Source organism: Delftia sp. UME58 (assembly GCF_014170385.1).
GTDB classification, from domain to species: Bacteria; Pseudomonadota; Gammaproteobacteria; order Burkholderiales; family Burkholderiaceae_C; genus Comamonas; species Comamonas acidovorans.
Genome location: NZ_LZZV01000071.1, coordinates 1 through 56335 on the forward strand (window position 1 = coordinate 1; position 56335 = coordinate 56335).

Annotated in this window: 47 protein-coding genes (1 of these 47 cut by a window edge); 22 read left to right on the forward strand and 25 right to left on the reverse strand. The window is 69.8% G+C overall.

Annotated features, from left to right (window positions below; all coding sequences use genetic code 11):
- Positions 1–221, forward strand: a 221-nt coding sequence (locus tag A9976_RS18785) for an integrase core domain-containing protein (RefSeq protein WP_183017419.1), incomplete at its 5' end; no start/stop codon positions are given.
- Positions 222–419: 198 nt separating this feature from the next.
- On the opposite strand, the gene A9976_RS18790 is transcribed toward A9976_RS18785, so the two are convergent.
- From A9976_RS18790 to A9976_RS18805, 4 genes are all read right to left on the reverse strand, one after another.
- A complete protein-coding gene (locus A9976_RS18790; RefSeq protein WP_013804430.1) occupies positions 420–1331 on the reverse strand; it encodes an NAD(P)-dependent oxidoreductase in 912 nt (303 codons plus the stop codon).
- A 125-nt stretch (positions 1332–1456) separates the two neighbouring features.
- Positions 1457–2593 carry a PilT/PilU family type 4a pilus ATPase gene (locus tag A9976_RS18795; protein ID WP_012202997.1) on the reverse strand — a complete coding sequence of 379 codons (1137 nt, stop codon included), beginning with the start codon at positions 2591–2593 and terminating at the stop codon, positions 1457–1459.
- Positions 2594–2710: 117 nt separating this feature from the next.
- Positions 2711–3343, reverse strand: a complete 633-nt coding sequence (locus tag A9976_RS18800; RefSeq protein WP_183020257.1) for a cyclic nucleotide-binding domain-containing protein — start codon at positions 3341–3343, stop codon at positions 2711–2713.
- Between the two features lie 31 nt (positions 3344–3374).
- Positions 3375–4418: a type IV pilus twitching motility protein PilT gene (locus A9976_RS18805; protein ID WP_183020258.1), complete on the reverse strand. Its 1044-nt coding sequence runs from the start codon at positions 4416–4418 to the stop codon at positions 3375–3377.
- Positions 4419–4455: 37 nt separating this feature from the next.
- On the opposite strand from A9976_RS18805, the gene A9976_RS18810 reads away from it, so the two are divergent.
- Positions 4456–5181 (forward strand): YggS family pyridoxal phosphate-dependent enzyme, encoded by a 726-nt coding sequence (locus tag A9976_RS18810; RefSeq protein ID WP_183020259.1) that lies wholly within the window; start codon positions 4456–4458, stop codon positions 5179–5181.
- Between the two features lie 29 nt (positions 5182–5210).
- On the opposite strand, the gene A9976_RS18815 is transcribed toward A9976_RS18810, so the two are convergent.
- Together A9976_RS18815 and A9976_RS18820 are read right to left on the reverse strand one after the other, a co-directional pair.
- On the reverse strand, positions 5211–6479 hold the full coding sequence (locus A9976_RS18815; protein ID WP_183020260.1) for a branched-chain amino acid ABC transporter substrate-binding protein: 1269 nt from the start codon (positions 6477–6479) through the stop codon (positions 5211–5213).
- A 26-nt stretch (positions 6480–6505) separates the two neighbouring features.
- Positions 6506–7228 carry a TetR/AcrR family transcriptional regulator gene (locus tag A9976_RS18820; protein WP_183020261.1) on the reverse strand — a complete coding sequence of 241 codons (723 nt, stop codon included), beginning with the start codon at positions 7226–7228 and terminating at the stop codon, positions 6506–6508.
- A gap of 300 nt (positions 7229–7528) precedes the next feature.
- On the opposite strand from A9976_RS18820, the gene A9976_RS18825 reads away from it, so the two are divergent.
- From A9976_RS18825 to A9976_RS18845, 5 genes are all read left to right on the forward strand, one after another.
- On the forward strand, positions 7529–9124 hold the full coding sequence (locus A9976_RS18825) for an AMP-binding protein (protein ID WP_183020262.1): 1596 nt from the start codon (positions 7529–7531) through the stop codon (positions 9122–9124).
- A 16-nt stretch (positions 9125–9140) separates the two neighbouring features.
- The gene (locus A9976_RS18830; RefSeq protein WP_183020263.1) at positions 9141–12434 is read left to right on the forward strand and encodes a carboxyl transferase domain-containing protein; all 3294 of its coding nucleotides are present in this window, start codon (positions 9141–9143) and stop codon (positions 12432–12434) included.
- A 101-nt stretch (positions 12435–12535) separates the two neighbouring features.
- Positions 12536–13678, forward strand: a complete 1143-nt coding sequence (locus A9976_RS18835) for an alanine--glyoxylate aminotransferase family protein (RefSeq protein ID WP_183020264.1) — start codon at positions 12536–12538, stop codon at positions 13676–13678.
- A 159-nt stretch (positions 13679–13837) separates the two neighbouring features.
- Complete coding sequence (locus A9976_RS18840) at positions 13838–14257, forward strand: FKBP-type peptidyl-prolyl cis-trans isomerase (protein ID WP_183020265.1); 420 nt, start codon at positions 13838–13840, stop codon at positions 14255–14257.
- A gap of 88 nt (positions 14258–14345) precedes the next feature.
- Positions 14346–15266, forward strand: a complete 921-nt coding sequence (locus A9976_RS18845; RefSeq protein WP_183020266.1) for a DMT family transporter — start codon at positions 14346–14348, stop codon at positions 15264–15266.
- Here the strand turns inward: A9976_RS18845 and norR are convergent.
- Complete coding sequence (gene norR, locus A9976_RS18850; RefSeq protein WP_183020267.1) at positions 15250–16833, reverse strand: nitric oxide reductase transcriptional regulator NorR; 1584 nt, start codon at positions 16831–16833, stop codon at positions 15250–15252. The two genes, A9976_RS18845 and norR, sit on opposite strands and share 17 nt — an antisense overlap.
- Before the next feature lie 120 nt (positions 16834–16953).
- Here norR and hmpA point away from each other — a divergent pair, with 120 nt between their 5' ends.
- Positions 16954–18180 carry an NO-inducible flavohemoprotein gene (gene hmpA / locus A9976_RS18855; RefSeq protein ID WP_220808744.1) on the forward strand — a complete coding sequence of 409 codons (1227 nt, stop codon included), beginning with the start codon at positions 16954–16956 and terminating at the stop codon, positions 18178–18180.
- A gap of 91 nt (positions 18181–18271) precedes the next feature.
- Here hmpA and A9976_RS18860 read toward each other — a convergent pair whose 3' ends face one another.
- The gene (locus A9976_RS18860; RefSeq protein WP_183020269.1) at positions 18272–20227 is read right to left on the reverse strand and encodes a bifunctional diguanylate cyclase/phosphodiesterase; all 1956 of its coding nucleotides are present in this window, start codon (positions 20225–20227) and stop codon (positions 18272–18274) included.
- Positions 20228–20300: 73 nt separating this feature from the next.
- Between A9976_RS18860 and purU the strand changes: the two genes are divergently transcribed.
- From purU to A9976_RS18875, 3 genes are all read left to right on the forward strand, one after another.
- On the forward strand, positions 20301–21149 hold the full coding sequence (gene purU, locus A9976_RS18865) for a formyltetrahydrofolate deformylase (RefSeq protein ID WP_183020270.1): 849 nt from the start codon (positions 20301–20303) through the stop codon (positions 21147–21149).
- A gap of 19 nt (positions 21150–21168) precedes the next feature.
- On the forward strand, positions 21169–22092 hold the full coding sequence (locus tag A9976_RS18870) for a LysR substrate-binding domain-containing protein (protein WP_183020271.1): 924 nt from the start codon (positions 21169–21171) through the stop codon (positions 22090–22092).
- A gap of 142 nt (positions 22093–22234) precedes the next feature.
- Positions 22235–23746, forward strand: coding sequence for an FAD-linked oxidase C-terminal domain-containing protein (locus tag A9976_RS18875; protein ID WP_183020306.1), 1512 nt, complete (start codon positions 22235–22237; stop codon positions 23744–23746).
- 90 nt (positions 23747–23836) lie between these two features.
- On the opposite strand, the gene A9976_RS18880 is transcribed toward A9976_RS18875, so the two are convergent.
- Positions 23837–24859 carry a hypothetical protein gene (locus tag A9976_RS18880; RefSeq protein WP_183020272.1) on the reverse strand — a complete coding sequence of 341 codons (1023 nt, stop codon included), beginning with the start codon at positions 24857–24859 and terminating at the stop codon, positions 23837–23839.
- Between the two features lie 118 nt (positions 24860–24977).
- Here A9976_RS18880 and A9976_RS18885 point away from each other — a divergent pair, with 118 nt between their 5' ends.
- On the forward strand, positions 24978–25400 hold the full coding sequence (locus A9976_RS18885) for an XRE family transcriptional regulator (RefSeq protein WP_183020273.1): 423 nt from the start codon (positions 24978–24980) through the stop codon (positions 25398–25400).
- 62 nt (positions 25401–25462) lie between these two features.
- Here A9976_RS18885 and A9976_RS18890 read toward each other — a convergent pair whose 3' ends face one another.
- From A9976_RS18890 to A9976_RS18910, 5 genes are all read right to left on the reverse strand, one after another.
- The gene (locus A9976_RS18890; protein ID WP_183020274.1) at positions 25463–25825 is read right to left on the reverse strand and encodes a DUF4148 domain-containing protein; all 363 of its coding nucleotides are present in this window, start codon (positions 25823–25825) and stop codon (positions 25463–25465) included.
- A gap of 210 nt (positions 25826–26035) precedes the next feature.
- Complete coding sequence (locus A9976_RS18895) at positions 26036–29215, reverse strand: CusA/CzcA family heavy metal efflux RND transporter (RefSeq protein ID WP_183020275.1); 3180 nt, start codon at positions 29213–29215, stop codon at positions 26036–26038.
- A 23-nt stretch (positions 29216–29238) separates the two neighbouring features.
- Positions 29239–30606 carry an efflux RND transporter periplasmic adaptor subunit gene (locus A9976_RS18900; RefSeq protein WP_183020276.1) on the reverse strand — a complete coding sequence of 456 codons (1368 nt, stop codon included), beginning with the start codon at positions 30604–30606 and terminating at the stop codon, positions 29239–29241.
- Between the two features lie 30 nt (positions 30607–30636).
- Positions 30637–31971 (reverse strand): TolC family protein, encoded by a 1335-nt coding sequence (locus A9976_RS18905; RefSeq protein ID WP_183020277.1) that lies wholly within the window; start codon positions 31969–31971, stop codon positions 30637–30639.
- A gap of 167 nt (positions 31972–32138) precedes the next feature.
- Positions 32139–32543: a hypothetical protein gene (locus A9976_RS18910; RefSeq protein WP_232245665.1), complete on the reverse strand. Its 405-nt coding sequence runs from the start codon at positions 32541–32543 to the stop codon at positions 32139–32141.
- Positions 32544–32696: 153 nt separating this feature from the next.
- Here A9976_RS18910 and A9976_RS18915 point away from each other — a divergent pair, with 153 nt between their 5' ends.
- Genes A9976_RS18915 through A9976_RS18925 form a run of 3 tightly spaced genes read left to right on the forward strand, consistent with a single transcriptional unit; the run spans position 32697 to position 35229 of the window.
- Positions 32697–33386, forward strand: coding sequence for a heavy metal response regulator transcription factor (locus A9976_RS18915; RefSeq protein ID WP_183020278.1), 690 nt, complete (start codon positions 32697–32699; stop codon positions 33384–33386).
- Positions 33383–34765: a heavy metal sensor histidine kinase gene (locus A9976_RS18920; protein WP_183020279.1), complete on the forward strand. Its 1383-nt coding sequence runs from the start codon at positions 33383–33385 to the stop codon at positions 34763–34765. Before A9976_RS18915 ends, A9976_RS18920 begins: the two co-directional genes overlap by 4 nt.
- Positions 34766–34800: 35 nt before the next feature.
- Entirely contained in the window at positions 34801–35229 is a 429-nt protein-coding gene (locus A9976_RS18925; RefSeq protein WP_013804407.1) for a hypothetical protein, read from the forward strand.
- Positions 35230–35236: 7 nt separating this feature from the next.
- Here the strand turns inward: A9976_RS18925 and A9976_RS18930 are convergent, their stop codons facing one another.
- The 6 genes from A9976_RS18930 to A9976_RS18955 are packed head-to-tail and all read right to left on the reverse strand — an operon-like array spanning position 35237 to position 41971.
- Positions 35237–35674, reverse strand: coding sequence for a PaaI family thioesterase (locus A9976_RS18930; RefSeq protein ID WP_183020280.1), 438 nt, complete (start codon positions 35672–35674; stop codon positions 35237–35239).
- Positions 35671–35895: an acetyl-CoA carboxylase biotin carboxyl carrier protein subunit gene (locus tag A9976_RS18935; protein WP_012203026.1), complete on the reverse strand. Its 225-nt coding sequence runs from the start codon at positions 35893–35895 to the stop codon at positions 35671–35673. Before A9976_RS18935 ends, A9976_RS18930 begins: the two co-directional genes overlap by 4 nt.
- Before the next feature lie 11 nt (positions 35896–35906).
- On the reverse strand, positions 35907–37268 hold the full coding sequence (locus A9976_RS18940) for an acetyl/propionyl/methylcrotonyl-CoA carboxylase subunit alpha (RefSeq protein ID WP_183020281.1): 1362 nt from the start codon (positions 37266–37268) through the stop codon (positions 35907–35909).
- Complete coding sequence (locus A9976_RS18945; protein ID WP_183020282.1) at positions 37265–39364, reverse strand: acetate--CoA ligase family protein; 2100 nt, start codon at positions 39362–39364, stop codon at positions 37265–37267. The genes A9976_RS18940 and A9976_RS18945 overlap by 4 nt, the downstream gene beginning before the upstream one ends.
- A gap of 10 nt (positions 39365–39374) precedes the next feature.
- The gene (locus tag A9976_RS18950; protein ID WP_183020283.1) at positions 39375–40394 is read right to left on the reverse strand and encodes a tripartite tricarboxylate transporter substrate binding protein; all 1020 of its coding nucleotides are present in this window, start codon (positions 40392–40394) and stop codon (positions 39375–39377) included.
- 29 nt (positions 40395–40423) lie between these two features.
- Positions 40424–41971, reverse strand: a complete 1548-nt coding sequence (locus A9976_RS18955; protein WP_183020284.1) for an acyl-CoA carboxylase subunit beta — start codon at positions 41969–41971, stop codon at positions 40424–40426.
- A 222-nt stretch (positions 41972–42193) separates the two neighbouring features.
- Here A9976_RS18955 and A9976_RS18960 point away from each other — a divergent pair, with 222 nt between their 5' ends.
- Both A9976_RS18960 and A9976_RS18965 read left to right on the forward strand, forming a co-directional pair.
- Positions 42194–43888 (forward strand): sigma-54-dependent Fis family transcriptional regulator, encoded by a 1695-nt coding sequence (locus tag A9976_RS18960; RefSeq protein WP_183020285.1) that lies wholly within the window; start codon positions 42194–42196, stop codon positions 43886–43888.
- Positions 43889–44006: 118 nt separating this feature from the next.
- Positions 44007–44978 carry an arsenic resistance protein gene (locus A9976_RS18965; RefSeq protein ID WP_183020286.1) on the forward strand — a complete coding sequence of 324 codons (972 nt, stop codon included), beginning with the start codon at positions 44007–44009 and terminating at the stop codon, positions 44976–44978.
- On the opposite strand, the gene A9976_RS18970 is transcribed toward A9976_RS18965, so the two are convergent.
- Positions 44979–46283 carry a DUF445 domain-containing protein gene (locus tag A9976_RS18970; RefSeq protein WP_183020287.1) on the reverse strand — a complete coding sequence of 435 codons (1305 nt, stop codon included), beginning with the start codon at positions 46281–46283 and terminating at the stop codon, positions 44979–44981.
- 121 nt (positions 46284–46404) lie between these two features.
- On the opposite strand from A9976_RS18970, the gene A9976_RS18975 reads away from it, so the two are divergent.
- Positions 46405–46662, forward strand: coding sequence for a DUF3297 family protein (locus tag A9976_RS18975; protein ID WP_012203034.1), 258 nt, complete (start codon positions 46405–46407; stop codon positions 46660–46662).
- Between the two features lie 78 nt (positions 46663–46740).
- On the opposite strand, the gene A9976_RS18980 is transcribed toward A9976_RS18975, so the two are convergent.
- Positions 46741–47616 carry a ChaN family lipoprotein gene (locus A9976_RS18980; protein WP_183020288.1) on the reverse strand — a complete coding sequence of 292 codons (876 nt, stop codon included), beginning with the start codon at positions 47614–47616 and terminating at the stop codon, positions 46741–46743.
- A 145-nt stretch (positions 47617–47761) separates the two neighbouring features.
- On the opposite strand from A9976_RS18980, the gene A9976_RS18985 reads away from it, so the two are divergent.
- Entirely contained in the window at positions 47762–49675 is a 1914-nt protein-coding gene (locus A9976_RS18985) for a type IV pili methyl-accepting chemotaxis transducer N-terminal domain-containing protein (protein WP_183020289.1), read from the forward strand.
- A gap of 11 nt (positions 49676–49686) precedes the next feature.
- Positions 49687–50358 carry a response regulator gene (locus A9976_RS18990; RefSeq protein WP_183020290.1) on the forward strand — a complete coding sequence of 224 codons (672 nt, stop codon included), beginning with the start codon at positions 49687–49689 and terminating at the stop codon, positions 50356–50358.
- 4 nt (positions 50359–50362) lie between these two features.
- Here A9976_RS18990 and A9976_RS18995 read toward each other — a convergent pair whose 3' ends face one another.
- Genes A9976_RS18995 through A9976_RS19005 form a run of 3 tightly spaced genes read right to left on the reverse strand, consistent with a single transcriptional unit; the run spans position 50363 to position 54689 of the window.
- Complete coding sequence (locus tag A9976_RS18995) at positions 50363–51604, reverse strand: MFS transporter (RefSeq protein WP_183020291.1); 1242 nt, start codon at positions 51602–51604, stop codon at positions 50363–50365.
- The gene (locus A9976_RS19000) at positions 51601–52668 is read right to left on the reverse strand and encodes a trans-aconitate 2-methyltransferase (RefSeq protein ID WP_183020292.1); all 1068 of its coding nucleotides are present in this window, start codon (positions 52666–52668) and stop codon (positions 51601–51603) included. Before A9976_RS19000 ends, A9976_RS18995 begins: the two co-directional genes overlap by 4 nt.
- 26 nt (positions 52669–52694) lie before the next feature.
- Entirely contained in the window at positions 52695–54689 is a 1995-nt protein-coding gene (locus tag A9976_RS19005) for a TonB-dependent receptor (protein ID WP_183020293.1), read from the reverse strand.
- A gap of 129 nt (positions 54690–54818) precedes the next feature.
- Here A9976_RS19005 and A9976_RS19010 point away from each other — a divergent pair, with 129 nt between their 5' ends.
- Positions 54819–55781: a helix-turn-helix transcriptional regulator gene (locus A9976_RS19010; protein ID WP_183020294.1), complete on the forward strand. Its 963-nt coding sequence runs from the start codon at positions 54819–54821 to the stop codon at positions 55779–55781.
- Positions 55782–55937: 156 nt separating this feature from the next.
- Positions 55938–56335, forward strand: the 5' end (the start) of a protein-coding gene (locus A9976_RS19015; RefSeq protein WP_012203038.1) for a nitrate/nitrite transporter. It continues 925 nt past the right edge of the window; only the first 398 of its 1323 coding nucleotides appear in the window; it begins with the start codon at positions 55938–55940; the stop codon falls past the right edge of the window.

Genomic DNA, 56335 nt, shown 5'->3' on the forward strand with positions numbered 1-56335 from the left:
GCTATCAGAACGCGCTGGCCGAGCGCGTCAACGGGATCTTGAAGATGGAGTTCCTGCTGCATCGGCCTGCCGATCTGGCCCAGGCCAGCCGGATGGTCCAGCAGGCCGTGCAGATCTACAACCAGGAAAGACCGCACCTGTCCCTAAAATTGAAAACGCCCGATGAGGTTCATCGGGCGTCTCTGGCCGGCTGGATTACGCCGGATCGGTGTCCTTCATAGGTGTCAACCTATGGCAGGACGGGTCACTTACTGAGTCAGCCACTGCAACCGACCTTTGAAACCGGCGCGACCAAAAAGCCAGGGACGCCGAGCAAGAGCCGCCTCGCGGCGGGGGCGCCTAGCCGAGGGCGTCGTCCCCCTCCCCCGCAAAGCGGGTAGAGAGGCGCCGTGCAACGAGGGGGAAGCGGCGTAAGCCGCTCAGGGGGTGAGCCTCTTGATGAGGCTGGAGGTATCCCAGCGCCTGCCGCCCATCTGCTGCACATCGGCATAGAACTGGTCCACCAGGGCCGTGACGGGCAAACGGGCTCCATTGCGCTGTGCCTCGGCCAGCACCAGGCCCAGGTCCTTGCGCATCCAGTCCACGGCAAAGCCGAAGTCGAACTTGCCTTCGGCCATGGTGCGACCGCGGTTGTCCATCTGCCAGCTCTGGGCTGCGCCCTTGCCGATGACATCGAGCACGCTGGGAATGTCCAGGCCCGCGCGCTGGCCGAAGGCGATGGCCTCGGACAGGCCCTGGACCAGGCCCGCAATGCAGATCTGGTTGACCATCTTGGTGAGCTGGCCGGCGCCGCTGTCGCCCATCAGCGTGCAGGCGCGCGAGAAGGCCATGGCCACGGGCTGCATGGTGGCGAAGGCGGCCTGGTCGCCGCCGCACATCACGGTGAGCTGGCCGTTCTGGGCGCCTGCCTGGCCGCCCGAGACGGGCGCGTCGATGAACTGCAGGCCCAGTTCCAGCCCGGCCGCATGCAGCTCGCGCGCGACTTCGGCCGATGCCGTCGTGTGGTCGGCGAAGATGGCGCCGCGGCGCATGCCCGCGAAGGCGCCGTCCGGCCCCAGCACGACCGAGCGCAGGTCATCGTCATTGCCCACGCAGCTGAACACGATGTCGGCGCCAGCCACGGCCTCGCGCGGCGTGGCCGCATGGCCGCCGTTGAACTCCTCGCACCAGGCGCGGGCCTTGGCCGGCGTGCGGTTGTAGACCGTGACGCGGTGGCCCGCCGTGGCCAGGTGGCCGGCCATGGGGTAGCCCATGACGCCCAGCCCCAGGAAGGCCACGGAAAGAGGGGCGGTGTCCGCATAGCTGCGGGCGGCGATGGAGGAGTCGGACATGGAAGCAATCCTGAGAGATGGTGGGGGGCGGGTGGCGCAGGGCCGCGTCCGGCGCGGCCCTGGAAGGAGCCGGCATGCCGGCTCAGCGCACTGAAGGCGCGGTCAGGGCGTGCATGGCACGCCCCTCAGACGATGGCGAAATGCTCGGTGCCCGCCGCCAGGTCCAGCGACTTGGCGCGCTGGCTGCCCAGCTTGATCTGCAGCCGCAGGTCGTTGACCGAGTCGGCATTGCGCAGTGCATCCTCGTAGGTGACCAGGTTGGACTCGAACAGGTCGAACAGCGCCTGGTCGAAGGTCTGCATGCCCAGGTTGCGGCTCTTTTTCATGATCTCCTTGATCTCGGTGACCTCGCCCTTGAAGATCAGGTCGGAGATCAGCGGCGAGTTGAGCATCACCTCGATGGCGGCCACGCGGCCCTTGCTGTCCTGCTTGGGCAGCAGGCGCTGGGAGACCATGGCGCGCAGGTTCAGCGACAGGTCCATCAGCAGCTGCGGGCGGCGGTCCTCGGGGAAGAAGTTGACGATGCGGTCCAGCGCCTGGTTGGCGCTGTTGGCGTGCAGCGTGGCCAGGCACAGGTGGCCGGTTTCCGAGAAGGCGATGGCATGCTCCATGGTCTCGCGGTCGCGGATTTCGCCCATCAGGATCACGTCCGGCGCCTGGCGCAGGGAGTTCTTGAGCGCCGCGTCCCAGCTGTCCGTGTCCAGGCCCACTTCGCGCTGCGTGACCACGCAGTTCTTGTGCGGGTGCACGAATTCGATGGGATCCTCGATGGTCACGATGTGGCCGTAGGAGCTCTCGTTGCGCCAGTCCACCATGGCGGCCAGCGTGGTGGACTTGCCCGAACCCGTGGCGCCGACCAGGATGCACAGGCCGCGCTTGGTCATGGCCACCTCCTTGAGCACCTGGGGCACGCCCAGGCTGTCGATGGTGGGCAGGGCCAGCGGAATCGTCCGCATCACCATGCCCACGCGGCCCTGCTGGATGAAGGCATTGACGCGAAAGCGCCCTATGCCCGGCGGCGAGATGGCGAAATTGCACTCCTTGGTGCGCTCGAAATCGGCGATCTGCTTGTCGCTCATGACCGAGCGCGCCAGCGTCAGCGTGTGCACGGGCGACAGCGGCTGCGGCGACACCTTGGTGATGCGCCCGTCGATCTTGATCGCCGGCGGGAATTCCGCCGTGATGAACAAGTCGCTGCCGTTGCGGCTGACCATGAGCTTGAGCAGGTCGTTGATGAACTTGGTGGCCTGATCTCTTTCCATTGCCGTATTCCCCCGGGCATTGCGCGCCGTTGTGGCGCGCAGGTTGTTTTGTTATTTGCAGGTAGGCCGGTCCGGCCCGCAGGGGCCAGGCGTCCTCATATTCAACTCACTCACTGTCTATGTGTGCTGCTCTTCGCCCAGGCGCACGCTGATGGCGCGCAGCCGGAACGAGAGCTTGCGCGCCAGCAGCGCCATCAGCTTGGCGGCCAGCGCGGCGTCCTTGACCATCATCTCGTCCAGCGCCTCGGCGCCGAGCACGCCGATCTCGCAGTCGGTCAGCGTGGTGCAGCTGGAAAAGCGCGGCCCGCCGTCCAGCAGGGACATCTCGCCCAGGATGTCGCCGGGCCGCGTCTGCGCCAGGCGCATGCGCTCGCCCCAGGGCTGCTGGCGCTCCACGGCGATCTGGCCGGACAGCACCACGGCCATGAAGCTGCCGTTCTCCTCCTGGCGGATCACGTCGCGCTGCGGTGCCACGGCCGCGTAGATGAAGTATTCACTGAGCCGCTGCAGGCTGGCCGCGTCCAGCTGGCCCAGGTAGCGGTCGCGCGACCACAGCTGCTCCAGCTGGCCGCCGCCGCCGCGCGGCAGCCGCGTGGCGCCGACCTCGATGGCGCGGGCCTCCCAGGGAACGGGCGGCGTATGCGGGTCCAGAAAGCCATGCGCCGCCAGCGTGGTCGTGAAGAACGCCGACTCGGTAGCCGGGGCCGAAGCCTCCTGGCCGTTTTTCAGCATGCGGAAAATGCTTTTCATGGCGCGTGGCGCAAGGCGGTAGGGGGAGGGCTCAGCCCGGGAAGTTCTCCGGTATCTTGGCCTTGGCGCGGGCTTCCGCGGGGCTGATCAGGTTGCGCCGCACCAGGTCGGTCAGGTTCTGGTCCAGCGTCTGCATGCCCACATTCTGACTCGTCTGGATGGTGGAGTACATCTGGGCCACCTTGGCCTCGCGGATCAGGTTGCGGATGGCGCTGGTGCCCAGCATGATTTCGTGGGCGGCAATGCGGCCCTGGCCGTCCTTGGTCTTGCACAGCGTCTGCGAGATCACGGCCTGCAGCGATTCGGAGAGCATGGCGCGCACCATCTCCTTTTCCTCGGCGGGGAACACGTCGATGATGCGGTCGATGGTCTTGGCGGCGCTGGAGGTGTGCAGGGTGCCGAAGACCAGGTGGCCCGTCTCGGCCGCAGTCATGGCCAGGCGGATGGTTTCCAGGTCACGCATTTCGCCCACCAGGATGGCGTCCGGGTCCTCGCGCAGCGCCGAGCGCAGGGCGGCCGAGAACGACTGCGTCATCGGGCCGACCTCGCGCTGGTTGATCAGGCACTTCTTGGAGTCGTGCACGAATTCAATGGGGTCCTCCACCGTCAGGATGTGCCCGTACTCGGTCTCGTTGAGGTGGTTGACCATGCCGGCCAGCGTGGTGGACTTGCCCGAGCCCGTGGGCCCCGTCACCAGCACCAGGCCGCGAGGCTTCAGCGCCAGGTCGGCGAAGATGCGCGGCGCGTTGAGCTGCTCCAGCGTCAGGATCTTGCTGGGAATGGTACGGAAGACGGCGGCCGCACCCCGGTACTGGTTGAAGGCGTTGACCCGGAAGCGCGCCAGGCCCTCGATCTCGAACGAGAAGTCCACCTCAAGGAACTCCTCGTAGGCCTTGCGCTGGGAGTCGGTCATGATGTCGTAGACCATGGCGTGGACGGTCTTGTGGTCCAGCGGATCGACATTGATGCGGCGCACGTCGCCGTGCACGCGGATCATCGGCGGCAGCCCCGCGGACAGGTGCAGGTCGGAGGCCTTGTTCTTGACGCTGAAAGCCAGCAATTGGGTGATGTCCACGGAGTTCGCTCCCTCGTTTGGTACGCTGGCGGCAATTATGACGACGATTGAAAACAAGCTTCAACAGATTCACGAACGGATTGCCTCGGCCTGCGCGCAGGCGGGCCGGGCGGCCGGCTCGGTGCAATTGCTGTCCGTCTCCAAGACCTTCGGCGCCGACGCCGTGCGCGAGGCCGTGCTGGCCGGCGAGCGCAGCTTTGGCGAGAACTACATCCAGGAGGGCGTGGACAAGATCGCTGCCGTGCGCGCCATGGCCCTGCCGGGCGGCGAGGCCCTGCAATGGCATTGCATAGGTCCCATCCAGAGCAACAAGACGCGCCTGGTGGCCGAGCATTTCGACTGGGCCCAGACCGTGGACCGCCTGAAGATCGCCGAGCGCCTGTCGGCCCAGCGCCCCGAGGGCCTGGCGCCGCTGCAGGTCTGCATCCAGCTGAATGTGGATGGCGGCGAGACCAAGGCCGGCGTGGCGCCGCAGCAGGCGCTGGAGCTGGCCGCCGCCATCGTGCAGCTGCCGCGCCTGGTGCTGCGCGGCGTGATGAGCATTCCCGACGATGCGCCGGGCTTCGAGGCCCAGCGCGAGGTGCATGCCCGCGCCACCGCCGTCTTCGCGCAGATCCGCGCCAGCGGCCTGCCGGGGCTGGAGCGCCTCGACACGATATCCATGGGGATGACGGGCGATCTGGAAGCGGCCGTGGCCGCCGGATCGACCATGGTGCGCGTGGGCAGCGGTATCTTCGGCCAACGAAACTACGCCCCGCGCTGAGCGGGGCGTAGCTGGCGGGATATTCAGCCTCAGCGGCTGCCGGGCCGCTTCATCTGACAATCGGTGGGCAGTTCTACCTGCTCGGGCGTGTAGACGGCATCGGTGCGAAAACCGTAGCTCGTGCCTTCCCAGCCGGCCTTGACCAGCTTGCCGTCCACGGGCGCGATGGTATTGACCACCTGGGGCAGCAACAGCTGGTGGTCCTTGCCGCGCATGCGCACGGGGCCGACCACGGTGTCCATCTGCAAATCCTCCATGGCCAGCGCGATCTTCACGGGCTCGGTGGACCGTGCCTTGGCCATGGCGGCGGCCAGCATGCGCGGCACCAGGTCCATGCGCGGGGCCAGGAAGTCCTTGCCCATGCGGGCCTTGTATTCCTGGGCGCGGGCGTCGGCCAGCGGGCGGCCGGCCTGGCCAGGGTGCCATTCGGCCACCCAGGTCAGCTGTCCGATGCGGGTCTGGGCGAAGGATGTCACCGTGCCCGGCATGCCGCCCGCGCTGTGGTTGAAGTAGCGCAGTTCATAGCCCGAGTCGGCGGCCGACTTGAGCAGCAGGGTCAGGTCCTGCCCCCAGTTGCCCGTGATCACCGAGTCCGCACCCGTTTCCTTGATCTTGGCCACATAGGGCGCGAAGTCCTTGACCCGGCCTATGGGGTGGAGCATCTCGCCCGTGAACTGGATGTCGGGCCGGGCCGCGCTCACCATCTGGCGCCCGTAGGCCGCCCACTGCTTGCCGTGGGCGTAGTCCTGGTTGAGCAGGTAGACCTTGCGGATGCCCGGCTGGGTCTTGATGTAGCTGGCAATCGCCTGCATGCGCATGGCGGTGTTGGCATCGAACATGAAGTGCCAGAAGCTGCAGGCCTTGCCCGTCAGCTCGGGGTCGATGGAGGAGTGGTTGAGCACCAGCACCTCCTTGCCCGGATTGCGCTGGTTGTGGCGCGAGGCTGCCTGCACCAGGGCCGCCACCACCGAAGAGCCCGAACCTCCCGTCACCACCACGCGCGCGCCCTGGTCGATGGCCGCCTGCAGCGCGGCCTGGCTTTCCTGGGCCGAGAGCTTGCTGTCGAACTGCAGCAGCTGCAGCTTCGCGCCGTTGAACAGGCCGCCCTTGGCGTTCACGTCCTCGACCGCGTACTGCACGTGGTCGCGCATCAGCTCGCCCGTGCTGACGAAGGGGCCGGACAGCGGGTCGATGAAGGCGATCTTGAAGGTCTCGCCGCCCTGGGCGTGGGCGGCCGTGCTGCACAGCAGGGCGGCGGCGAGAACGATGGATGGCCGGGAAAAGCGGCGTACGGGCATGTCTTGTCTCCTCGAAGGAATGGTCGTCAGTCCTTGCCGGGCGGCTCGGCACGGGGCCGGCTGCGCCGTGCAGGCGTTTTTTTCGCGGGGGATGCGGCAATGGCTACGGGCGCGGTGGCTGGCGCCGTGCGCAGGCCCAGCACGCGGCTGGCCAGCTCGGTCAGCTCGGCCACCATCTCGGCCGTGCCCAGGCGGCCGCCGGGGCGGTACCAGTTGTAGAGAAAGCCCGGCAGGCTGCAGGCGGCCTGGGCGGTGATGCGTGTCTCGCGGAAATCGAGATGGCCGCTGGCGCGGCCTTCTTCGAGCAGCGCGCAGAACTGGCGGTAGAACTGGCGCGCCAGCGTGCGCGAGGCCTTCATGTACGCAGGGCTGAAGGCCTGGGGCTCGCGGTAGGGAAAGAAGGCCGCCGGATAGTGGGCAATGGTGGCCGCGATCAGGCGCTGCAGGCCGTCCACGGCCTTCTCGTGCGCGGCGCGTGGATCGTCGGCCGCGAAGTCCAGCACCGTGAAGCAGGCCTCGGTGGGTGCCCAGCACAGGGTCTCGAAGATCTCCTGCTTGTTGCGGAAGTAGTAGTAGACGAAGGGCTTGGTCACGCCCAGGGCCTGGACGATCTGCTCCATCGTGGTGTTGGCGTAGCCGTTGCGGTCGAACAGGGCCTCGGCTGCCTTGAGGATGCGTTCGCGCTTTTCATCGGAGCCGGCCGTGGGAAGGCGCTGGCGGCCGCGCGGGGTGACAGGGGGCTTGGGCATGCGGGAAATCTCGTGTCGCGTCGGTGGCTGCGATGGTTATACCGATGGGTAGCAATGTTCTACCAGCGGGTATATATTGGCAAGCCGCTGGACCCCAAAACAAATCAAGGCTATCCCTAAGAGCGACTACGCCCCCTGAGTCGCTTCGCGCCTTCCCCCTCTCTCGCTTTGCGGGAGGGGGACGACACCCTCGCTGCGGGGCGGCCCTTGCTCGGTGTCCCTGTGCTGGGCCGCGCCTGATTTATGGGTTGGAGGCGATACGCCGAGCAACGTGCAATAAATAGAGCCAAGGAGACAAGCATGGCGGATTCCGAAACCCTCATTCCCCTGCATGAGGCCCTGCGCCGCAATGCGCGCAACCACCCCGGCCGCGACGCCTACATCTGGTATGGCCGCCACATCAGCTGGGCCGAGATGGATGCGGCCAGCGACGCCTTTGCCGCGCGGCTGCAGGCGCTGGGCGTGGGCCGGGGCGAGCCCGTGGCGCTGTTCATGAACAACTGCCCGCAGTACATCGTGGCGCACTACGGCATCCAGAAGATCGGCGCCATCGTCTGCCCCTGCGGGCCGCTGAACAAGGAGCATGAGCTGCAATACCAGCTCGATGACCTCAAGGCCCGCGTCATCGTCGCGGCCGATGTGCTGCTGCCCGTGGTGGACAAGGTGCGCGCCAGCACGGCGCTCAGTCATGTGCTGGCCGTGCGTTATGGCGACTGGCTTCCTGAATCGGCCACGCTGGCGCTGCCGCCCGAACTGCAGGCCCCCGTGCAGCCGCTGCCCGAGGGCGTGGAATCGTTCTGGGATGTCATGCACAGCGGCGCCAAGCCCGTGCCCGTCGATGTCGCCATGGACGATGTCTCGCTGATGACCTATACCTCGGGCACGACGGGACTGCCCAAGGGCGCCATGCTCAGCTACGGCAACGCGGCCAGCAAGACGGCCGGGGCCTCCAGCGCCACGGGCGTGAATGCCGGGGACATGCTGCTGGCCGTGGCGCCGCTCTATCACATTGCCGGCATGTCCATGGGCGTGAACATGCCTGTGCACAGCGGCGCCACCTGTGTTGTGCTGCACCGCTTCGACCCGCTGGCCGTGGCCCAGGCCCTGGAGCGCTACCGAGTGACCTGGTGGTACAGCATCGCGCCCATGAACGTGGCCGTGATGCAGCTGCCGGGCGTGGAGGCCATGGACTTTTCCGCGCTGCGCCGCAACACCGTGACCAGCTTCGGCATTTCCTACACCGAGGAGCTGGCGCGGCAGTGGAAGCGCTTCACCCCGAACTGCATCTCCAGCGAGGCGGCCTATGGTCTGAGCGAGACCCACACCATGGACACCTCCATGCCCGGCGAAGCCATCCGCTGGGGCACGCACGGCAAGCCGCTGCCCGGCAACGAGGTGCGCATCATCGACCCCGAGACCGGCGAGCCGCTACCGGCCGGCGAAGTGGGCGAGATCACCATCCGCGGCCCCGGCAACTTCAAGGGCTACTGGAACAAGCCCGAGGCCACGGCCAAGACCCTGAAGAACGGCTGGGTGCACACGGGCGACATGGGCCGCATCGACGCCGACGGCTACCTGACCTTCATCGGCCGCTTCAAGGAAATGATCAAGGTCTCAGGCTACAGCGTCTTCCCCGAGGAGGTGGAGGCCATCCTCATCAAGCACCCGGCCGTGGCCCAGGCCGCCGTGATCGGCGTGCCCGACCCGCAAAAGGGCGAGGTCGTGCGCGCCTTCATCGTCACGCGGCCGGGCCAGCAGATCGCGGCCGAGGACCTGGTGCAGTGGTCGCGCGAGAACATGGCCAGCTACAAGGCGCCGCGCGAGGTGCGTTTCATCGAGGCGCTGCCCGCCACCGGCGCGGGCAAGGTGCTGCGTCGCTTGCTGCGCGATCAATGAGAAAGACCGAAGTCCCATGTTCCAGAAGATCCTGATTGCCAACCGCGGCGAGATCGCGCTGCGCATCGTGCGCGCGCTGCGCGAGCTGGGCGTGCCCAGCCTGGCGGTCCATGCCGCGGACGATGCGCAGGCGCCCCATGTATCCGCTGCCGATGCGGCCGTGCCCTTGGGCGCCAGCGGCCCCTCGGCCTACCTTGACGGCGCCCACCTGCTGCGCATTGCGCGCGAGCACGGCTGCGACGGCATCCATCCCGGCTACGGCTTTCTCAGCGAGAACGCGGGCTTTGCCCAGGCCTGTGCCGATGCGGGCCTGCGCTTCATCGGCCCCACGCCGGAGCACCTGGCACTGCTGGGCGACAAGGCACGCGCACGCGATCTGGCGCGCCGCTGCGGCGTGCCGCTGATGCCGGGCAGCAGCGAGGCCGTTACGCTGGAACAGGCCCAGGCCTTCTTCGAGGCGCAGCAGGCCGGGGGCGCAAGCGGCATCATGGTCAAGGCCATCGGCGGTGGCGGCGGGCGCGGCATGCGCGCCGTGGCGCGCGCCGAGGACCTGCCTGCCGCCTACGAGCGCTGCCGCAGCGAGGCACGTGCCGCCTTCGGCGTGGACGGCGTCTATGTGGAGCGGCTGATGACGGGCGCACGCCATATCGAGGTACAGATCCTGGGCGACGGCGGCGCAGGCCCCATCGCGCTGGGCGAGCGCGAATGCACGCTGCAGCGGCGCTTCCAGAAGCTGGTGGAGATCGCGCCCAGCCCCAGCCTGGCGCAGCCGCTGCGCGAGCGCATCACGCGCGACGCGCTGCGCATGGCGGCCGAGATCGGCTACGAGAGCCTGGGCACCTTCGAGTTCCTGGTCGATGCCGCCTCCGACTCCCTGCCCTATGTGTTCATCGAGGCCAACCCGCGCCTGCAGGTGGAGCACACCATCACCGAGGAAGTCTTCGGCATCGACCTGGTGCAGGCCCAGATCCGCATTGCGGCGGGCGATCACCTGGGCGAGCTGGGCCTGGATGCCAGGACGCCGCCCGCGCCGCGCGGCTATGCCATGCAGTGGCGCATCAATGCCGAGACGCTGGATGCCGCAGGCCAGTCGCGCCCCGGCAGCGGCCTCATAGGCACACTGCTGTGGCCGGCCGGGCCCGGCATCCGCATCGACACGCATGCGGTCGCGGGCACCAGTCCCTCGCCGCACTACGACACGCTGCTGGCCAAGCTCATCGTGCACAGCAGCGCGCCGCGCTTTGAAGACGTGCTGCGCCGCGCGCGCCGCGCGCTGGCCGAATGCCGCATCGACGGCCTGGCCACCAACCTGCCGCTGCTGCAGGCGCTGGCCCGGCGGCCCGAGATGGCGTCGCAGGCCGTGCATACACGCTGGCTTGAAGAGGCCCTTCCCGAGTTGGTGGCGGACGCCCAGGCGCTGGCCGAAGGCGCGCGCCGCACGGATGTGGCCGCCGAGGTTCCGGCGGCGGCCGGGGCTGCTGGCGCGCCCGTCCCCGAAGGCGCCATCACGGCCCCCATGCCCGCGCGCATCGTGCAGTGGAGCGTGGCCTTGGGCGATGCCGTGGCCGCAGGCGCCGAGCTGGGCGTGCTCGAAGCCATGAAGATGGAGCATGTGCTGCTGGCGCCGCAGGCCGGCACCATCGCGCAACTGCTGGCCGAGGCCGGTGCCTATGTGGCCCAGGACCAGCCCCTGCTGGTGCTGGCCGCCGCCGAAGGCGTGCAGGCCGACGCACGCGCGCAGCAGTCCGCACAGGACCCCGACCACATCCGTGCCGACCTGCGCCGCGTCATCGACCGCCATGCCTTCACGCTGGACACCGCCCGGCCCGAGGCCATGGCCAAGCGCCATGCCCAGGGCAGCCGCAGTGCGCGCGAGAACATTGCCGACCTTTGCGATGAGGGCAGCTTCATCGAATACGGCGCGCTGGCCATCGCCGCGCAGACACGCAGGCGCAGCATGGAAGACCTGATCGCCAACACGCCGGCCGACGGCATGGTCACGGGCATGGGCTCCATCAACGGCGCGCAGTTTGGCGAGGAGCGCTCGCGCGCCGTCGTCATGTCCTATGACGCCACGGTGCTGGCGGGCACCCAGGGCGCGCGCAACCATGCCAAGACCGACCGCATGCTGGGCATTGCGCTGGCACAGAAGCTGCCCGTGGTGCTGTTCGCCGAAGGCGGCGGCGGCCGCCCCGGCGACACCGACACCCCCGTGGTCGCCGGCCTGCATGTGCACACCTTCGCCGCCTATGCGGCGCTGTCGGGCCAGGTGCCCGTGGTCGGCATCACGCACGGCCGCTGCTTCGCGGGCAACGCGGCCCTGCTGGGCTGCAGCGACGTGATCATCGCCACGCGCGCCAGCTGCATCGGTATGGGCGGGCCTGCCATGATCGAGGGTGGCGGGCTGGGCGTGTTCCGGCCCGAGCAGGTCGGCCCCAGCAGCGTGCAGCATGCCAATGGCGTGATCGACGTGCTGGTCGAGGACGAGGCCGAAGCCGTGGCCGCGGCGCGCCACTACCTGTCGTTCTTCCAGGGTCGCACGGCGGACTGGACCGCGCCCGACACGCGCGTCCTGCGCCATGTGGTGCCCGAGAACCGGCTGCGCGCCTACGACACGCGTGCGGCCATGGCGCATCTGGTGGACGAAGGCAGTCTGCTGATGCTGCGCACGGGCTTTGGCGCAGGCATCCACACGGCGCTGGCGCGCATCGAAGGCCGGCCCGTGGGGCTCATGGCCAACAACCCCTCCCATCTGGGCGGCGCCATCGATGCCGATGCGGCCGACAAGGCCGCGCGCTTCATGCAGCTTTGCAATGCCCATGGCCTGCCCATCGTGAGCCTGGTGGACACTCCCGGCTTCATGGTCGGCCCCGAGATCGAGAAGACCGCCCAGGTGCGCCATGTCAGCCGCCTGTTCGTCACCGCCGCCAAGCTGCGCGTGCCGTATTTCAGCGTGGTGCTGCGCAAGGGCTACGGCCTGGGGGCCATGGGCATGACGGCGGGCAGCTTCCATGCGCCTGTGTTCAACGTGGCCTGGCCCACGGGCGAGTTCGGTGCCATGGGTCTGGAAGGCGCCGTGCGCCTGGGCTTTCGCAAGGAACTGGAGGCCTTGCCCGAGGGCGCCGAGCGCAACGCCCTGTTCGACCGGCTGCTGGCCCAGCAGTACGCCCACGGCGAGGCCATGCACATGGCCGGCACGCTGGAGATCGACGCCGTCATCGACCCCGCCGACACGCGCGCCTGGCTGTCGCGCGGCCTGGCGGGGGCGCGCGTTGCGCCTGCCCAGGCCGGCTTCGTGGACACCTGGTAGGCCCTGAAAACGCCACGGGCGGCATGCTAAGCTGGCCGCCTTTTCGACGAACATGATGGCGGGCCTGCCGTGCAGGCCCCGCTGCCTCTGGAGACCTCCCCATGCCCGGACTTCTGCCCGATATCGATCCCGACGGCCTGCTCGAATTCTCGGTGGTCTACACCGACCGCGCGCTCAACCACATGTCCAAGCGCTTCGCGGGCGTGATGCAGGACATCCTCACCACGCTGCAGGAGGTCTACCACGCCCATACGGCCGTGCTGGTGCCGGGCAGCGGCACCTTCGGCATGGAGGCCGTGGCGCGCCAGTTCGCCAATCGCGAAAAGGTGCTCATCGTGCGCAACGGCTGGTTCAGCTACCGCTGGACCCAGATCTTCGAGGAAGGCGGCCTGGGCGGTGGCGCCGTGGTCTGCAAGGCGCGCCGCCAGGGACCGGGCAGCCAGGACCCCTGGGCGCCCTGCGCTGCCGAGGACGTGGCCGCCGCCATCCGCGCTGAAAAACCCAAGGTCGTGTTCGCCCCCCATGTGGAGACGGCCAGCGGCATCATCCTCAGCGACAGCTACCTGCGCGCCGTGGCCGATGCTGCGCACGAGGTGGGCGCGCTCTTCGTGCTGGACTGCGTGGCCTCGGGCGCCATGTGGGTGGACATGGAAAAGACCGGCGTGGACGTGCTGATCAGCGCGCCGCAAAAGGGCTGGAGCAGCTCGCCGTGCTGCGCCATGGTCATGCTCTCGCAGCGTGCGCGCGAAGCCATCGAGCACACGAAAAGCTCCAGTTTCTCCTGCGACCTCAAGAAGTGGATGCAGATCGCCGAGGGCTACGAAAAAGGCCAGCACGCCTACCACACCACCATGCCCACCGACGCCCTGGTGCGCCTGCGCGACGTGATGCTGGAGACGCGTGCCTACGGCTTCGCCAAGGTGCGCGACGAGCAGATCGCCCTGGGCGCCAAGGTGCGCGCCCTGCTGGAGTCGCGCGGCTTTCCCAGCGTGGCTGCCGAAGGCTGGAAGGCCCCCGGCGTCGTGGTCAGCTACACCACCGACCCCGGCATCCAGAGCGGCAAGAAGTTCATGGAAGCCGGCCTGCAGACCGCCTCGGGCGTTCCGCTGCAGTGCGACGAGGGCCCGGACTTCAAGACCTTCCGCATCGGCCTGTTCGGCCTGGAAAAATGGCACAACGTGGACCGCACCGTCGGCCACATCGCCAAAGCGCTGGACGACATTGGTGTAAATGGCACCCCCTGAGCGGCTGCGCCGCTTCCCCCGGGGGACGACGCCCTCGGCTAGGTGCCCCCGCCGCGAGGCGGCTCTTGCTCGGCGTCCCGCCTTCAGGCAGTGTCAGCGCTTGAGGCCGCACGGCATGGCATTGCTGTTGAATGCATTTTTTGATTTGAAAGAACCCTGATGAACAAGACCCTCACCACCCTGGCCGCCTCCTGTGGCCTGATGCTCGCCGCACTGACCGGTGTGGCTGTCCATGCGGCCGAACCCGTCACCACGGCCAGCGGCCTGGTCTACGAAAGCCTCAAGGAAGGCACGGGCGCCAGCCCCAAGGCCAGCGACACGGTGCGCGTGCACTACCGCGGCTACTTCCCCGACTCGGGCAAGGACTTCGACAGCTCCATCACGCGTGGCCAGCCCATCGAATTCCCCTTGACCGGCGTCATCCCCTGCTGGACCGAAGGCGTGCAGAAGATGAAGGTCGGCGGCAAGGCCAAGCTGACCTGCCCGCCCTCCATCGCCTACGGCAGCCGTGGCGCGGGCAGCGTGATCCCGCCCAACGCCACGCTGAACTTCGAGGTGGAACTGCTGGGCATCAAGTGATGGCGGGCCCGCTGGCCAGGCCAGCCTCCGCTTGATGCAAAGCCGGCCTGCGGGCCGGCTTTTTTACGGTCGCCGAAAGGGATATGCCGTGGACTCACGCCAACCGCTGGACGCGCGCGCCGCCGCGCTGATGCTCATGCTGTGCCTGATCTGGAGCCTGCAGCAAATCCTGCTCAAGGCCACGGCTGGCGACATTGCGCCCACGCTGCAGATCGCGCTGCGCTCGGGTGCGGGCGCCGTGCTGGTGTGGCTGTTCATGCGCTGGCGCGGCATGCGCGTGCAGTGGGGCGATGGCAGCTGGCGCCCTGGCCTGGCCGTGGGCACGTTGTTTTCGCTGGAATTCCTGCTGGTGGGCGAGAACATCAACCACACCTCGGCCGCCCATGTGGTGGTCTTCCTGTATTCCGCCCCCGTGTTCGCGGCGCTGGGCCTGCACTGGAAGCTGCCATCGGAGCGCCTGGCACCGCTGCAATGGCTGGGCATCGCACTGGCCTTTGCCGGCATAGCGCTGGCCTTCCTGGGCGGCGGCAAGCCTTCGTTGGCGGGCGCCGCCGCCATGCTGCAGGGCGACCTGCTGGCGCTGGCCGCCGGCGTGGCCTGGGGCGCCACCACGGTGGCCATCCGCACCACGCGGCTGGCATCGCTGTCCGCCGCACAGACCCTGCTCTACCAGCTGGCCATAGGCTTTGCACTGCTCCTGCCAGCCGCCTTCGTGCTGGGACAGACCCGCTTCGAGCCCACGCCGCTGGCCTGGGCCGGCCTGGCCTTCCAGTCCGTGCTGGTCTGCTTCGTGAGCTTCCTGGTCTGGTTCTGGCTGCTCACGCAATACCTGGCCTCTCGCCTGGGCGTGTTCTCTTTCATGACGCCCATCTTCGGCGTGGTCTTCGGTGCCTGGCTGCTCAGCGAGCCCATCGAGCCCAGCTTCCTGGCCGGGGCACTGATGGTGCTGGCCGGGGTGTTGCTGGTGAGCGGGCATGGGTGGCTGAAGTCGCTCAGGCGTCCTGCCTGACCAGTCCCAGCCGTCGCGCCAGCCGCTGCAGGTTGGCGCGGTCCATCTGCAGTTCGCGTGCGGCGGCGGCCCAGCTGCCTTGGTGGCGCTGCAGGCTGGCTTCGATCAGATGGCGCTCGTAGCTCTCCACGGCTTCGCGCAGGCCTTGGGGGGTGGCGCCGGGCGATGCGGCCTGTGGGACGGGCAGGGACGGGGTGGCCGTCGCCGGGGGCTGCGCGGCATCCCAGAGATCGGCCTGCCCCAGCGTGACCATGCGTGCCCGGCCACTGGCCGGAGCGGCGGAGGGCGCACGGCTCAGCGCCCGCAGCACGCCGCGGCTGATGAGGTGTTCCAGTTCCCGCACATTGCCGGGCCAGTCCTGGGCCAGCAGGGCCGATTGCGCGGCGGGATGCAGGCGCAGGCCGCCCAGGCCCAGGCGCGAGCGGTTTTCCTCGAGGAAGAAGCCAGCCAGCATCAGCACGTCGCTGTCGCGCTCGCGCAGCGCGGGCACGCGCAGCGGGTAGACGCTCAGGCGATGGAAGAAGTCGGCGCGCATGCGGCCTGCCGCCACCTCGGCGGCCAGGTCGCGGTTGGTGGCGGCGATCACGCGCACGTCCACATGGTGTTCGCGGTCCGAGCCCAGGCGCTGCAGCTGGCCGCTTTGCAGCACGCGCAGCAGCTTGGCCTGCACGGCCAGGGACAGCTCGCCCACTTCGTCCAGGAACAGCGTGCCCTGGTCGGCCTGCTCGAACTTGCCGCTGCGCTCGGACAGTGCGCCCGTGAAGGCGCCGCGCACATGGCCGAACAGCTCGCTTTCGACCAGGTTGTCGGGCAGGGCCGCGCAGTTGATGCTGACCAGCGCCCGGCCCGCACGCGCCGACTGCGCATGCACGGCCTGGGCCACCAGTTCCTTGCCCGTGCCGGTCTCGCCCGTGACCAGCACGTTGAGGTCGCTGGCAGCGACCAGGGCGATGTCCTTTTGCAGCGCGCGCATGGCCGGGCTCTGGCCGATCAGCGGACGCGATGACTCGCCCCCCGGGGCGGCGCCGGGCGCGGGCAGGGCGCGCGCACTGCGCGCCAACCGGCGCAGCCGCTCGGACGTGGTCACGGTGGCCGCTGCCAGGTTGCTGAAGGCCTGCAGCGCCGCCAGCGCGGCCGGGTCGGCAAAGCGCCCCGGGTCCAGCGCGTCCAGCGTGAGAAGGCCCCAGGGCAGGCCGCCCGACTGCAGCACGCAGCCCATGCAGTCGTGCACCTCCAGCGGTCCATGGCCCTGGGCCACCAGGCCGTCATAGGGATCGGGCAGCGGGCTGTCGGGTGCAAAGCGCATGGCCTGGCCAGCGGCCAGCAGCTGGGCAAAGCGCGGGTGCTCGGCAATGCGAAAGCGCCGGCCCAGCGCATCGGGCACCAGGCCATCGATGGCCACGGGGCGCAGCCACTCGCCCTCCAGCCGCAGCAGGGCGGCAGCATCGGCCGGCAGCACGGCGCGCAGGGCCGCCAGCAGGCGGCGAAAGCGCTCGCGCTCGGGCAGGTCCTGGGCCAGGTCGGCCACCAGGGGGGTCAGGGCGTGCAGGGCGGTGGATGTGGTCATAAAGACTGCGATCGCTGTCAAAAAGACTCGATTTGACGAAGGTCATATTGACTCATGAAACGCCAAACCCTTGTTCTGCAAGGGATGCAGTCCTGGCACGGCACTTGCCTTTATCCAGGCATGTCCGGCATCGCACCGGGCATGCCCGTCCCCGTACCCAAGGAGTTTCCCGTGCTGACCGACCGCCAACGTGCCATCGTCCAATCCACCGTCCCGCTGCTTGAAACCGGCGGCGAGGCGCTGATCACCCACTTCTACCAGACCATGCTGGGCGAGTACCCCGAGGTGCGCGCCCTGTTCAACATGGCCCATCAGCAAAGCGGTGCCCAGCCGCGTGCCCTGGCCTACAGCGTGCTCATGTACGCCAAGCACATCGACCGGCTCGAAGCCCTGGGCGACCTGCCCGCCCAGATCATCAACAAGCATGTGGCGCTGCAGGTGCAGCCCGAGCACTACCCCATCGTCGGCACCTGCCTGCTGCGCGCCATCCGCGAAGTGCTGGGCGCCGAGATCGCCACCGACGAGGTCATCGATGCCTGGGGCGCCGCCTACCAGCAGCTGGCCGACATCCTGATCGGTGCCGAACGCCAGGCCTATGACCGCACGGCGGCGACCGAGGGCGGCTGGCGCGGCGAGCGTGCCTTCGTGGTCGAGGACAAGGTGGCGGAAAGCGCCGAGATCACCTCGTTCTACCTGGTGCCGGCCGATGGCGGCCCCGTCATCGCCCACCAGCCCGGCCAGTACATCGGCCTGCGCCTGGTGGTGGACGGGCAGGAGCAGCGGCGCAACTACTCGCTGTCCGCGCCCGCCGATGGCCGCAGCCTGCGCATCAGCGTCAAGCGAGAGGCAGGCGGCAAGGTCTCCAACTTCCTGCACGACCAGGTCCAGGTCGGCGACACGCTGCAGCTGTTCCCGCCCGCAGGCCACTTCACGCTGCAGCCCGGCGAGCGTCCGCTGGTGCTGATCAGCGGCGGCGTGGGCATCACGCCGACCCTGCCCATGCTGGATGCGGCCTTGCCCAGCAAGCGTCCCGTGGTCTTCATCCACTGCGCGCGTGAGCGCGGTGTCCATGCCTTCCGTGAGCGTGTGGATGCGCTGGCCGCAGTGCATCCGCAGCTCAGCCGGTACTACTGCTATGACCGGGTGCAGGAGGGCGATGGGGTCGATGCGCAGGGACTGCTGACCGCCCGGCAATTGGGTGAGTGGCTGCCTTCGGTGGATGCCGATGTGTATTTCCTGGGGCCCCGGCCGTTCATGCGGTCGGTGAAGGAGTCGTTGCGGGTGTTGGGGGTGCCGGAAGGGCAGGTCCGCTATGAATTCTTCGGGCCGGCGGAGGCGTTGGCCTGATTTGCCGTCGATTCGCTCGGCTCCCCTGGCCTCAGTGATGGAGCAGGGGCCGGGCCTCGGCCCGGTGGTCGGCCTGCCGTGCATCGGGCGATCAGCCCTGCACGGCCCACATGCCCTGGTTGTCCGACACCCACTTCCCAAACGCCTGTGCGGGCATGGGCTTGCTGCACAGATATCCCTGGAAGAAGTCGCATCCCTTGCCTCGCAGGAATGCCAGTTGCTCGGCCGTCTCCACACCCTCGGCCAGCACTTTGAGCCCCATGGCATGCCCCAGCGCGATCACCGAGCCGCTGATGGCCATGTCGTCCGCGCTGTGCGGGATGTCGCGGATGAAGCCCTGGTCGATCTTGAGCAGGTCCAGCGGAAAGCGCTTGAGGTGGGCCAGCGAGGAGTAGCCGGTGCCGAAGTCGTCGATGGCCAGCCGCAGGCCCTGGGCGCGCAGGCGGCGCATGACGGCCAGAGCCTCCTCGGGACGCTCGGCCAGTGCGCTTTCGGTGATTTCCAGTTCCAGGCAGTGCGGCGCAAAGCCGGTGGCGGTCAGCGCGTCTGCGGTGGCGCCGGCGATGTCGGTGAGCAGGAACTGGTGCAGCGAGACGTTGACCGCAATGGTCATCTCGGGCAGGCCCTGATCGCGCCAGCGCTGGCCCTGGGCGCAGGCTTCGCGCAGCACCCACAGGCCCAGCGGGCCGATGACGCCCGAGCTTTCGGCCACGGGGATGAAGCGGGCCGGAGATATGAGGCCTTCGTCCGGGTCCAGCCAGCGCACCAGGGCCTCGGCGCCCAGCAGGCGGCCGGTGGCCAGGTCGATCTGTGGCTGGAAGTACAGGCGCAGGTGGCCCAGTCCGATGGCCTGGCGCAACCGCGCCTCCATGGCCAGGCGCTCGCGCGCGGCCAATGTCATGTCTTCCTCGAAGAAGCACCAGGCGCGGCCGCTGCGTGATTTGGCGCCGTAGACGGCGGCGTGCGCGCCCTGCAGCAGGTCCTGGGCATTGCCGGCGTGGGACGGATACAGGCAGATGCCCACGCTGACGCCGGCCATGACGGACAGGCCGTCGGGCGAGCTCCAGGGCTGTCCGGCCGCCGCGATGAGCTGGCGCGCGCGGGCGATGGCGTCGCCACGCTCGCTCATGCCCTTGATCAGCACGGCCAGTTCGTCGCCGGCCATGCGACCTATCAGGTCCTGCGGGCCCAGCGAGTCGTGCACGCGGGCGGCGATGTGGCGCAGCACCTGGTCACCAATGGCGTGGCCGTAGCTGTCGTTGACGTCCTTGAAGCGGTCGATGTTGAGCAGCATCACGGCCAGCGCGCCCTGCCTGGCGGCGGCCTCGGCCACGGCGTCCTCCAGCAGGGCGCTGAAGCGCACGCGGTTGGGCAGGCCGGTGAGCATGTCGCGGTGGGCCAGGAATTCGAGCTGGGCCTCACGCGCCTTCTCGGCCGAGATATCGGTAAACATGCACACGTAGTGGGTGACCCGGCCCTGGGCATCCTTGACGGCGCTGAGCGACATGCGCTCGGGGAAGACTTCGCCGTTCTTGCGGCGGTTCCAGATCTCGCCCTGCCAGTGGCCGGTGGCCTGCATGCCGGCCCACATGGCCTCGTAGAAGGCCTTGTCATGGCGGCCGGACTTGAACATGCGCGGGGTCTGGCCCAGCATCTCCTGCTCGGTATAGCCCAGCAGCCGCGTGAAGGCGCTGTTGACCGAGAGGATGCGGCTGCGCGCATCGGTGACCACCACGCCCTCCATGGTGTTGTCCACCACGGCAGCGGCCAGGCGCTGGCGTTCGTCGGCCTCGTGGCTGGCGGCCTGGGCGGAGCGGGCCGCGCGCTCCCCACGGCGCATGCGCCACAGCAGCCAGCCGCCCCCCACGGCCGTGACCAGCACCAGGGCCACCGAGGACAGCATGCGCCGCCGCGCCGCCGGCCCGGGTGGAATCTGCAGGTGCGTCAGCAGCCATTCCACGCCCCAGAGCCACAGCAGGCCTGCGCACACGTACAGGGTCATTGCGCCCCAGAGCGGTATTCGGGGCTGCTCTCCCTGATCTTGCATGTGGTTCCTCAGAACGTTCCCAGAACGTGTGACTTGCGCAGGGTCGTGTCCATGCTGCGACAATTGCGCCGCTATGACCCAAGCCTATATTCTTACCCTTTCGTGCCCCGACCGGCTCGGTCTGGTACATGCCGTCTCGGGCTTTCTGCTCGAACAGGGCGGCAACATCGAAGAGGCCGCGCAGTATAACGACCCGGCCACCGGACTGTTCTTCATGCGCGTGCAGTTTGCCTGCAACGGCTGCGATCCCGCGGCCCTCAAGGCGGCCCTGACCGACCTGGCCACCCAGTACCAGATGAAATGGCGCCTGCACACCGAGGCCGAAGCCATGAAGACCGTACTGATGGTCAGCAAGGAAGGCCACTGCCTCAACGACCTGCTGTTCCGCTGGAAAAGCGGCCTGCTGCCGGTGGACATCCGCGCCATCATCAGCAACCACCGCGAGTTCTACCAGCTGGCGGCCAGCTACAACATCCCCTTCCACCACATCCCCGTCACGGCCGCCACCAAGGCCCAGGCCGAGGCAAGGCAGTTCGAGATCATCGAGGCCGAAGGCGCCGAACTCGTGGTGCTGGCGCGCTACATGCAGGTGCTGTCCAACGACCTGTGCACCAAGCTGGCGGGCCGCGCGATCAATATCCACCACAGCTTCCTGCCCAGCTTCAAGGGCGCCAAGCCGTACTACCAGGCCCATGACCGCGGCGTGAAGCTGATCGGCGCAACGGCCCACTATGTGACGGCCGACCTGGACGAAGGCCCGATCATCGAGCAGGACGTGGCCCGCGCCGACCACACCGACACCGTGGAGGACCTCACGGCCCGCGGCCGCGACACCGAGAGCCAGGTGCTGGCCCGCGCCGTCAAGTGGCACAGCGAGCACCGCGTCATCCTCAACGGCCACAAGACCGTGGTCTTTCGCTGAGCCCGGCTCCCGACCGCCCGTGGCGAACGTGACCCTTGCCGCCGGCAGCGGCTTTGCCCCGCCCGGCAGCGGCGCCCGCCGCATCCCGCCCATACAGTGCCTGCTTACTTTCGAGGCGCTGGCGCGGCTGCGCAGCGTGACGCAGACGGCCGAGGAGCTGTGCGTCACGCCCAGCGCCGTCAGCCACCGCGTGCGCCAGCTCGAGCAGATCCTGGGCACGCGGCTGTTCGGTCGCTCGGACTTTTCGCTCACCACCGAAGGCAGCGCCTACCTGTCCCACGTGCGCGAGGGCCTGGGTGCGCTGCAGCGCTTTCCGGGCGAGGTGACGGCACCGGGCCGCCGCAGGCTCAAGCTCGCCGTCACGCCCACCTTTGCGCGCGTGATCCTGATCCCGCGCCTGCGCCAGTTCACGGAAACCTATCCCGAGATCGATATCGCCCTGCAGGTCTCCATCCCGCTGCTGGACGTGGTGGCCGAGGATGCAGACCTGATGGTGCGCTTCGGCCCCGGCCACTATGCCGATGTGGAGCACATCGAGCTGGCGCGCGACATGGTCACGCCGCTGGCCTCGCCGGCCTTCATCCGCGAGCACGGCCCCTTCGAGCAGCCCCAGGACCTGGAAGGCATGCCCCTGCTGCGCAGTCCGCTGGAGCCCTGGCGCACCTGGTTCGGCGCCACCGGCCTGGACTGGCCCGAGCCGCACGAGGGCTCGCAGTTCAACGACATCGGCCTGATGTGCGACGCGGCCTCGGCCGGCATGGGCATCGCCCTGGTGCGCCACAAGCTGGGCGCGCCCTGGCTGGACAACGGCACCCTGGTGCGCCTGTTCGACGTGGACACGGCCAGCCCCCATGCCCACTACCTGTGCTGGCGTACCGGCACCATGGACCGCTGGGAATGCGCGGCCTTCGCGGAATGGTTGAAGAGGGCGATGGCCTGCTGAGGCGCCCATATCGGATTTCACGGATTTCACGCACCGTTGCAATAAACATCAGCGCAGCCCCGCTGCACAAAGACCGCGGCATCGCCTAAAGTCAGGCCCCATGACTTCCGCCAGCTCCCCAGCCAGCCTCGCTCCCGGCGCCATGGCGTCGGCCGCCGCCGATGCGGCCCACCAGCAGCCCACGGTCTCCGAGCGCGCACGGCGCCAGGCCGAGGTCGTGGCCGCGCTGGCCCGCCATGTGCCCGCGCATGCCCTGCTGTGGAATGCCGAGGACACCACGCCCTATGAATGCGACGGCCTCACGGCCTACCGCCAGCGCCCGCTGGTGGTCTGCCTGCCCGAGACCGAGGCCCAGGTGCAGGCCGTGCTGCGTGCCTGCCACGCCATCCAGGTGCCCGTGATCGCGCGCGGCGCGGGCACCGGGTTGTCGGGCGGCGCCTTGCCCCATCCCATGGGCGTGACGCTGTCGCTGGCCAAGTTCAACAAGATCCTGCAGGTCGATGCGGCCAGCCGCACGGCCGTTGTGCAGTGCGGCGTGCGCAACCTGGCCATCAGCGAGGCCGCCGCGCCCTTCGGCCTGTACTACGCGCCCGATCCCAGCAGCCAGATCGCCTGCACCATCGGCGGCAACGTGGCCGAGAACTCGGGCGGCGTGCACTGCCTCAAGTACGGGCTGACCGTGCACAACGTGCTCAAGGTGCGCGGCTTCACCGTGGAGGGCGAGCCGGTGGAGTTCGGCTCCATGGCGCTGGACACGCCGGGCTTCGACCTGCTGGCCATCCTGGTCGGCAGCGAAGGCATGCTGGCCGTGACCACCGAAGTCACCGTGCGCCTGATCCCCAAGCCCCAGTTGGCGCGCTGCATCATGGCCAGCTTCGACGACGTGCGCAAGGCCGGCGACGCCGTGGCCGCCGTGATCGCGGCCGGCATCATCCCGGCCGGCCTGGAGATGATGGACAAGCCCATGACGGCCGCCGTCGAGGACTTCGTCAAGGCCGGCTACGACCTCGCGGCCGAGGCCATCCTGCTTTGCGAGAGCGATGGCACGCCCGAGGAAGTCGAGGAAGAGATCGCCCGCATGAGCGAGGTGCTGCGCAGCGCGGGCGCCACGGCCATCACGGTGAGCGAAAGCGAGGCCGAGCGCCTGCGCTTCTGGAGCGGGCGCAAGAACGCCTTTCCCGCCAGCGGGCGCATCAGCCCCGACTACATGTGCATGGACTCCACCATCCCGCGCAAGCGCCTGGCCGACATCCTGCTGGCCATCCAGGAGATGGAAAAGAAATACGGCCTGCGCTGCGCCAACGTCTTCCACGCGGGCGACGGCAACCTGCACCCGCTGATCCTGTTCGATGCCAACGACCCCGACGAGCTGCACCGCTGCGAGCTGTTCGGCGCCGACATCCTGGAGACCAGCGTGGCCATGGGCGGCACGGTCACGGGCGAGCATGGCGTGGGCGTGGAAAAGCTCAACTCCATGTGCACCCAGTTCACCACGGCAGAGAACGACCAGATGTTCGCGCTCAAGGCCGCCTTCGACCCGCAGGCCCTGCTCAACCCCGGCAAGGTGATTCCCACGCTCAACCGCTGCGCCGAGTACGGAAAGATGCTGGTGCGCGGCGGCCAGATCTCACACCCGGACCTGCCGAGATTCTGAGGCGACGTGCAACGGGCGACGTGCAACGGGCGCGGTGCAACGGGCGCGGTGCAACCGGCGCCGTGCAACGATCACCATGCAACCCGCTGGTCACGGCTGCTGCAGGCAGCGCAGCCACAGCCCGTCGAGTGCGCGTGCCAGCGCAGCTTCCTTCCGCGGTACGGCCAGATCCTCCGCCAGGTCTTCGATCATGGCCTCCAGTGGTAAGGCATGGGACAGAGTGCGCATGCCGCATTCCATCGCCAAGGAGGTGTCCAGGTAGACCACGCGCGCACCTGCCGTGCTCCAGCGCGTGAGTTCGCGCACACGGCCGACCTGGTTCAACCGCAGGCGCATCGCCTCCAGCCGTTCGGCCAGGGATCTGCGGATGCGCTCCCCTGTCTCGGGCCGGTCCTCCTCCAGTCTGCGCAGCGCCGCCTCCTGCTGCTCTAGCGTGCGCTCCAGAGCCCGCAGAGCCGCCTCGCGTCCCAGCCGGGCCTCGTCGTAGCGCGGCAGGGCTGCACGCATGTGCTCCAGCGTCTGCTTGCGTTCGCGTGCATAGACCGGCTCGGCGGGGCGCCCGGAACGCACGCAGGCGTCGGCGGCCAGCACCAGCCGCTGCGGAGATGCTTCGGCGCCCAGCCTTTGCGGGCGGAAGCTGCGGCAGTCTGACATTTCCTCCAGCATGTGCAGGTCTTCCAGGTGCAGGCGCATGCGTTCCGCGTCCTTCTGCGCCTCAAGCCGATGGCTGTCCAGCATCTCCTGGCGCTGGCGCTCCAGCATCAGCAATTCGCGCCAGCCGCCACGCAGCCGGGCCTCGAACCGCGCCTGCTTGCCATCGGCAGCCCGCTGCAGCTGCTCGGCATCCTGGCGCAGCCGCAACTGCAGGTATCCATGCGTGCCTGATCTCTCGCAGGTGTACTCGACGATGCGCCCGCCGCTTCCATCGCCCACGCTGCGCCATGCACTGCGCGCGCATGCTTTCCTCTCCTGGAGTACCTGGCCTATCGAGGCCCCCGATGCACCGCCCCAGGACGCGGCCCGGACCGCCAGGACATCACCGTCGTCACCGCCGCAACCGCCCAGCACCAGTACAAGGCTCGAGGGCAGCTGCCACACTCGTTGCCAACGCATTTGCTCCCCCGTGCATGTGATTCTCAGATTGATTGTTGATATTAACTATCAATCAAAAATAGGTGTGATTTTTCTAAATACTCACATCTCGATCAAGCCAAACCCATAGCGTTCGCGCATGCAGGATGCAAAGCAGCGGTTTGCTCAAAAATTACGTGATTCAATGCAGGCCCGGGGCTACGAAGCCAGGCCTGCCGTGCTGGAGCACGAGTTCAATTCCCGTTTCTGGGGCAAGCCCATGTCCCAGCATGGCGTGCGCCTCTGGCTGATCGGCAAGACCATGCCCAACGCCAGGAAACTCGCTGCGCTGGCCGACTGGCTGCAGGTGCCGCTGGAGGAGTTCCTGCGCTCGCCGCAGCAGGTGCGCGAGGTGCGCGAGCCCAGGAGCAGCTGGTCCGCAGGCCTGGGCTACGAGGACAGCGAGCTGTTCAAGATCTACCTGCGCCTTCCCGTGCCCAAGCGCCGGCTGGCGCGCGACGTGATCCTGGCCATTGCGCGCGCCCATGATGCCGAGGAAGCGGAACGCGCCGCAGGCTCGTAGCCAGGCGGCGCGTGGGGTTTGCATTGATCCGGGCACCTGCGGGGGGCGGTCCCGCCCGTGCATCAGCCCCCCATGGCGCGCTGGCGTGCCTCGCGCTGGGAGGGCGTTTCGTTGATCAGTTCATTGATCACCTCCTGGCGTGTCTTGCCCGCGCCGGTCTGCGGTGCGGGAGCCGGGTAGACGCCGGCATTGAAGCGCGAGGTGCCGCCCTGGCGCACGGCTGCCTCGGCCTCGGCCACCACCTGGGCGCGCGTCTTGCTGCTTTGGAAATGTTCGGGATGCACGACGACGCCTGCCTCGTTGTTGGCAGGATGCATGTACCCGGCCGCCGATGCCATGCCGGGCAGCAGCAGCGCTGCCGATGCGGCCAGGCCGGCGATGAGGGGGGCGATGAGGGTGGCGGGGGTGAAGCGGCGTTGCGACATGGTGTGGTCCCTTTCAAAGAGCGTTGGTGATTCGTTCTCCCCACGCCCCGCGATGCGGAACGCCGGGGAGAGGACTCCAATGTAGAAATCACGCGCCCACACCAGCCCCACAGGATGGTGACATTGCTGTCATGCAACCGACATACGCCAATAGCTCCCCCCAAAAAAAGGCCACGGGCATTCCGTGGCCTTCGTGGAGCGGCCGAGCCGTCAGGCGGCCACGGCGCCCCTGCCGTCGTTGCCGGCCTGTCCATCCTGCATCCCCTCCGACGGGTCGTTGCGGTGCACCAGACGGTACAGCAGCGGCAGCACCAGCAAGGTCAGCAGCGTGGACGACAGGATGCCGCCGATCACCACCGTGGCCAGCGGCCGCTGCACCTCGGCGCCCGTGCCCGTGGCAATGGCCATGGGCACGAAGCCCAGGGAGGCCACCAGGGCCGTCATCAGCACGGGGCGCAGGCGGGTGAGCGCGCCCTCGGTCACGGCGTCGGGCACGCTGGCGCCCTGCTCGCGCAAGGTTCTGATCCAGGAGATCATGACCAGGCCGTTGAGCACGGCCACGCCCGACAGCGCGATGAAGCCCACCGCCGCCGAGATGGACAGCGGTATGTCGCGCAGCCACAGCGCCAGGATGCCGCCGGTGAGCGCGAACGGAATGCCCGTGAAGACCACCAGCCCGTCGCGCACATTGCCGAACATGGCGAACAGCAGCACGAAGACCATCAGCAGCGCCACGGGCACGACGATCTGCAGGCGGCGCGTGGCCGACTCCAGGTTCTCGAAGGTGCCGCCCCAGCGCGTCCAGTAGCCGGGCGGCAGCGACAGGCCTTGCAGCTTCTGCTGTGCCTCGCCCACGAAGGAGCCCATGTCGCGCCCGCGCACATTGGCGCTGACCACGATGCGGCGCTTGCCGTCTTCGCGGCTGACCTGGTTGGGGCCGGGCGCGGTCTCGAACGTGGCCACGGCCGACAGCGGCACGAAGCCGATGCGCCCGTCCGCCCCGCGCGGCAGGGCGATGGGCAGGCGGCTCAGGGCCTGCAGGTCGTTGCGCACGGCGTCCGGCAGGCGCACCTGGATGTCGAAGCGCCGGTCGCCCTGGAATACCGTGCCGGCCTCGGTGCCGCCCATGGCGGTGCTGATGGCGTCCTGCACATCGCCCATGTTCAGGCCGTAGCGCGAGGCCTTTTCGCGGTCGATCTGCACGGTGAGCATGGGCAGGCCCGTGGTCTGCTCGACCTTGACCTCGGAGGCGCCCGCAATCTGCTGCAGCATGCCGGCCACGGTCTGGGCGCTTTTCTCCAGCACGGCCATGTCGTCGCCGAAGATCTTCACGGCCACGTCGCTGCGCACGCCCGAGATCAGCTCGTTGAAGCGCAGCTGGATGGGCTGGGAGAACTCGTAGTTGTTGCCCGGGATGCGGTCCACCGACGCCTGCACGGCGGCCAGCAGCTCATCGCGCGGGCGCGCCGGGTCGGGCCACTCGCTGCGGGCTTTCAGCATGATGTAGCCGTCCGAGATGTTGGGCGGCATGGGGTCGGAGGCGATCTCGGCCGTGCCGGTGCGCGCGAACACGCGGTCGATCTCGGGGAACTCCTTCTTGAGCGCCTTCTCGATCTGCATCTGCATTTCCAGCGATTGCGTGAGGCTGGTGCCCGGGATGCGCAGCGCCTGGATGGCGAAGTCCCCTTCGTTGAGGTTGGGCGCGAACTCGCTGCCCAGGCGCGTGGCCAGCAGCAGGCTCAGGGCCACGGCCACGGCGGCGGCCGTGAGCACCACGGCGGGCGCGGCCATGACGCGCGCCAGCACGGGCGCATAGCCGCGGCGTGCCCAGCCCATGAGGCGGTTTTCCTTCTCGGCCACCTTGTCGCCCATGAACAGCGCAATCGCCGCCGGGATGAAGGTGATGGACAGCAGCATGGCGCCGGCCAGCGCGATGACCACCGTGAGCGCCATGGGATGGAACATCTTCCCCTCCACGCCCGTGAGCGCGAAGATGGGCAGGTAGACCACCATGATGATGAGCTGGCCGAACAGCAGCGGGCGGCGCGCCTCCTTGGCCGCGGCAAACACTTCATGGAAGCGTTCGCTGCGCGTCAGCGACCGTCCGCGCGCCTCCTGCGCATGCGCCAGGCGGCGCACGCAGTTCTCCACGATGACCACGGCGCCGTCGATGATGATGCCGAAGTCCAGCGCCCCCAGGCTCATGAGGTTGGCGCTGACCTTGTAGTGCACCATGCCCGTGAAGGTGAACAGCATGGACAGCGGGATGATCAGCGCCGTGATCAGCGCCGCGCGCAGGTTGCCCAGGAACAGGAAGAGGATGACCACCACCAGGGCCGCGCCCTCCACCAGGTTCTTCTTGACCGTGGCGATGGCCTTGTCCACCAGGTTGGTGCGGTCGTAGACGGTGATGGCCTTGACGCCCGGGGGCAGGCCCCGGTTGATCTCGGCCATGCGCTGGTCCACGGCGCGCGAGACGGTGCGGCTGTTCTCGCCGATCAGCATGAACACCGTGCCCAGCACCACCTCGCGGCCGTTGTCGGTGGCCGCGCCCGTGCGCAGCTCCTGCCCCAGGCCGACCTCGGCCAGGTCGCGGATGCGGATGGGCTGGCCCTGGGCCGAGCCCACGATGACCTCGCGGATGTCGGCGATGCCGCCGACCTGGCCCGGCGCGCGGATCAGGTACTGCTCGCCCTGGCGCTCGATATAGCCCGCGCCCACGTTGCTGTTGTTGCGCTGCAGGGCGGTGACGATGTCGGCCAGCGTGAAGCCGTAGGCGGCCAGCTTCTCGGGCGCGGGCGCCACCAGGTACTCCTTGGCGTAGCCGCCGATGGAGTTGATCTCGGTGACGCCGGGCACGTTGCGCAGCTGCGGCTTGATGACCCAGTCCTGGATCTCGCGCAGGTCCATGGGCGTGTAGGGCGTGCCGTCTGGCTTTTTCGCATCGTCCTCGGCCTCCACGGTCCACAGGTAGATCTCGCCCAGGCCCGTGGAGATGGGGCCCAGCGTGGGCGTGATGCCCGCAGGCAGGCTGTCGCGCGCCTGCTGTATGCGCTCGCCCACCAGCTGCCGCGCAAAGTAGATGTCCGTGCCGTCCTTGAACACCACGGTGACCTGGGACAGGCCGTAGCGCGACAGCGATCGCGTCTGCTCCAGGTGGGGCAGGCCGGCCATCACCGTCTCTATGGGATAGGTGATGCGCTGCTCGGTCTCCAGCGGCGAGTAGCCGCTGGCCTGGGTGTTGATCTGCACCTGGACATTGGTGATGTCGGGCACGGCGTCGATCGGCAGTCGCTGGTAGTTGTAGATGCCCAGGCCCGCCATGGCCAGCACGGCCAGCAGGACCAGCCAGCGCTGCTCGATGGCGAATCGGATGATGCGTTCAAACATGGAGTTCTCCGTTCATGCCCGCATCAATGGGAGTGCTCGGCCGTGGCCTTGCCCAGCTCGGCCTTGAGCATGAAGCTGCCCTCGGCCACGTAGGATTGGCCGGGCTTGAGGCCTTCGAGCACCTCGGTGGCCTTGCCGTCGCTGCGGCCCACGCGCACGGGCTGGGCGCGGAAACCGCCCTGCACGGGCACGAAGACCACGGTCTGCTGCTCCATCTTCTGCAGTGCCTGCGTGGCCACGGCCAGCGGCGCCTGCCGGGACGATGCCGTCAGCTCCACGTTCACGAACAGGCCCGGGCGCCACACGCCGTCGGGGTTGGGCAGGGTGATGCGCGCGGGGGCCGTGCGCGTGTCCTGGCCGATCAGGGCGCCCACATAGGCCACCTCGCCCGTGGCCGAGGAGTCGAAGGCCGTGGCGCGCACCGTGGCCTTCTCGCCCACGCGCACGGCGGGCAGGTCGGGCGCGGCCACGCGCATCTCGGCCCAGACGCTGCGCAGGTCGGAGATGGTGAAGACCTGGGTGGTGTCCTGCACGGCCTCGCCCACGGACAGGTGCTTTTCCACGATCACGCCGTCAAACGGTGCGCGCAGCTCGAAGCGGTTGAGCCCGCCCGCGCCGCCGGCACCGGCGCCCGTGGCGGCCAGCTTCTGCTGGGCGTTGGAGACGGCGATCTCGGCCTCGCGCAGCGCCTGGCGCGCCTGCAGGTAGTCCTGCTCGGCCGAGACCTTTTCCTCCCACAGCTGCTTTTCACGTGCGTAGGTGGTGCGGGCCAGCTCCAGGCGCTTGCTGGCGGCCAGCAGTTCGCTGCGCTGCTCGGACACGGCGGCGCTGCTGAGCACGGCCAGCAGCTGGCCCTTCTTCACGTTCTGGCCCAGGTTGGCGGGAACGCTCTCGGCAATGCCAGCCACGCGCGGCACGACGTGGGCCGTGCGGTCTTCGTTGAAGCGGATCTCGCCGGGCAGCTGCAGCACGGAGCGCACGGTGGCCGGGCCGGCCTCGGCCAGGCGCACGCCGGCCGCCTGCATGCGCTGGGCGTCCATGGCGATCAGGCCTTCGTCGTCGCCATGGCCGGCTTCTGCAGCCGGTTTGGCGGCAGGTTGGGCGGCAGGCTTGGCCTCGGCTTTTTCCGCCTTGGAGTCTTCATGGTGTTCATCGTCGGCATGGCCTTCGTCGTGCTTGTGGCCATCTCCGGCTGCAGCGCCGTGGTGCTCGCCATCGGCATGGCCTGCGGCCTCGCTGTGGCCGTGGCCATGGCTGTCGGCCTTGGCAGCGCCCGGCGTGCCGCTGCGCAGGATCAGCGTGGCGGCCAGCGCGCCCAGGGCCAGGATGACGGCAATGGCCACAAGGGTGCGGCGCGGTCCGAGGGGGGAGGAGGAGGGCTTGGTGTTCATGGTCTGGATGCAATCAGGTTGCTATCGGAATCAGAGGCCGGATTCGGTGCCCAGCAGGCGGTCGATGTCGGCGGCGGCGCGGTGGGTGGCCAGCAGCTGGTCCAGGTACTGGCTGCGCGCCTCCGACCAGGTGCGTTGCGCGTCCAGCACGTCGAGGTAGCCGAACTTGCCCAGCGCAAAGCCGCGCGAGGCCAGCTCGTAGGCCGTGCGCGCCGTGGGCAGAACCTCCTCGGCCAACTGGCGCGCCTGCTCGCGGCTGGCCTGCAGCAGCTCGCGGGCCTCGAACAGCTGGGCCTGCAGCTGCACGCGCGTGGCCAGCAACTGCTCCTCGGCCTGGTCGGCCAGGCGCAGGGCCTGCAACTGGTTGCCCCGGTTGCTGTCGAGCACGGGCAGGGGCACGGAGATGCCGACCACGAGCTGGTTGCGCCCGACCTCGGTGGCGCGCTTGACGCCCAGGCTGACCGTGGGATCGGGCAGGCGCCGCGCACGCTCCAGGTCGGCCGTGGCGCGGCTTTGCTCCAGCGCCTGGCGCGCACGCAGCACGGCGGGCGCCTGTTCGATGCGCTGCTGCAGGGCTGCCAGCTCAGGCAGCTGGGGCAGGGCGTCCACCGCGCCCTCGGCCTGGCCGAAGGGGCGCACTCGCTCGCCCCACAGCGCCTGCAGCTGGCCGCGCGCCACGCGCAGGCCCGAGCGGGCCTGGGCCTGCTCCAGGCGGGCGCCGGACTCGGCCACGCGGGCCCGGGTTTCCTCCAGCGGCGCCACCTTGCCGGCCGCCACGCGGCGGGCCGCGGCCTCGCGCGCACTGCTGGCGATCTCCAGCGTCTGCCCGGCCAGGACCACGCGCTGCTGCGCAGCCAGCACGCCGAAGAAGGCCGTGCCCACGTCGGCGCGCAGCGCAGCCTCGGCCCCTGCCAGCTCGGCCTGCGCCAGGTCGCGGCCGCGCTCGGCCACGCGCATGCGGGCCTCGCGCTTGCCGCCCACTTCCAGGGTCTGGTTCAGCTGCACGGTCAGCGTGCGGGTGCTGCGGCGCGTGTCCTCCTGCGCATAGGCCAGCTCGGGGTTGGGCCGGGCACGGCTTTGGAGCACGGCGCCATCGCTGGCCTCCAGCGCACGGCGGGCCGCACGCAGGCCGGGGTTGCCGTCCAGCGCCAGGGCCAGGGCCTGCTGCAGATCCAGCGGCGGGCCTGCCGGTGTGACCTCGGAAACAGGGGCTGCAGATGGCGCAGCCGCATCGGCAGGCTCGCCCGCCTGCACGGCGCCGCAAGCGGTCAGCACGGCCATTGCCAGCAGGGCGCGCGGCCCGGGCCAGGCGCTCCATGGTGCGTGGGAAGCCGTCCTCGACGGAAAGGACGAAGGGAAAGACATACACGGACTCCTTGCCCGCGCACAGGCCAGGCCTGACCGTTCATCAGCCGGTCAGGCCACTGCGGCGGGCGCGCACGGCCCATGGCCGCTGAGCGCGAGGGGATTTCAGGGGAATGCCGGTCCGGGGCAGGAAAAGGGCCATGCCCGGCCGGCGGCTGCAGGGGGCGTCAGCCCTGCCAGCGGGGCCGATCGGGGCGCAGCAGCACGGCCGAGGCATGCCGGCGCAGCGGCTCGGCGAATGGCATGGGGGGAGGCGCCACCGGCGCGGCCTTGGTGTAGTGGGTGGCAACGGCCACCCAGGCATGGCACATGGAGCAATCGACGCTGAGCGACGACGGCTGGCCCTGGTCAGCCTTCTGCGCCGGATGCCCCGGTTCGGCGCCTGCACCGGCATGGCGCTCGGCGCCCATGCCATGCAGGCTCACGCCGTGGACATGGTGGCCGAAGTGCCGGGTCTCATGTCCGTCGTGCCGGCACAGCGCAGCGGCCGCCATCCAGCTCCACTGGAACAGCAGCGCGATCACGAGGACGGCGAGGGCGGCGAGACGGGGCCGGGTCATGGAGGAGGGCATGGGGCAGGTGCGGGATTGTCGTACATGGCGTTTGCCCACAACCACGACTCACCCAAGCCGGCGAGTCTAGGGCCGTGCGGCGACCTGTGGCTGTCGGGCACATGACAAATTTGTCATCTTGGCAAACCTTGCCCTTCCCCGACAATGCTCGGCATGAAAGTCCTGGTCATCGAAGACGAAATCAAGCTGGCGGACTACCTCCGCAAGGGCCTGACCGAGGAGGGGTTCGTGGTCGATGTGGCGCACGACGGCATCGACGGCCTGCACCTGGCCACCGAGCTGGCCTACGACCTCATCGTGCTTGACGGCATGCTGCCCGGCATCGACGGCCTGGCCGTGCTGGCGGCGCTGCGCCAGTCCCGGCAGACGCCGGTGCTGATGCTGACGGCGCGCGGCCAGGTGGAGGATCGCGTGCGCGGCCTGCAGGGCGGCGCCGACGACTACCTGGTCAAGCCCTTTGCCTTCTCCGAACTGGTCGCGCGCATGCATGTGCTGCTGCGCCGCAGTGTCGGCACGGCGCATCCGGCGGTCGAGGCCACCATGCTGCGCATGGCCGACCTGGAGCTGGACCTGATCCGCCGACGCGCCACGCGCGCCGGCCAGCGGCTGGACCTCACGGCCAAGGAATTCAACCTGCTGAGCCTGCTGCTGCGCCGCCAGGGCGAGGTGCTGTCGCGCACCGAGCTGGCCTCCCAGGTCTGGGACATGAACTTCGACAGCGAGACCAATGTGGTCGAGGTGGCCGTGCGCCGCCTGCGCCTGAAGCTGGACCAGCCCTTCGCGCAGCCGCTGCTGCACACGGTGCGCGGCATGGGCTACGTGCTGGAGTCGCGCGCACCGTGAACGGCAAGGCCCCCGCCGACATTCCCCACCTGGGCCGGCGCCTGTCGCGCTGGCTGGCCCTGCAGACCATGCTGGGCCTGGGCCTGGTGTGCGCGGCCGTCTATGTGGTGGCCTCGATGATGCTGGAGCAGCACCAGAGCGAGACGCTGGACCTCAAGCAGCAGGCCGTGCTGCACCTGATGACGGAAAGCCGCAGCGCCCACAACGAGGCCGGGATGGCCCACATGCTGGACGACTTTCTCACGGGCCTGGACGAGATGTCTCTGCGCATCACCGACATGCAGGGCCGCGTGATCTACGAGCGCCTGCGCATTCCCAAGGCGCCGGGCCGCACGCTGCAGCGCGGCTTCGAGGTGGTGCTGTCCGACTCCGGCCAGCATGCGCGCGCCCAGCTCACTCTGGACCGTGCCGACGATGACCGGCAGCTGTCCCTGCTGGCCTGGACGCTGGCCCTGGCCGCCGTGGGCGGCGCGCTGCTGGTGTCGTTGACCGGCATCTGGCTGGTGCGACTGGGCCTGGCGCCGCTGCGCGAGCTGACCGAGCAGACGCGCCAGCTGTCGGCCCAGGACCTGCAGCGGCGGCTGGACGACAGCGGCCAGCCGCAGGAGCTGCGACCGCTGATCGCGCAATTCAACGCCTTGCTGGAACGGCTGGCCGTGGCCTACCGGCAGATGGAGGCCTTCAATGCCGACGTGGCCCATGAGCTGAACACGCCGCTGACCACCCTGATCAGCAGCTGCGAGCTGGCATTGCGCAAGCCGCGCAGCGAGGCCGAGCTGCGCGAGGTGCTGGCCTCCAACCTGGAGGACCTGCGGCGCATGGCCGGCATCGTGGCCGACATGCTGTTTCTCTCGCAGGCCGACCGGGGCCAGGGCGCGCGCCTGGCGCCTTTGGCCAGCCTGGCCGCGCTGGCCCACGAGGTCATCGACTTCCACGAGGCCGCGCTGCAGGAGGCAGACCTGCAGGTCACTGTCCAGGGCGATGCCGCTGCCGAGGTCGATGCGCGGCTGCTGCGCCGCGCGCTGTCCAACCTGCTGGGCAATGCCACGCGCTATGCGCAGCGCGGCTCCACCATCACCGTGCAGATCGGCTCGCGCCCCTGTGCCCACCATGGCGGGGCGGGCGATGTGGCCCTGGCCTTGCTCAACCAGGGACCGGCCATCGACCCCGCCCACCTGCCGCGCCTGTTCGACCGCTTCTACCGGGCCGACGCCGCGCGCAGCCAGGCCGACCGGAACCATGGCCTGGGCCTGGCCATCGTGGCCGCCATCGCGCGCATGCATGGCGGGCGCTGCTTTGCCGAGTCCGAAGGCGGCTTCACGCGCATCGGCCTGGAGCTGCCGGACAGCCCGAGCCCGCCGCGCGATTCCCCGGCCTGAACACAGGCACCGGAGCGGCGGCACAATGGCGCCCCATGACGCAAGACGCCCCCTCCTCCTACGCAACGCTGCTGGCCGAAGGCAATGCCCTGGTGGCCCAGGCGCAGCGGGCCGCCACCCAGGATTTCGCCCAGGCCCGGGCGCTGTGGCAGCAGGCCGGCAAGCAGTTCTACCTGGCCCACAAGGCCGACCCCGACCAGGCCGAGGGCGCGTTTCGCCTGGCCCAGGCCTGGATGGCCGAAGCCCATGCGCTGCAAAAGGAAGAATCGCCAGACGCCGTGGTGATGTGGCGCAACGCCGCCGCGCAATGCGAACTGGCGTTCGACCTGGAACCCGAAAACGGCCGCCTGGCCATGACGGCGGCCAGCTGCCACATGTTCGGCGGCCAGCATGACGCGGCCAAGGCCTGGCAGCAGATCGGGCAGCACCTGCTGCCGCCGGCGCCCGAAGGCGACGGCGCCTGAAGCCGGGCTACAGCGCGATCAGCTTGAACACGGCCCGCGCCGTGCACACGGCCTGGCCCGCGCTGTCCAGCACATTGCCCTCGCAGAACACGGTGCGCGCGCCTGCGCGCAGCACGCGGGCCTCGATCAGCAGGTCGGTGGTGGCCGAGGCGAGGAAATGCGTGCTCATCTCGATGGTCACCACGCCCAGCCCCAGCGGGTTGGACGAGCGCGCTGCCGCACTCAGCGTGAAGTCCAGCGCGCCCATCAGCGCGCCGCCGTGGCCATGTCCCCGGCTGTTGGCCAGGTGCGGGCGCATGGGCAGGCGCGTGCGCGCCAGACCGGGCGCCAGGCTCACGGGCTCCAGGCCGATATGGGACATGAAGGGCACGTCGATGCCGAAGTAGCCGCGCGCCAGCGCGGCGGCCTCCAGGTCCGGGGTGGTGGCGATTCCAACGGCGTTCATCCGATCTCCGCAATCGCCTGGCCTTCGGCCACCGGCTCGCCCACGGCCACGAGCATGCGGCGCACGACGCCAGCCACCTCGCTTTCCACGGGAATCTCCATCTTCATGGACTCCACGATGATGAGGGTGTCGCCCAGGGCGACGGTGCCGCCTTCGGCGGCTTCCACAGCGGCCACGAGGCCGGCGATGGGGCTTGTGATCATGTTCGGGGTGGTGGTCATGGGTAGGGCTTTCAAAGGTTGGCCAGCACGCGCTGGGCGATGCCGGTGTCGATGCGCAGGTCCAGGAAATCGGCGTGGCCCAGGATGCGTTCGATGAAGGGGATGTTGGTCTTCACGCCCTCGATGCGGGTCTGCGCCAGCGCCTGGCGCAGCCGTGCGATGGCCTGGGCGCGGTCGCTGCCATGGGCCACGAGCTTGGCGACCATGGGGTCATAAAAGGGCGTGACGCTGCAGCCCTGGGCATAGCCGGTCTCCACGCGCAGGCCTTCGCCCTGGGGCATCTCGAAGCGGTCCAGGCGCCCCGGCGAGGGCAGGAAGCGCACGGGGTCCTCGGCATAGATGCGCGCCTCGATGGCATGGCCGCTGGCCACGGGGTCGGCGGGCAGCACATCGCCCATGCGCTCGCCAGCGGCCAGGCGGATCTGGGCCTCGACGATGTCGGTGCCCGTGATCTCCTCGGTCACCGCATGCTCGACCTGCAGCCGCGTGTTCATCTCCAGGAAGACAAAGCCGTGCTGCGGCGTGTAGAGCATCTCCACGGTGCCGATCACGTCATAGCCCGTGCGCGCCAGCAGGCCGGCCAGCAGTTGCCGCATGTCGGCCAGGGCCTGCGCGGGAATGCCTGCGGGGCGGGCCTCTTCCACCACCTTCTGGTGGCGGCGCTGCACCGAGCAGTCGCGCTCGAACAGCACGCGCGCCGCGCCATGGCGGTCGGCCAGCACCTGGAACTCGATGTGGCGCGGCGCCTCGATCAGCTTTTCCAGGTACAGCTCGGCCGTGCCGAAGTACTTGGCGGCAATGCCGCTGGCCTTGGACCAGGCGGCCTCCAGCTGCGGTGCATCGTGCGCGGGCAGCATGCCGATGCCGCCGCCCCCGCCTGCGGGCTTGACCAGCACGGGAAAACCTATGCGCGCCGCCTCCGCCTGCGCCTCCTGCAGGCTGTGCAGCACGGCCGAGCTGGCCGCCTGCGGCATGCCCTGGGCAGCCATGAAGGCACGCGCCTGGGTCTTGTGGCCCAGCGTGCGTATCCAGTGCGGCGAGGGGCCGATGAAGCACAGGCCCTGGCGCTGCACGGCCTCGGCGAACTCCGCGTTCTCGGAGAGAAAGCCGTAGCCCGGGTGCACGGCATCGGCGCCGGTCTCGCGCGCCACCTGCAGCAGCCGCGCCTGGTCCAGATAGCTTTGCGCGGCGGGCGCAGGGCCGATGCACACGGCCTGGTCAGCCGCCCGGACATAGGGCAGATCGGCATCGGCTTCGGAGTACACGGCCACGGAGGCAATACCCATGCGCCGCAGCGTGCGGATCACGCGTGCGGCCACGGCGCCCCGGTTGGCCACCAGCACGCGGCGGATGGGGTGCAGGGCGCCGCTCATGATGCTTCCCCTGGTGCAGCGGCCACGGCCACCACCGCATCGACGACGACCGGCGCCTGTGCACCACGCGCCACGAGCACGGGGTTGGCATCGACCGACTGCACGCGCCCGCCCTGGGCCAGCATCCAGTCGCCCAGCCGCACCATCATGGCGGCCACGGCCTCCAGCTCCACGGCCGGCATGCCGCGCACGGCCGCAAAGGCCGGGGCGATGGCCAGGCGCGCAAGGGCATCCAGCGCCTGCCGCGCACTGAAGGGGGCCACGAGGAATTGCACGTCCCTGAGCGCCTCCACCAGCACACCGCCCTGGCCGACCATGACCACCACGCCGAATTCGGCATCCACATGGGCGCCCAGCGCCAGCTCGAAGTCGGCCTTGTGCTGGGCACCCAGCAGCAGGCCGCCATCGGCTGCGCCCAGGCGGCCCAGCGTGGCGGCGAAGTCGGCCAAAGCCGCCAGCGCCTGGCCTGCCTCGCGGATGTTGAGTCGCACCAGGCCATGCTCGGACTTGTGCGAGAGATCGGCGGACACGCCCTTGGCCACCAGGGGCAGCGGCAGGGATTGGAGGGCGGCGCGCACCTCGTCATCGTTCCTGCAGACCAGATGCCGCATCACCGGCAGGCCGGCGCGGGCCAGCTCGGACAGGCTGGAGGGCTCGTCCAGCGTGAGGGAACGGGACGCTGGCGCCGGCAGCGATGCCTCGGCAGACGGCGCCTGTGCCTGCCGGCCACCGGCCTGCTCGGCCAGCAGCGCCAGGCCGCGCATGGCGGCGCGCTCGCTCCAGAAGGTGGGCACGCCCTGGGCCTGGAAGGCCTGGGCCACCCAGTCCTGGTTGACGCTGACCGCAATCGGCACGCCGGTGTCGTGCGCAAAGCGGCTGGCCTGGCCCGCGAAATCGGCAAAGTCATAGCCTTCGCCGCCTATCGGAAAACCTACATGGACGAGGTCCGCCGCGCCGCTGCCCGACAAGGCCCGCAGCGTGTCGCCAAAGGTCTGCGGCCTGCCCAGCAGGGCCGTGGTCATGTCGATGGGATTGCGCGGCGTGACATACGGCGGCAAGGCCTGGGACAGGCCGTCCAGCGTGGCGGCATCGAACGGCTCCAGGGCCAGGCCATATTCCTCGGCCGCATCGGCCGACAGCACGCAGGTGGCGCCCGAATTGCTGATGCTGACCACGCGGCGACCGCGCGGCGCAGGCTGGGACAGGAATAGCGGCGCGTAGTCGATCAGCTCGCGGAAGTCGGCCAGGCGCGGTATGCCGTGCTGGCGCAGGAAGGCATCGGCCAGCGCGTCCTCTGCCGCCAGCGCGCCCGTGTGCGAGCTGGCCGTGGCCTGGCCTGCGCGCGTGCGGCCGGCCTTCACGGCCAGGATGGTGACGCCGCGCGCATGGGCCAGGCGCGCGGCCTCGGCCAGCCAGGCGCTTTGCCTGAGCGTCTCGATGTAGAGCACGACCAGGCGGATGCCCTCGTCCTCGACCACGGCGCGCACGGCCTCGGCCGCGCAGACATCGGCCTCGTTGCCTGTGGACAGCATGTAGCGCACGCCGATGCCCGCGCGGCGCAGGCCGCCGTAGAGAATGGCCGCGCCCGCACCGCTCTGGCTGACGATGGCCACGGGACCGTCGGCCGGCGCGTTCTCGTTGATCATGGTCGAGAAGTTGAGGATGGCGCCCGTGGCGAAGTTGGCCACGCCCTGGCAATTGGGGCCGAACAGGCGCAGCCCGCCGCCTGGCGCCCGGCGCGCCCGCGCCACCAGGTCGGCCTGCTGCCGGCGGCCCTCCTCGCCCAGCTCGGCAAAGCCGGACGAATAGATCACGGCCAGGCGCGCGCCCACGGCCACGCAGTCGTCGATGGCGGCGGCCACGTCCTCGCCGGGCAGGCTGATGACCACGGCGTCGGGCGCCTCGGGCAGCGCGCGCAGCGAGGGGTAGGCAGCCAGGCCCTGGACCTCGGCGCGCTTGGGATTGACGGGCAGGATGCGGCCCGCGAAACCGTGGCGCCGCAGGTAGTCGATGGGCCGGCCACCGGCCTTGATGGGGTTGTCGGAGGCGCCGAGGATGGCGACGGAGCGGGGGTTCAGTGCTTGCAACAGAGACATGCGTACCTCATCAATCCAAAGACAGTGCTTCGCGCTGGATCACTTGCCCCCAGTCGGCCACTTCCTTGGCGATGCGCTGGCCGAAGGGCGCGGGCGGCATCATCACGGGCTCGCCCTGGCTGCTCAGCACGGCGCGGATGCGTGCGTCCTGCAGCACGCCCCTGGAGGCCTCGTAGAGCCGGTTGACGATGGCCGGCGGCGTGCCCGCAGGCGCCAGCAGGCCGGCCCAGAAAGTGACGTCGAAATCGGCATAGCCGGCCTCGGCCATGGTGGGCACCTCGGGCAGCTGCTGCATGCGCCGGGGCGCGGTGACGGCCAGGGCCACGAGCTTGCCGCTGGCGATGTGGGGCAGCGCGCTCCAGGTGTCGAACTGCGTGTCCAGCTCGCCGCTGAGCACGGCCATCTGCGCCTGCGATGCGCTCTTGTACGGCACATGCGTGGTCTTCACGCCCGTGCGGTTGCTCCAGGCCGCATAGGCCAGGTGGGCGATGTTGCCGGGGCCGGCAGAGCCGTAGCTGAGCTTGTCGGGATGGGCCTTGGCGAAGGCGATCACGTCCTTGGCCGAGCGGATCTGGTTCTTCTGCGCCCACTCGGGGTTGACGGTGAGGATGAAGGGCGCATCCAGCACCATGGTGATGGGCGCGAAGTCCTTGGCGCGGTAGGTGATCTTCTTGTAGATCTGGGGGTTGATGGTGATGCTGCTGGAGTTGGTGACCAGCAGGGTGTAGCCGTCGGGCGCGGCGCGCGCCACCTCGCCCACGCCGATGGCGCCGTTGGCGCCGGGCTTGTTCTCCACCACCACGGGCTGGCCCAGCGACTTGCTCAGCGGCTCGGACAGCGCGCGTGCAATGGTGTCGGTGAACGAGCCTGCAGGAAAGCCGACCACGATGCGCACGGGGCGCGTGGGCCACTTGTCCTCCTGGGGGGTCTGGGCCTGGGCCGCCGTCGCGGCGCACAGGGTCAGGCACGGCGCCAGGCACAGGGCCAGGGCGGTGCGGCGCGAGGGCGCGCGCGGTTGTCTGGTTGCCATTGCTTTGTCTCCTTGGGTTTTTTATGCGTTCAGGGCCGCAGGCCGAACTGCGGCGCTCCGGCCTCGCGCAGCGGCGCGGCCAGTTCCACGAATTCGCTGAGCAGGGCGCGCGTGTCGCGCGGATCGATCACCTCGTCGATGCCGAAGGCCTCGGCCGTGCGGAAGGGCGAGGTCAGGCTGCGCACGCGCTGCTCGATCTCGGCGCGCTTTTGCACGGGGTCGTCGGCGCCTTCGATCTCGGCCTTGTAGGCCACCTCCAGCCCGCCCTCGATGGGCAGCGAGCCCCAGTTGGCCGAGGGCCAGGCATAGCGGAAGTTGAAGCGGCCCATGTGCTGGTGGCCGGCCGCCGCCACGCCGTAGGCGCGGCGGATGAGGATGCTGCACCAGGGCACGGTGGCCTGGTAGACGGCGGCCAGGGCGCGCACGCCGTAGCGCATGACACCGGCCTTCTCGGCCTCCACGCCGATCTGGAAGCCCGCGATGTCCACCAGGTTGACCACGGGCAGATGGAAGGTCTGGGCCATGTCCACGAAGCGCGTGAACTTCTCGGCCGAGGGGCCGTCCCAGCCGCCGCCGTAGAAGTACGGGTCGCTGGCCACCACGGCCACGGGCCAGCCGTCGATGCGCGCCAGCCCGGTGACGATGGCCCGGCCCCAGTGGCGGCCCGTCTCCAGGAAGGAACCCTCATCGACCAGGCATTCGACGATGGGCCGGATCTTGTAGACCTTGCGGCCATCACGCGGAATGGCCGACAGCAGCCATTCGTCGCGCCGCCGCGGATCGTCCTGCGGCGCGGTGCGTGCGGGCAGTTCGTAGACCGACGATGGCAGGTAGGACAGGAAGCGGCGCACGCGCTCGAAGGCTTCCTGCTCGGTGGCCACCTCGTCATCGACCACGCCGTTGCGCGTGTGCACCTGGCTGCCGCCCAGCTCGTTCTTGGTCACGTTCTGGCCGATGCGCGCCACCACGGGCGGGCCGGCATTGAACAGCTGGGCGGTCTCCCTGACCATCACCGAGTAATGGCTGGAGGCCACGCGCGCCGCGCCCATGCCGGCCACCGAGCCCAGGGCCAGCGAAACCACGGGCACGGTGGACAGGTTCTGCACCACCTGGCTCCAGACCTTCATGGTGGGTACGCTGGTGTAGCCCTTGGTCTCGATATTGCGCACCGAGCCGCCGCCGCCCGTGCCGTCCACCAGGCGCACCATGGGCAGGCGCAGGTCGTGCGCCATCTTCTCGGCAAAGATCAGCTTGTCGCCCACGGCGCCGTCGTTGGCACCGCCGCGCACCGTGAAATCGTCACCCACCACGACCACAGGCCGCCCGCCCACGCGTGCCCGGCCCATGATGAGGTTGGAGGGCGTGAAGTCCGTCAGCCGGCCCAGGCCGTCGTACTGGCCCGAGCCGGTGAGCGAGCCCACCTCCACGAAGGACTGCGCGTCCGTGCAGGCCGCGATGCGCTCGCGCACCGTGAGCTTGCCCGCGGCCTTGTGCCGCGCCACCTTGTCCTCTCCGCCCAGTTTGGCCGCCAGCGCGCGGCGGTATGCGATCTCGTCCACTTCGGGTTGCCAGCTCATGTCGTCGTGTCTCCTTGTGCCTGTAGAGGTGCACAAGGCGTGCCAGAACGCAGGGCGTTGAATTCAAAGGATTTTTTTCACGATCAATCCTCGCGTGTCCACATCGAGGACAGCCTCGAAGACACGGCTTGGGTGCTGTCTTCCATGGAGACACAACGGGGACAGACCCGTGGCCTGCGCGCCGCTAGAGTGCGTTCACCCCCGCCACTGCCCGCCATGCCCATGCCCAGCTCTCCCGACCACCGATTCGGCGTCCTCGTCTGGCGACGCGGTTTGCCCGAGCCCGTGGCGCGGCTGGGCCTGGCGCAGGAGCCGCTGCTGCATGCAGCCGTCACCGAGGCCCTGGCCCGCGCGCACGGCGACGGGAACAACCCCATCGGCCATGGCCAGCTGCTGCACGTGGAAACACCGGGCCCGCGCGGCACGGTGGCCCGCCATGTGGCCGTGGTGCTGGCCGATGCCGAGGGCGAGGTCGCCCTGCTGCGCCCGGCCGACGAGGCGGCGGCGCTGTTCGACATGGTGGCCAGCGTGCCCTTCGCCTTCGCCATCCTCAACATGTTCCTGACCAACCCGTACCAGGCGATCACGGTGGCCGACCATGAAGGGCTGATGCGCTACATCAGCCCCGTGCACGAGAAGTTCTTCGGCCTGGCGCCCGGCACGGCCGCAGGCCGGCGCGCCGAGGACGTGATCCCCAACTCGCGCCTGCCCCACGTGGTGCGCAGCGGCCGGGCCGAGATCGGCGACCTGCAGCAGCTGGGGCCGGGCGTGAGCCGCATCGTCAACCGCATGCCGGTCTACGAGGGCGGCGCCGTGGTGGGCGCCGTGGGCCAGGTCAGCTTCAGCGGCGTGGAGGCGCTCAACCGCATGCAGCAGCGCCTGAACCAGCTGCATGACGAGGTGCAGCACTACAAGCGCGAACTGAGCCAGCTGCGCGGCGGCACGCCCACGGCGCAGATGGTGGGCGCCAGCGCCCCCATGCAAAGGCTGGCACGCGAGATCGACGCCGTGGCGCGGCTCGATGTGCCCGTGCTCATCCTGGGCGAGAGCGGCAGCGGCAAGGAACTGGTGGCCCAGGCCCTGCATGCACGCGGGCGCGATGCCCAAGCGCCCCTGGTCAGCCTCAACCTCGCGGCCCTGCCGGCCACGCTGATCGAGTCCGAGCTGTTCGGCTACGAGGCCGGCGCCTTCACGGGCGGGCGCAGGCAGGGCCAGCCCGGCAAGCTGGAGCAGGCCGAGGGCGGCACGCTCTTCCTCGACGAAGTGGCCGACATTCCCATGGAGATCCAGGTCAAGCTGCTGCGCGTGCTGGAGGACCGCCAGGTGCAGCGCCTGGGCGCGCACAGCGGCCGGCAGGTGAACTTCCGCATCGTGGCCGCCACGCACCGCGACCTGCGCGGCCTCATCGACAGCGGCCGCTTCCGGCTGGACCTGTTCTACCGCCTCAGCGGCGTGGTGCTGCATGTGCCCGCCCTGCGCCAGCGCCTGGAGGACATCCCGGCCCTGGTGCAGCGCTTTGCCCAGTCGTTCTGCGAGCGCAACGGCATTGCGCTGCCCCGCATCGCGCCCGGTGTCATGCCCTACCTGGCCCGGCAGGCCTGGCCCGGCAATGTGCGCCAGCTGCGACAGCGCGTGGAAGAGGCCCTGGTGTTCTGCGATGGCCACCTGCTGGACGTGGACAACTTCGCGCGCCACGAGGACCCGCTGGCCGGCGCGCGGCCTTTGGCCGTTGCCGTTGCCGTTGCCGAGGCCGACATGCCCTCCACCGGCGCCGTGGCACCGCTCAAGGACCAGGAGCGCAACGCCATTCTCGATGCCATCGCACGCTGCGGCGGCAACAAGAAGCTGGCCGCGCAGGAGCTGGGCATCTCGCGCTCCTATCTGTACAAGGTGCTGGGCGCGGCATCGCCCGGCTGAGCCGGTCAGGCCCAGGGCTGGCAGGGAATTCGAGACAGCGGCTGGACGCACCGTTGCCATACTAGGCACTCCTTACCCACTGCCGCCCCTGCCGCCCCTGCCGCACCCGGCGCCCCGAATGCAAGACACCCGAGACGCGCTCGAACAGCGCCAGATTCCCATCTACTTCGCCGCCGTGGCCCTGGCCGCGGCCGCCGCCTGGGCGCTGCCCGGCACGGGCGTGCCGGAGCGTGCCATCAACCCCGCGCTGGCGTTGATGCTCTATGTGACCTTCTTGCAGGTGCCCGTGGCCGAGCTGCGGCGCGCCTTCGGCCAGGTGCGCTTCCTGGCTGCGCTGATGGCGGCCAACTTCATCGTGGTGCCGTTGCTGGTCTGGGCCCTGCTGCAGTTCCTGCCCGCCGCCCCCCTGCTGCGCCTGGGCGCGCTGCTGGTGATGCTGGCGCCCTGCATCGACTACGTGGTCACCTTCTCCCACCTGGGGCGCGCCGACGCGCGCCTGCTGCTGGCGGCCACGCCGGCCCTGCTGATCGCGCAGATGCTGGCCCTGCCCGGCTATCTGGGCCTGTTCCTGGGTGACGATGCGGCGCGGCTGGTCCAGGCCGGGCCTTTCCTGCACGCCTTTGTCTGGCTGATCGCCGTGCCGCTGGCCCTGGCCGCCGCCACCCAGCTGTGGGCCGCCCGCAGCCGTCGCGCGGCCAGCGCCTCGGCATGGCTGGGCCTGCTGCCCGTGCCGGCCACGGCGCTGGTGCTGTTCGTGGTGATCGCCTCCGTGCTGCCCCAGCTGGGCCCGGCCACGCACGCGGCCTGGAGCGTGGTGCCCGTCTACGCGGCCTTCGCGGTGGCAGCGCCCGTACTGGGCTGGCTGGTGGCGCGCGCCTTCCGGCTCCCGGCAGCCTCGGGCCGCGCCGTCGCGTTCAGCGCGGGCACGCGCAATTCGCTGGTCGTGCTGCCGCTGGCCCTGGCCGTGCCTGGCGCCATTCCCGTGCTGCCGGCCGTCATCGTCACGCAGACGCTGGTGGAGCTGCTGGCCGAACTGGCCTATGTGCGCGTGATTGCGCTGTGGGGCCGGGACCCGCCAGCCGGCCAGTGATCAGGCCCACAGCCGCCCCGCATTGGATAGTAGGAACAGCAGCAGCCCCACGGCACCGCCGACCACGGTGCCGTTGATGCGGATGTACTGCAGGTCCTTGCCGATGTGCAGCTCGATCAGCTCGGACAGCTCGCGCGCATCCCAGCGCCGCACGGTATCGGCAATGTGCTGGGCCAGGAACTGCGAGACATCGGGCGCCAGCGCCTGGGCCCAGCGCTTGAGGCGCTCGTTCATGGAACTGCGCAGCGCCTCGTCGTGCGCCAGCGACTGGCCCAGCCAGCGGCCCATGGCGGCGGTCTTGCGCGCCACCTGCGAATGCTCGTTGGCCAGGTCCGCCTGCAGCTTGGCGCGCAGTCCCAGCCACAGCGCCCGCAGGTAGCCGGCCAGCTTCTCGTCGTGCAGCAGGTAGTGGCGCAGCCGCTCGGCGCGCTCGGACATGGCAGGGTCGGACTGCAGCCGTGTGACCAGCCGGTCCACGGAGGCGTCGAAGGCCTTGCGCATGTGGTGTTCTGGATTGCTGGCAATGTCCTGCAGCAGGCTGTCGAGCGCGCCCGCAATGGCGCTGGCGCCCTTGTCGCTGAGCCAGTCCGTGGGCAGCATCTTTTCCTTGAGCGGATGCTCGCGCTTGAGCCACAGCACGATGGTCTGGGCGATCAGCACATGGGTCTCGGCCTCGCGCAGCACGCCGCTGACGCGGGCCAGCACATCGTCCAGCACGGCCTGGTGGCGGCCGTCCTTGGTCAGGCCCGACAACAGATCCGCCGCCGCGCGGGGCAGGTCCACTTGGGCCAGCAAGGCCTTGAATGCCTGGGTCAGGAACCGCTCCACCTGCCGGTCCTGCACCATCTCCAGCGCCGCCAGCGCCAGCCGCGCCACCTGCCGCCCCAGCAGGGCGCTGTTGGCAGGCGTGGTCAGCCAGCCGGCCAGCACGCGCGCAGGATCATGGCGCTCGATCAGCGCCACCAGCGAAGGCCCGTCCAGGAACTTGTCGCGCACGAAATTCGCCAGGTTCTCGCCGATGCGGTCCTTGTTGCGCGGAATGATGGCCGTGTGGCGCCCGACCAGGGGCAGCGGAATGCGCCGGAACAGCGCCGACACCGCAAACCAGTCGGCCAGCGCGCCGACCAGCGAGGCCTCGGTCACGGCCTTGATGCAGGCCAGCCACAGCGGCACCTGCTGCCAGTGCCCCGCCGCCACGGACGAGGCCACGAAGCCCAGCGCCACGAACAGCAGCAGCGCCAGCGGCAGGCGCTTGGCCGACTTCAGTGTTTGACGTTGCTCTGGCGACAGCATGGAGCGCAGCATACGACGCCCGTCCGCCATCCGCATGACGATGCCTGCCGCCAAAGCCTGTCAGCCAGCGCCTGCCTGCGAATTGCGCTGACAATACCGGCTTTCTTCAGAACCCTCTTGCGAGAACAAGACCATGACCGACGCCAACGCACCCGCCGATCGCCCCGCACTGCCCGACCACCTGTCCATCGACCCGCGCAGCCCGCACCATGTGGCCGCCGTGTTCGAGCACGACATCGGCATCCGCTTCAACGGCAACGAGCGCTTCGATGTGGAGGAATACTGCGTGAGCGAGGGATGGATCAAGGTGCCTGCCGGCAAGACGGTGGACCGCAAGGGAAGGCCCCTGCTGATCAAGCTCAAGGGCGCCGTGGAAGCCTTCTACCGCTGATTTCCTGCGCCTGTGCCGCCACAGGCTTGACCGGCCGGTCGCAAGGCCGGCCGCAGCCTCTTCAGGAATCAGCGGGCTTCAGCTCGCATCGGCCCGCGGCGCCGGCGGATTCCTGAACTTCTCCCGCAGCTCGGCGCAGTGGTCCTTGGCGGGCAGGGCATCCGTCTTCTGCAGCCAATCCACATCCGGCGCCTGCGCCACCGATGTCTCCCCCGCCTGCGCCACGGCCACCTTGGCGCCTGCGGCCTCGGGCAGCCAGCTGGGAATGCCCACGCCGCGCAGCACGTGGCCGCGCCCGGCCACCAGCAGCACGGTCTTGCCGGGCTTGACTGCGGCCCTGGCCACCTCGGCCATGCTGGCATCGCGGGCCAGCTGGATGCGGGCCATGGGCGGCAGCTGGGCGTCGGGCAGCAGGCCGCAGTGGCCTTCGCGGATGGCGTCGAGCTGGCGCTGCCAGCCCTCGGGCGGCAGGTGGGTGTCCAGATTCTCGTTGCGCATGGCCTGCTTCATGTCGGCGCGCGGCAGGTTGCCGCCCAGCACGGGCACGCCCGCGCGCACGGCGGCCATGACCACGCCGCGGTAGCGCGGCCAGGGCCAGGCCGCGTCCTGCCATTGCAGGGCCTGCTGCACCGCGTCCTCGGAGGCATCGCGCGGCAGGGACGCGGTGGAGCCGGTGCGCGGCGCCATCTCGATCACCAGCGCGGCCAGGCGCTCCTGTTTTGCCAACTGCTCCACCGTGGCCTGCTGCCAGGCCTGGTGGGCGACCGCATCGTGCTGCTCGCCCAGCAGCACGATGGGCGCGTCGGACCAGCGCTGCAACTGCTGCGTCCAGTCCCGCGCCGGGGCGGAGGAGCTGGCGCAGCCGGCAAGGGCTGCCGCCAGCAATGCGGCCGCAGCCAGGCCGGCGAGGCCGGGGTTGCGGATGAAGGGGCGGGGGATGGAGCGGACTTGCATGGCCCCATGCTAAACACTGGCCTCGCCCGGGGGCTCCATAGGCCCTGTGGGCATTGGGGGCAGCCGCAGGTGCCAGCCTTTGCGGCAATGGATGGCGCTTGATTCAGGTCAAGACGCGCCGGTGTGCAATGGCTACATTGCAGTCATGCATGGCAAGCCCTCGCTTTCGACCAAGCTGCTGCTCATGGGCGCGGCCTGCCTGCTCGCGGCCGTGGCATCGATCGGTTTCACGCTGTGGGTGGCCTGGCAGCTGGAGGGCGGCGCGGCGGCGGTGAACGAGGCCGGACGGCTGCGCATGAGCATGGTGCGCATGGCCATGGCGCGCCAGAACGAGGCGCCTGCGCAGTGGCAGGCGCGCGCACGGCAGTTCGACGTCAGCCTGGACCTGCTGCGCAGCGGCGACATGTCGCGGCCGCTGTTCGTGCCCTGGAGCGATGTGGTCAGCGCGCGCTACGAGCGCATACGCGGCGACTGGAGTGCGCTGCGCACGCAGTGGCAGGCCGAGGACCATGTGGATGCGCAAGCCATCATGGGCAGCGCCGACGCCTTCGTGCGCGAGGTGGACGGTTTCGTCGAGGCCATCGAGGACCGGCTCTCGCGCTGGACGGCCATCCTGCACCTGTTCCAGATGTGCCTGATGGCGCTGGCCATCATCGCGGCCGTGAGTTTCATGGCCACCAGCTACTGGCTGGTGCTGCATCCCGTGGGCCAGCTGCGCTCGGCGCTGGAGCGCATGCGCCGCGGACACCTGGACACGCGCATGCGCGTGGAGGTGGATGACGAGTTCGGCCAGCTGGCCGCCGGCTTCAACCTCATGGCCCAGTCGCTGCAAAGCTCGCACGCCGAGCTGGAAGACAAGGTGCGCGAGAAGACCGCCAGCCTCAACGTGCAGCACCAGCAGCTGCAGGCGCTGTACGCGGTCAGCGTGCAGGCGTCGGAGGCCGCCAGCCTCCAGGCCCTGGCCGAAGGCTTTGTGCGCCAGGTCCGCCTGGCGGCCCAGGCCGATGCGGCCACGGTGCGCTGGTCCGACGAGGCCAACGAGCGCTACGTGCTGCTGGCCGGCGACGGCCTGCCCCAGTCCATGTCGGTGCAGGAGCACTGCCTGCACACGGGAGCCTGCCTGTGCGGCCAGCCGCGCGAGCAGGCGCGGTTGCGCGTGATCCCCATCACGCCGGCCAGCGACCTGCAGCTGCCGCACTGCCGCGAGGCCGGCTTCCGGACCGTGGTCAGCATCCCCGTGCAACTGCAGCAGCGCCTGCTGGGCGAGGTCAACCTGTTCTTTCGCTCCACCGTGGTGCTCACGGATGGCATGCGCGACCTGCTGTCCGCCATGGCGCGCCACCTGGCCAGCGCCATGGAAAGCCTGCGCGCCACGGCGCTGGAGCGCGAGGCCGCCGTGGCCGAGGAGCGCGGCCTGATCGCACGCGAGCTGCATGACTCCATTGCCCAGTCGCTGGCCTTTCTCAAGATACAGACCCAGCTGCTGCGCGACGCCGTGGCCAAGGGCCGCGACGAGGCGCGCGACCGCAGCCTGGACGAACTGGAAGTCGGCGTGCGCGAATGCTATGCCGACGTGCGCGAGCTGCTCGTGCATTTCCGCACGCGCACCAGCGCCGAGGACATCGAGGCCGCGCTGCGCGCCACGCTGTCCAAGTTCGAGCACCAGACGGGCATCGCCACCTCGCTGACCATGTCGGGCCAGGGCCTGCCGCTGGCGCCCGACGTGCAGATCCAGGTGCTGCACATGGTGCAGGAGGCGCTGTCCAACGTGCGCAAGCACGCGGGTGCCAGGCATGTGCAGCTGCGCGTCGGACGCCACCCCTGGCGCTTCGAGGTCTGCGACGACGGCTGCGGCTTCATCCCCGCCGACGTTGCGCCGGACTCGCTGCATGTGGGCCTGGGCATCATGCGCGAGCGCGCCTTGCTGGCGCAGGCGCTGGTCCATGTGCACTCCCGCCCCGGCGAGGGCACGCGCGTGCTGATCGAGCTGCCTCCTTCGGCCTCGGCCGGTGCCTCCGTGCCGCCGCCCGCGCAGGCCCTTCCCTTGAACACCCAGTAGGCCGCCGCCCCATGTCCTTCGCCAGCCCCATCTCCGTCTTCGTCATCGACGACCACACGCTGTTCCGCCGCGGCCTGATCGCCCTCATCGCCCAGGACGCAGGCCTGCGCGTGGTCGGCGAGGCCGGCGACGCGGGCGAGGCCCTGCGCCTGGTGCCCGCGCTGGCGCCCCAGGTCATCCTGCTGGACAACCACTTGCCCGGCGTGCTGGGCGTCGATGCCATCGCGGGCCTGCGCGCGGCCTCGCCGGGCAGCCGTGTCGTCATGCTCACCGTGAGCGAGGACGGCCAGGACCTGGCGGCCGCGCTGCGCAACGGCGCCCAGGGCTATCTGCTCAAGACCATCGACGGCGACCTGCTGTCCGAGGCCCTGCGCCGCGCCGCACGCGGCGAGCCCGTGGTCAGCCCCGAGATGATGGGCAAGCTGGTGGCAGCCTTCCAGTCCCAGGGCGCGCCCGAGCCCCAGGCGCCCGAGCCGGACGAGGTCCCGGCCTCGCCGCTGTCCCCGCGCGAGGAAGAGGTGCTGGTCCAGATCGCCCGCGGCGCCAGCAACAAGGAAATCGCCCGCACGCTGGACATTGCCGAGACCACGGTCAAGATCCACGTCCAGCACATCCTGCGCAAGCTCGGCCTGAGTTCGCGCGTGCAGGCGGCGGTGTATGCGTCGGAGCGGCAGCGGGATTAGCGGCCTACGCTGTGGCTGAAGCCCAACCATCCCCCGCACACCGCAGCGCCCACACCCACGCCAGCGCGGCTGCCACGGTCAGCCCGGTGAGCATGGCTGCCGCGCCCATGGCGTCCAGCGCCACGCCGGCCGCAAGCGGCACCAGCATGCGGCTGGCGGCGAACAGGCTGGCCTGCAGGCCGTAGTCGAAGGCCTGCCAGCGTGGGCGGGCGAATTGCATCATCAGGCCGAAGACGCAGGCCGAGGAGGCTCCCATGGCTGCTGCCACGCAGGCCACGGCCGCGACCAGGCCCGGGGCCGGGGCGCCGGCTGCGATGACGGTCGCCAGCAGCGCCAGCGCCGCCACGTTGCAGCCCGCATACAGGGGCAGGGCGCGCCGGGTGCCCAGGCGGCGCGTGAGCTGGGGCGAGGCCGCGCCCGCCAGCGCGGCCACCACGCCGCCGCCCATGCCGGCCAGCAGGGCGGCCTGGGCGGGCGCGAAGCCGTGGTCCAGCATCAGCGGCTTCAGGTAGAACCAGGCCGCGCCGATGAAGGGGAAGTAGCTGACCAGCACCAGGGTCCAGCGCCAGGCGCCGGGCTGGGCGCCGTAGCCCCGCACCATGGCGGCCAAGCCCGCTTCAGCAGTTGGCAGCGGCCGCGGCGATGGTGCGTCCTCGGGCTCATGGCGCACCACCCAGGCCAGCAGCAGGGCGCCCAGGACCAGCGCGCCGGCGAGGCAGAGGAAGGGCGCGCGCCAGCCCCATTTCGCCTGCATGAGCAGCATCATCCCGCCGCCCACGATGGCGCCCAGCGACAGCGCCGCCGAGCGCACGCCCCCGGCGCGCATGCGCTCGGATGCTGGCAGCAGGCGGATGGCCAGGGCGCTGACGGGAATGTCGGCCCAGGTGGCGGCCAGCGCGGCCGCGAAGGCCAGGCCGAACAGCCACAGGCGCTCGGCCAGCAACTGCTGCCAGCCCAGGGCCAGCAGCACGGCTGCATAGGCCAGGCACAGGGCCAGCGCCCAGGCGCGGTAGCGCGGCTGGCCGTTCGCGCTGCGCGCTTCCACGGGCGCGGCCAGCGCGAACTTGATCAGCGCGGGCAGCCCCGCCAGCTGGAACAGGCCGATGGCCGTGCCCGACCAGCCATGCTGGCGCATGACCAGGGGCAGGCCCAGCCAGAGGTAGACGCTGGGCGCCGTGAGCGCCAGGTGCAGCCAGCCGAAAAGTGCCTGGAGCAGCCAGACCGGGCGAGGGCGGGCGGTGCTCATTGTGCTGCCTTGCGCGCCACGAGCACGGCCAGCGGCGCCATCGGAAACTCGCGCGACTCGATGCGTTCGATGCGCTCGAAACCCGCCTGCGCCAGCAGCGCCTGCAGCTCGCCGCGCCGGGTCACGCTGCGGCCCAGCAGGCGCATGGGCAGGTAGTAGGGCAGGGTGCGCAGGGCGGCTTCGGGCGTCTCATCCACCTCGGCATGGGCGCAGACGAAGACGCCGCCGGGCGCCAGCGCGTCGAACACCTTGGCCACCACGGCCACCGCATCGGGCACGAAGTGCAGCACGGACGAGCACCAGACCAGGTCGTAGCCGCTGCCTATGCCGTCCGTGGCCAGGTTGCCGCCCAGCGCGGTGAAGCGGTCGGACAGGCGGGACTGCCGGGCGTTGTCCGCCGCCACGGCCACGGCCTCGGGCCAGTCGAAAACGCTGGCCTGTAGTGCGGGCTGCTGGCGCAGCAGGGCCAGCGCGATCCAGCCGGGGCCGCCGCCCAGGTCCAGCATGCGGCGCGCGGCGCCTGCCTCGGGAACCTGCTGCAGCAGGTTCAGCGCAGCAGGCACGCTGACGGCACGCTGCTCCTGGCCGATCTGGGCGCGCGCGGCGGCGGCCCAGCCTTCGGCATTGCCCGTGGCCAAGGGGGCGCTGCAGGCCGAGCCGTCCCCGGCAGGGCCGTGCTCGACCAGGCCGCGCAGCAGCGTGGCGGAGTGGCGCAGCGAGCGCAGGCGGAACAGCCAGGCCGCGCCGCAGGACTCGGGCGATGCGCTGTGCAGGTAGCGCAGCGCATCGGTGGCCAGCAGGTAGCTCACGGGCTCGTGCTGGCCGCGCCGCAGGAGGCCCATGCTCCACAGCAATTCCAGCCAGTGGGAGGTATTGGCCTCGTTCCAGCCCTGGGCCTGGGCCAGCTCGGCCGGCGTCTGGGGCGTGGCCAGCCGGTCCAGAGCGCCCGATTCGAGCGCCAGCACCAGGGCCTCGGCCTGGACCTGGGCGGCGGCCAGGTCCCACAGCGGTTGCAGGGCGTGAGAGGGGGTGTGGGTAGGGGATTCACGGCGGGGGGTATTCATCGGAAGGTCCTTTTCACGAAAGGGAGTCACATGCGCCAGGTCAGCCGCACGCCCAATTCGCGCGGCGGGCTGTAGACCACGACCTGGCCATTCAGGTAGCCCACGGCGTCGTAGCGGCGGTTGGCGGCATTGCGCAGGTAGGCGGCGATTTCCCAGGACCCCTGGGCATAGCCGGCCGACAGGTTGAGCAGCCCGTAGCCGGGGCGGCGGTAGGCGTTGGCGGCGTCCAGGTAGACCTTGCCCGTGCCCTGCACGGCGGCCTGCGCCCACCAGCGGCCGGGCGCGTCGTAGCGCAGGGCCACATGGGCCGTCATGTCGGGCGCAAACGGGTTGCGGTGGCCGTCGTAGACGGCGGCGCCGTCGCGGAAGCTGCCGAAGCGCGTGCGGTTCAGGCCCAGGGCTGTCTGCAATTGCCAGCCGCCGCCGAACACATAGTCGAGCTCGAAGTCCGCACCCGTGGAGCGCGCCCGCGCCGCATTGGTGATGTAGACCACGCCCGGCAGGCCCATCTGCTGTACCTGCATGTCGCGCACCTGCTGGGTGTAGACCGAGGCTGCGTAGCGCAGGCGCTGCCCCAGCAGCCGGCCCTTGGCGCCGATCTCCCAGGCGCGCACGGTCTCTGGCTCGTAGGCCGCATAGCCCATGGCCGGAGAGAACACGTTGAAGCCGCCCGCGCGGTAGCCATCGCTGAGGCTGGTGTAGACCTGGCCCTGGGGCGACCACTGGTATTGCAGCGAGAGCTTGGGGCTCAAGCGCGACCAGTCGTCGCTGCGCGCCGCCGCGCCCACGGGGGCCAGTTCCACGCGGTTGCGCTCCACGCGCGCGCCGGCCGCCAGCGTCCAGCGCTCGGACAGCGGGACGGTCCAGTGCGTGAACAGCGCCGCCGTGCTGCCCTTGAGTCCGGCCGTGGGCCGCATCAGCGCGGTGGGCAGCTTTTGCTCGTAGCGCAGGTCATGGTCGTCGCGGTCCAGGTACAGGCCGGCCAGCCAGCGCGCGTTCCACAGGCCTGCGGCCTCGCCCTCCAGGCGCAGTTCCTGCGAGGTCGTGGCCAGGCGGTAGTCGCGCCGCACGTGGAGCAGGTCGGCGTGCTGGAAGTCCGTGTCCTGCAGCACGCGGTCGTCGAAGACATTGCGTGCGGTGATGGAGCGCAGCCGCAGCCCCGAGGCAAAGCGGTGCGATACATCAAGCGACAGCGTCTGCCCGCGCGAGCGGTTCCAGCTGTCCGTGCCCGAGTTCACCGTGGCGCGCGGCGCGGCAATGCTGCCCCATTGCGCGGCGCCGTCGTCCCAGCGCTGCTGGGCGTAGCGCAGCGTGGCTTCGGTCTCGGCCGTGGGCGTCCAGCGCAAGGCCAGGCGGCCGCTGGCGCGCTCGCGGTCGTCCACGCGGGCGCCACTGCCCTGCTGGCGAATGAACCCGTCCTGCGCGCGCCACTCGCCCGACAGGCCGATGTAGAGCTGGCCCGGCACCAGGGTGCGGCCCAGCTCGAAGCTGCCCGCGCGCTGGCCGTGGTTGCCGGCTTCGGCGCTGATCGACGCATGGGGAATGTCGCCGGGCTGGCGCGTGACGATGCTGACCACGCCCGCTTCGGCATTGCGGCCGTACAGCGTCGATTGGGGGCCGCGCAGCACCTCCACGCGGTCCACGCCCTGCAGGTTGTGCTCGAAGCCCTGGGCCATCAGCGTGGGCACGCCATCGACCAGCAGCAGCGTGGACGAGGAGAACGACACGAAGTTGGCCGTCAGCCCGCGCATCACGGGCGGCTGCACGCCCGACTGGCCGAAGGCCTGGAAGCTGAAGCCCGGCACCTGGGCGGACAGCGCGTCCAGCCCGCGCACGCCGGCCGCCTCCAGCGCCGCGCCATCGAAGACGGAGACGCTGGCGGGCACGGCGTCCAGGCTCTCGGCCTGCTTGTTCACCGTGACCGTGATCTCGGGCAGGGTGGCTTCGGGCGCCTGGCCCTGGGCCGCCACCGTGAATGGGGCCAGGGCCAGCGCGGCTGGCCAGCGAAGGGGGAATGTCATGGCTTTCTCGTCCTCTCCAAAGGGCATCTCTGTGGTTTTCGATGCTATGGAGGATGAGAATGGATATCATTTGAAAACGTATGCGCGACGGAACATTTCCTATGCGAAGCGCGCATCCGTTCCTCTCACATGACCTCCCGCATCCCTTCCTCGCTTGCCTTGCCCCAGCCCTGTGCGCCGGGCTGGACGCGGCATGCCCTGCCCGCCGAGCTGGGCGACTGCCATGCGGAGCGCTTCACGCTGGGCGACGGCATCGTGCTGGCGCGCTCGCACTACTGCCCGCTGCGCGACCTGGTGGAGGAAAGCGTGCAGGCCGATGCCTCGGACCAGGGCCGCACCCTGGTCATCACGCTGGGGCTGGCCGGGCAATCGGGCTTTGTGGCGCGCACGGGCGCGGCGCTGCGCTTCGGCGCGGGGCAGACCACGCTGGCAGTCTTTCGCGGCAGCCAGGGCGAGCGCCGCTATGCGGCCGGCCAGACCGTGCGCCAGCTGCGCCTGCTGCTGTCGGGCGCGGCGCTGGACCGCTATCTGGGGCCCGAACTCTCACAGCGCCTGACCCGGGTGGACGGCGCGGCCCGTGTACGGGCCTTGGACCACCGCGCCAGCCTGCCGGCCAGCCTGGCGCTGGCGCGGCGCCTGGCCCAGCCGCCCGGGCACCAGCCCACCGATGCGCTGGACCGCCACATCGCCATGCTGAGCCTGGCCGCGCTGGAGCTGCGCCACCTGGCGCCTGCGCCGCAGCCGGCCAAGGCGGCACTGCGCTGGTCGGCCGACGAACTGGCCCGGCTGGAGCAGGCGCGCGAACTGCTATCCACCCAGATGGACCGCGCGCTGACCCTGGCCTACCTGAGCGCCGCCGTGGGCCTGGGCGAGCACCGGCTCAAGCAGGGCTTTCGCGCCGTCTTCGGCACCACACCCCAGGCCCTTCTGCTGGAGCTGCGCATGCGCCGCGCCTGGGCGCTGCTGGAGACCGGCTGCCAGGTCGCCCAGGCCGGCTGGCAGGTGGGCTATGCCCATCCGTCGAACTTCAGTGCGGCATTTGCGCGGTTCTACGGGCGCAGCCCGAAGTCCGTTTTTGGCCGCCGCTCCTGATCTGCGTCAAGCCTTTTTGCCCTCGATAGTTCTTTGGAACTAGGCCTGCCTGCGCGCTCCTAGTTCTTCCGCCTTGTCCGAGCGTACGGCTGGCGGATGTGCGGCGCGGCCCTCGCGCGGGACCATGGAAGCCATAGCCCCCACGAGGAAAACAAAATGGCAAACACAGCGCCCACCGCACAGGGCGACCCCCGAAAGAGCACCAGCACAGGCACACGCCACGACCGCCAGGCCTGGTCGGTCCTGGCCGTCAGCACCCTGGCCTTCACCGTCTGCTTCATGGTCTGGATGATGTTCGGCATCATCGGCATCCCCATCAAGAAGATGCTGGACCTGAACGCCACGCAGTTCGGCCTGCTCACGGCCATGCCCGTGCTCACGGGCTCGCTGGTGCGCGTGCCGCTGGGCATCTGGACCGACCGCTTCGGCGGGCGCATCGTGATGGCGGTGCTGATGGCCGTCACCGTGCCTGCGATCTGGGTGATGGGCTATGCCACCGAGTACTGGCACTTCCTGACCATCGGCCTGTTCGTGGGCCTGGCGGGCGGCTCGTT

Excerpts from the sequence above, each read along its gene's own strand:
- A9976_RS19005 (WP_183020293.1), bottom strand. The coding sequence starts at position 54,689 with ATGACATTCCCCCTTCGCTGGCCAGCCGCGCTGGCCCTGGCCCCATTC.
- A9976_RS18875 (WP_183020306.1), top strand. The coding sequence starts at position 22,235 with ATGGCGTCGGCCGCCGCCGATGCGGCCCACCAGCAGCCCACGGTCTCC.
- A9976_RS18925 (WP_013804407.1), top strand. The coding sequence starts at position 34,801 with ATGACGCAAGACGCCCCCTCCTCCTACGCAACGCTGCTGGCCGAAGGC.
- A9976_RS18995 (WP_183020291.1), bottom strand. The coding sequence starts at position 51,604 with ATGAGCACCGCCCGCCCTCGCCCGGTCTGGCTGCTCCAGGCACTTTTC.
- A9976_RS18840 (WP_183020265.1), top strand. The coding sequence starts at position 13,838 with ATGAACAAGACCCTCACCACCCTGGCCGCCTCCTGTGGCCTGATGCTC.
- A9976_RS18905 (WP_183020277.1), bottom strand. The coding sequence starts at position 31,971 with ATGTCTTTCCCTTCGTCCTTTCCGTCGAGGACGGCTTCCCACGCACCA.
- A9976_RS18915 (WP_183020278.1), top strand. The coding sequence starts at position 32,697 with ATGAAAGTCCTGGTCATCGAAGACGAAATCAAGCTGGCGGACTACCTC.
- A9976_RS18815 (WP_183020260.1), bottom strand. The coding sequence starts at position 6,479 with ATGCCCGTACGCCGCTTTTCCCGGCCATCCATCGTTCTCGCCGCCGCC.
- A9976_RS18965 (WP_183020286.1), top strand. The coding sequence starts at position 44,007 with ATGCAAGACACCCGAGACGCGCTCGAACAGCGCCAGATTCCCATCTAC.
- A9976_RS18960 (WP_183020285.1), top strand. The coding sequence starts at position 42,194 with ATGCCCAGCTCTCCCGACCACCGATTCGGCGTCCTCGTCTGGCGACGC.
- A9976_RS18895 (WP_183020275.1), bottom strand. The coding sequence starts at position 29,215 with ATGTTTGAACGCATCATCCGATTCGCCATCGAGCAGCGCTGGCTGGTC.
- A9976_RS18935 (WP_012203026.1), bottom strand. The coding sequence starts at position 35,895 with ATGACCACCACCCCGAACATGATCACAAGCCCCATCGCCGGCCTCGTG.
- A9976_RS18900 (WP_183020276.1), bottom strand. The coding sequence starts at position 30,606 with ATGAACACCAAGCCCTCCTCCTCCCCCCTCGGACCGCGCCGCACCCTT.
- A9976_RS18820 (WP_183020261.1), bottom strand. The coding sequence starts at position 7,228 with ATGCCCAAGCCCCCTGTCACCCCGCGCGGCCGCCAGCGCCTTCCCACG.
- A9976_RS18880 (WP_183020272.1), bottom strand. The coding sequence starts at position 24,859 with ATGCGTTGGCAACGAGTGTGGCAGCTGCCCTCGAGCCTTGTACTGGTG.
- purU (WP_183020270.1), top strand. The coding sequence starts at position 20,301 with ATGACCCAAGCCTATATTCTTACCCTTTCGTGCCCCGACCGGCTCGGT.
- A9976_RS18825 (WP_183020262.1), top strand. The coding sequence starts at position 7,529 with ATGGCGGATTCCGAAACCCTCATTCCCCTGCATGAGGCCCTGCGCCGC.
- A9976_RS18800 (WP_183020257.1), bottom strand. The coding sequence starts at position 3,343 with ATGAAAAGCATTTTCCGCATGCTGAAAAACGGCCAGGAGGCTTCGGCC.
- A9976_RS18970 (WP_183020287.1), bottom strand. The coding sequence starts at position 46,283 with ATGCTGCGCTCCATGCTGTCGCCAGAGCAACGTCAAACACTGAAGTCG.
- hmpA (WP_220808744.1), top strand. The coding sequence starts at position 16,954 with ATGTCCGGCATCGCACCGGGCATGCCCGTCCCCGTACCCAAGGAGTTT.
- A9976_RS18985 (WP_183020289.1), top strand. The coding sequence starts at position 47,762 with ATGCATGGCAAGCCCTCGCTTTCGACCAAGCTGCTGCTCATGGGCGCG.
- A9976_RS18945 (WP_183020282.1), bottom strand. The coding sequence starts at position 39,364 with ATGTCTCTGTTGCAAGCACTGAACCCCCGCTCCGTCGCCATCCTCGGC.
- A9976_RS18885 (WP_183020273.1), top strand. The coding sequence starts at position 24,978 with ATGCAGGATGCAAAGCAGCGGTTTGCTCAAAAATTACGTGATTCAATG.
- A9976_RS18940 (WP_183020281.1), bottom strand. The coding sequence starts at position 37,268 with ATGAGCGGCGCCCTGCACCCCATCCGCCGCGTGCTGGTGGCCAACCGG.
- A9976_RS18990 (WP_183020290.1), top strand. The coding sequence starts at position 49,687 with ATGTCCTTCGCCAGCCCCATCTCCGTCTTCGTCATCGACGACCACACG.
- A9976_RS18860 (WP_183020269.1), bottom strand. The coding sequence starts at position 20,227 with ATGCAAGATCAGGGAGAGCAGCCCCGAATACCGCTCTGGGGCGCAATG.
- A9976_RS18790 (WP_013804430.1), bottom strand. The coding sequence starts at position 1,331 with ATGTCCGACTCCTCCATCGCCGCCCGCAGCTATGCGGACACCGCCCCT.
- A9976_RS18950 (WP_183020283.1), bottom strand. The coding sequence starts at position 40,394 with ATGGCAACCAGACAACCGCGCGCGCCCTCGCGCCGCACCGCCCTGGCC.
- A9976_RS18810 (WP_183020259.1), top strand. The coding sequence starts at position 4,456 with ATGACGACGATTGAAAACAAGCTTCAACAGATTCACGAACGGATTGCC.
- A9976_RS19010 (WP_183020294.1), top strand. The coding sequence starts at position 54,819 with ATGACCTCCCGCATCCCTTCCTCGCTTGCCTTGCCCCAGCCCTGTGCG.
- A9976_RS18795 (WP_012202997.1), bottom strand. The coding sequence starts at position 2,593 with ATGGAAAGAGATCAGGCCACCAAGTTCATCAACGACCTGCTCAAGCTC.
- A9976_RS18830 (WP_183020263.1), top strand. The coding sequence starts at position 9,141 with ATGTTCCAGAAGATCCTGATTGCCAACCGCGGCGAGATCGCGCTGCGC.
- A9976_RS19000 (WP_183020292.1), bottom strand. The coding sequence starts at position 52,668 with ATGAATACCCCCCGCCGTGAATCCCCTACCCACACCCCCTCTCACGCC.
- norR (WP_183020267.1), bottom strand. The coding sequence starts at position 16,833 with ATGACCACATCCACCGCCCTGCACGCCCTGACCCCCCTGGTGGCCGAC.
- A9976_RS18955 (WP_183020284.1), bottom strand. The coding sequence starts at position 41,971 with ATGAGCTGGCAACCCGAAGTGGACGAGATCGCATACCGCCGCGCGCTG.
- A9976_RS18975 (WP_012203034.1), top strand. The coding sequence starts at position 46,405 with ATGACCGACGCCAACGCACCCGCCGATCGCCCCGCACTGCCCGACCAC.
- A9976_RS18930 (WP_183020280.1), bottom strand. The coding sequence starts at position 35,674 with ATGAACGCCGTTGGAATCGCCACCACCCCGGACCTGGAGGCCGCCGCG.
- A9976_RS18835 (WP_183020264.1), top strand. The coding sequence starts at position 12,536 with ATGCCCGGACTTCTGCCCGATATCGATCCCGACGGCCTGCTCGAATTC.
- A9976_RS18890 (WP_183020274.1), bottom strand. The coding sequence starts at position 25,825 with ATGTCGCAACGCCGCTTCACCCCCGCCACCCTCATCGCCCCCCTCATC.
- A9976_RS18910 (WP_232245665.1), bottom strand. The coding sequence starts at position 32,543 with ATGCCCTCCTCCATGACCCGGCCCCGTCTCGCCGCCCTCGCCGTCCTC.
- A9976_RS18980 (WP_183020288.1), bottom strand. The coding sequence starts at position 47,616 with ATGCAAGTCCGCTCCATCCCCCGCCCCTTCATCCGCAACCCCGGCCTC.